Source organism: Helicobacter pylori (genome assembly GCF_006439795.1).
GTDB lineage: Bacteria > Campylobacterota > Campylobacteria > Campylobacterales > Helicobacteraceae > Helicobacter > Helicobacter pylori_CR.
Genome location: NZ_VEYL01000012.1, coordinates 1 through 52,853, shown reverse-complemented (window position 1 = coordinate 52,853; position 52,853 = coordinate 1). Strand labels below are relative to the sequence as shown.

Sequence of the window (52,853 nt, the reverse complement as noted above, 5' to 3'; positions counted from 1 at the left end):
GCTAGATACAATACCCTAGGTCATCTTTTTTTCAAAAAAGGGGTAGAAATGGCATTCATTCAATCATTCAATCATTCAATCATTCAATCATTCAATCATTCAATCATTCAATCATTCAATCATTCAATCATTCAAGCATTCAACCATTCAACCATTCAACCATTCAAGCAATCGTTCAAGCAATCGTTCAAGCAATCGTTCAATCAATCAACCAATCAACCAAGCAATCATTCAAGCAATCATTCAAGCAATCATTCAAGCAATCATTCAAGCAACGCTACCCTATTTTGTTATAACTTTTACCAAAACCGATTTAAAAATCCCCTATTTTTTATTATTCTCTCTATTATTCCCTCTTGCATTCCCCCTTGCATTAACCCGCACCGCAATCTTTTCAAAAAATTTGATTCCATAAGCCCCATTTTTAAACCAGTGGGGCTTACAGAGTTAAATTCAAAGGAGAAGTGATGGCAAAAGTAGAAGTAGAGTTAAAAAAACTCCATCAAATTTTAGTGGATGCTGAATATTTTTATCAGGTTCCCGATTACCAACGCCCTTATGTGTGGGATAAAGATCATTTAGGGGCTTTGATTGATGATTTGGTGGGCAGCTACACAAACAATAGAGAAGATGAGTATTTTTGCGGCTCTATTGTGATCGCTGAAAACCAAAAAGATAAAAGATGGGATGTTGTGGATGGCCAACAATGATTAACGAGTTTTATCATTCTGGCTTGCACGATTTTAAAGCTTTATAAAAATAGTCTTGGGCAAAAATCTAAAGCTTTTATTAAAGAGAGTATTTATGACAGACACGATGACAAAAAAGAGCGTCTGAAGTTCTTAACCGCTCAAAATTACAATAGCATTTTTGAAAACACGGTGTTAAACCATTTGGAGTTTGAAGACAACATTAAAAAGAGCGAGTTGGATAAGAAATTTGAAGAAAACACTTATTTGCGTAACGCTTATTATTTTAGAGAGCTATTGAATGAGAGTATGGAAAATGGTTCCATAAGCGATATTGATGATTTTGTCAAGTGGTTTTATGAACACATTGCTTTGACTAGGATCATTTGTTTTGAGCAAGACAGCGCGATGCAGATTTTTCAAGTGTTAAACGACAGAGGCCAACCCTTAAGCCCTATTGATATTTTAAAATCCAGTTTGATGCAAGAAATCAAACAAGATAGTGAAAAGCGTAAGGATTTTATAACCACTTGGGACAAATTGGTTGAAGCTTGCAAGAGCGTTGAAGGCATAGATATTGATTTAGAAGACTTTTTTAACATGTATTTGGAATACGCTGATCCTAGCGCTTCTAAAAAGAGAGCCGATAAGGGATTAAAAAAGGTGTTCAAAGACAGCAAAAAAGACGCTTGCGAGTTTATTTATGATGTGAGCGTTTTTATGAAATCTTATACCGATTTGTTAAAAAAACAAGACCGATACATTTATTTATTAAGATACCTTCCCTCCAGATTTTGGGCCAGTATTTTAACGACCGCCCTTCATGTCAAATACCCTGATTTTGACGCTTTGAAAAAGCTTTTAGTGTCTTATTATTACCAAACTTGGATTGCAGGAGGCACAATCACGCGCATCAAGCAAACGAGTATCAACATTATCAAAAATGTTAAAAGCAATAAGAGCGTTGAAACCATCAAAGAGCTTATACTGGACAACATAGAATCTTATAACACCTTTAACCAATACCACTATAACTTATGGGATAGCTATTCGGTTTATCCTAGCAAATGGTTACGCCCTGTCTTAGCCCTCGCTAATTATTTCATGGCAGATGAAGAGAAACCCCATTTTATCGTTATGGATGCCGAAACCCAAGTGGAGCATATTTTGCCCCAAAAACCCAAAAGAGGCAGTCAATGGAACGCGGATTTTGACAAAGAAAAAAGAGAAGAATGGGTAAATAATATCGCAAATTTAACCCTTTTAAAGCGTAAAAAGAACGCAAAAGCCTTAAACATGGATTTTGATGAAAAAAGAAAAATTTATGGTGGCAAAGACCCAAGCAAAGTGATTAGCTGTTATGACATCACTAAAGAATTGTATAGCGACTATAGGAAGTGGGACGAGAAGTCTCTCCAAAAGCGACACGACTTTTTGTATGAAATTATCACGCCTATTTTACACATAGAAGGGCAAGAAGAGGAATATGAAGATGATTTTGATCTAGAATGATTGAAAATTATCAAGCATCAAAACAACAAAGGGATAATCAATGCCTAAAAAAGAGCTATTAAAGATGTCAAAGAAAAGGATTTTTAAAGACTTCTTCAAAGAAGCCAAACAACACCGCCCCATTGTTTTCTATACAGATAATGATTGTGATGGCATGTTAGCTGGCAGCGTTTTAATGTCTATGTGTTACAGATTGGGTATTAAAGATTTCTTTTTCTTTAGCCCCTTAAGGAATGCGCATGGTTATGGTTTCACTGATTTAGCCATAAACGATTTATTGTCTCAACCTTGTATCTTTAACCCTAAAACCAATCAATTAGTCCGCCTAGATCACATTAAAAACCAATTTCAAAAAGACCCCTTATTGTTTAGCGCTGATTTGGGGGCGGATTTAGTTTCTAACATAGAATTACAAAAAATCTTATTAGAACATTTTGAACAATGCATCATCACAGACCACCATAAGAGTTTTGAAGTTGATTGGATTGATGAAAACAAAATCGCCTACATTAACCTGAATGATGAAAAAGACGCTAACTATTATAGCAGGGCTTTCACAAGCGCTTTAGTGTTTAGTCAAATCTTTCAAACGCAAACCACTCCTTTAGAAGAAGAATTGATCGCTATCACGCTTTTAAGCGATCGCATTGATTTGGATCATGGGGATAATTTGGATATGGTTTTGAATTTAGTGCGAGTTAAACATGAGCGCATTCAATGCTTTTTCAAAGATAAAGATCTTTTTTTAGCCCAAGACGATTTAGATGGAATTTCTAACTTATACGGCTTTAATTGCATCAACTATATCAACGCTTTAAGCCGTTTGAGTGGGGCTAGAGAGTTTAAGGGTTGTTATGATAGCTATTTGCATTATCTGGTTTTAAAACATTTCAATCCCCTAAACGATCCGCACTTAAGCGTCTTTAATGTTAAGGAATTCAAAAGATACAACGACATTAAAAAGAAAATGGTGAAAGAGAGCGAAGAAAACGCTCAAATTTTTTCTTGTAACAAAATATTAGTGGCTCTTTTAGATGAAAGCTGTTCTATTAAAGTAGGTGTTAGCGGTTTAGTGGCTAATAACTTTTTAAAAAAATACCCTTCCAATCGCTCCCTTTGTATCTATAGAGACAATAAAGACGGGTATAGCGGTAGCGCTAGAGGCGATAGGAATTTTTTAAGCCAGATTAAAACCATTCCTTTAATACAATCTGGCGGGCATAAGGAAGCTTTTGGGTTGAGCTTTGCAAAAGAGGATTTTAAAAAAGTGATCAAAAGCTTACAAGCCTTATAAAGTCAAATAACGCTAAGGCTGAATTTAAAAAAGAGGACTTGACATGTTATTGGATTATGATTTTTTATTGTTATTGAATGATGAGAGCGGGAATCCAACCAGATACTACTATTTGTTACAAGATTTTGAAAAGGATTTTGTGGCTAGTAAAGTGGCTCAAAACAGAGCGAAGCGATTCGTTAATGAGATCATTGGGAGAGAGAAAGCCTCTAAAACTAAAAACAGCGCCATTGCAGTTTCTAACACGAAAGCTTCTGCTGTTAAAAACGAAACGATTGGAAGCGGCGATCTTAAAAAGGTGTGTGAGAAAATCAAAAGCGGGCTACCCTTTGGGATCATCTCAGCCTTTAAACCCTTTAAAGACGCTTTTTACAGAGATTTCAATAATGATGAGCAAAAATTACTGATAGGGGCAGCTAAAAGCGGTTGCATTCAATCTAGCACTGATAAACTGGCTCAGTTAAGAACGCGCTTACTTTATTGGCAGGACAAATCTGTTAAAGTGGATTGGGATAAACCCATTTTGATTAAGGACTTCTTTAAAGGCAATAATTACCTTTATAGGAGGCTTTGTTTTTTATTGGGGAAGCATTTTATGGATAGATTTTTAAAAAATAACGCTAAGGCGAGCGTGAAAGACTTTATGTCTAGTAAGGAGTTTGTCGCTAAATACCGATACACCCCCAAGCAAAATACAGAAAGAGCGAAAAAGTTACAATCGTATTTAGAGAGCAAGCGTGATTTTATAGGGTTTGTTCAAACGCTTAACTCTTTAAAAGACAACCCGCAAGATCCTCTTTTACCCAATGAAGAAACGAGCTTTTTGGTGTTCGCTAATGAGCCTACTATCGTATTTAATTTAAGGGACTATTTATTGGTGTTAGTGCAAATATTCAACCAACAAGCGATCTGTTATTGTGAAAGCAAATGCCCTATAGAATTAATCAACGCTTCACCGGGTAAGGACTTTAACAAGACACAAGATAGCTTTTCAGACATCAAATTCTCAACACCCAATCAATTAGAACAATCTCTCAACGCTCTTAAAAACAAGCTAAACGCATTCTTTTCAAAACACCCTGATAAACATAACGGCATGGAGTTTAATGAAATCGCTAAAACTCAAATAGAAGCGCTTTATATGCCGCAATCTGGCGGTTGTTTTGATGATTTTCGCGAACATCTTGAAGATAGCGTTAAAAGCTTTATCAGAGCGAAAAAAAATCGTTATGGTTTTCCTAAAATCTTTGATGTTGCAGACATAGAACAAGAAGAGAGGGAAGTCATTAAATGGCGAGAAAAAGAGAGAGCGTCAAAACAAAGCCATAAACAAAACCTTCAAATCCACAAAATCGCTAACGATTTAAAGCGTGATCAAATAGTGGATAAAAGAACGATTTTAAGCGTGATAGACGCTGATATGGATCGTGGTTTTATCCCGCCTAAAGATTTGTTAAAACAATTAGAAAAAATCAGCGCTTCTCTTTCTAAAGACATCGTAATAGCGATAAAGCAAGTAGAAAAATTGGAGCTTAATTACGCGCTAATAGACAATATCCAACACAACACGCTTAATGACACGCTTGATTTTACCTTTATTATTGCGGATTCTTTGAGCGTTCAGTCGCTTTATGTTACCTTTGATCTTGTGATTGACATTGATAGGCCTATGAGCGAGCAGTTTCTCAACCATATTGGGGAATTGGGGAGTTTTGAATCTAGAGAGCGAGCGTTAGAGTGTGTGCGATTATCGCAAACTAAACTGATCGTTGAAGCGCCCAGAGAAGTGCTAAAAAATGCGCAATTATCACAAATTGAAGAAATATTGACTGGCTGTATTTTTAATGGCACTTACCGCCTTCAAAACGATCTTAAGAAAGGGCGATAGACATGGAAATTTTAAGCAAAATTCACCCCACAACAAGGAGAAACAAGCCATGCCAAAAAGATAAAAAACATTAAAAAAACATTGAACGACCGATTATAGCGGAATTTAAAACAAATTTTTACCAAGGAGTATTTTATGGGTTTTCAAAATGAAAACAAATTAAAAGTAGGGGCGTCAGTCAAAGCCACAATCAATAACAAAGTGGTGGAGGCTAAAGTCATTAATATTGGGTTTAATCGTGTAACCTTAAGGAGTCAAAAAGGCAACGAAGCCGCATACGCTTTCAATAGCGAAAAATTCTTAAAATGGTTCAATAAAGTTCCCTTAACCGAGCATATGAGACTTCACGCTGAAAATAAAAAAGCGGATATTTTAGATGGGATTAAAGTGGTAACTAGCGGACCGAGTGTCAAGGAAAGGACTACTACTGCTAAAGAAAAAGAGGATAGGTTTAAACTCGCTTTTGGATTTAAGGAAGCTAACGAGGGGGGTGTTAGTGTGTCGGAGTTTATGATTAGAGATTATACTCTAACCGAGAGAAAAGGTAGGCTCGGTGTGTTGTTATCGCCGATGTTATTTGGTGGGAGTGGTAATCAAATTTCGGCGCTTATTATTACCGCCCTTGCGAATGCGAAAGGGTATAATAAGCATACCGATGCGGAGTGGGTTAAAATGATTGAGAGTCGTAATGAGGAATTGTGCGATGTGGATAGTTTTGATAACTTGGATAGGGTTGCTCTTACCTTGTATTGTAATGTAATCAAGTATTATGCGGAGGGTAGAGAGGAGTTTCAAAACGATTTTAACGACTTTTCCCCTGATGGTTTTTGGGCGAAATATTTACCTAGAAATAAAAATGAGGCGATGTTTGTGGCTCAATTGATTTGCGATGGTGGTATCAATAAATACGGCTTAAGTTGTGCGGGTCTTACTGAAAATTTGCTAAAAGACATTGAACCTAATCTCGGTTTAGCGACTATGGGTGAGATTGATGAATATCTCGCTAATTTAGATAAAGAGGAGGCGGAGTTAAAAGAATAACCCCCCCCTGTGGGGTCTCTTTTTTAATCTCTTTTATTCTTCTCATTCTTCTATTGATTTATAGCGATTAAAGCCGTTTAAATCCATTTATAGCGTTCTTTTAAGAAATCGTGCGCAAATACCCGTTTTCGCTCAGCATGACATACAAGCGCCCCATGATTTCTTTCTTTTCTTCCATGTCCAGTTGGTTGTTGTCTTCAATTTTTTGTTTTAAAAGGCGCTCAATTTCTTTAGTGTCATAATCCAAATCGTCTAGCACATCTAAAATCGTTTGGGCTTCGCAAATATCTTCCACTTCATAATCGCCTTTTTCATCAAAAACCACGCTAAATTCCGTAGGGTGCGTGAATAAATTGTGCTTCATGCCTAAAACTTCTTGATACGCTCCCACTAAAAAGAACGCTAAAAAGTATTCTTCTTCGTCTATGTCTATATCATGCAAAAACAAGGGCTTCGTGGAATCAAAAGCGATTTCCCCATCGCTATCGCAAGTAATATCCCACAAGCTCGCGCTCCTAGTGGGCTTTTCATCTAATTTATTCAAGGGCATGACCGGGAAATTCTGCCTCAAGCCCCAATAATCCGGCAAGCTTTGGAAAAACGAGCAATTCAATAAATAGCGCTCTTGGACTTGCTCTTGAATGCGTAAAATATCGTTGTGATCCTTAACATAAAGCAATTGCACCGCTTTTTTGACGATCAAATGGGCTAAAACTTCAGTGTTGCTCCTGTCAATCAAATCAATGTAGCCCAAATCAAAAAGCGTGAATAACGACTCGGTGTGATCAAAGCTGTCATGCAAGTATTCAATGGCGTTTTTTTCATTGATATTAGCGAGCAAGTCTAGCATTTCATCAATCAAAGGAGGGTTATTATTTTCTTTGATTTTTAGGGATTTTTCATTGTATTCATGCGAAAACAATTCTAACACCGGGGCCACTAAAACGGCATGGTTAGCGGAAATATAACGGCCTGATTCAATGAAAATGTCCGGCTCAATTTCTTGCTTATTTTTCACAATTTCCCTCAATAAAAACACCACATCAGCGCTGAATTCCTCTAAAGTGTAGTTCTTGTCTTGGTGGTGCTTGTGTTGGGTGTATTCTACGGCTAACCCCCCTCCAATATTCACGCTATTAAGATTTTTAGCACCCATTTTACGCAATTCTGCATACAAGTTGCCCGCTTCTCTTAAAGCCTTTTTTAAGGGCGAAATATCGCTGATTTGAGAGCCTATGTGGAAATGTATCATGTGGAAATGCTCTAACAAGTCGTTTTCTTCTAAAAGGCGTATCGCTTCTAAAACTTCAGTGCTGCTAAGGCCAAATTTAGAATTGATCCCCCCGCTCTTTGCCCAAACGCCAGTGCCAGCGCTGTGCAAACGGATGCGAATGCCAATTTTAGGGCATGCTACAAAATCGTTTTGTTTAGCCACGGCGATAATGGTTTTTAACTCATTCAAACCCTCAATCGTTAAAGTGATCTCATGCTGCATGCTTTTAGCGATAAAGCCAAGCTCAATCATTTCTTTGTCTTTAAAGCCATTCACGGTGATAGGGGCTTTAGGGTTAGTGTAACTCATTGCGATGATGAGTTCGGATTTACTCCCGGCTTCTAACCCGTAATCCAAGCCCTTAGCCCCTTGCACTAAAGGGAAAACAAACGAGGGCATTTGATTGACCTTTAAAGGGAAAACCGCCTTAAAAGCCCCGCTGTATTGATACTCCTTAATCGCTGAAGAAAACGCATCAAACAAGCTTTTGATTTGTTTTTGCACCAAATGGGGGAATCGCACCAACAAAGGCCCTCTATAGCCCTTATCGCGCACGCTTTGAACGATTTCTAAAAGCGAGGGGTTTTTGCCATGACAGACTTTAACCAAGCCTTTTTCTATCTTAAATTCGTTATTGCTCCAAAATTTAATCCCATAATCATGGACTTCTTGCATTTTTTATCCTTTTGTTACGATAAGGTTTTAAAGAGATGGGGGTTATTTTTAAAATCTCTGATCGCTTCTTCATAAACTTTTTCAATTTGAATGACTGAATTTTCTAAAGTGTAGTTTAAAGCGCTTTTAGCGTATTCGTTTTGCATTCTTTCTCTTTCAAGCTTGTTTTCTAACCACCAGTCTATTTTAGCGCTCAAATCTTTAGCGTTATTGGGCTCAAATAGCGATCGTTCATCTAGCGCGAATTGCCTGGTCGCGCTTAAAGGGCTATTAGCGATAACAGGCACAATCCCCACGCTAATAGCCTCTAAACACGCAATCGCTTCGCTTTCCACATTGGCTGTGTGCACATACAGAGTGCAAGTTTTTAAAATCTCTAACAATTCATTGGAATTGACAAACCCAAACTCCGTTTTTACGCCCAGTTTTTGGGCTAGAAGTTTGATTTTTTTCTCATCAGGCCCTTTGCCTTTGAGCAATAAGACAATGTCTTGTTTGTATCGGCTTAAAGCAATCGCTTTGATTAAAACGCTTTGATTTTTTTCATTAGAATAGCGCCCTACCATAGCGATTTTAAAGGGCGTGGTGTCAAAAAGGCTTTTTTGCGGGTGTTCAAATTTAAACATGGGATCAAAGCCGTTAGAAATAGCGTATTTTTTCCCTCCATAGTTGTATTTTTCTAATTCTTCTACAATGAATTTTGACGGGCAATGGATATGGTGGATATAGCGGTAATGCGAAGATTTAAACCACGAAAAAAGCATCATGTTAAACCAAGAAAATTGCCCCAATTTCATGTTATAAGAAATATGCTCTGGCTGTAAATGGAAAGAGCCAATATAAGGCACTTGCATTTCTCGTGCGATTTTTACGGCTGTTTTTTCTAACAAAAAAGGCAAGTAAGTATGGATCATATCCGCTCCCTTAAAAGCCTTTCTTAAGATTTTTTCATCCGGTTTAGCAAAAAGGATGTGTTGTTTGTGTGAAATTTCTGTAACTAGGGGGATGTAGCGCTCTTTAAGGTTGTAATACCCCTCTTCTTCACTCCCTAAATTATCCACATAAGGGGCGACCACCCTCATCACATGCCCTCTTTTTTTCAGTGCTTCAAAAAAACGAAACGCTGTCATAGAAGTGCCATTACTGGTGTCTTTAAAGCTATCCACGACTAAAACAATAACCATTCAACTACTCTTCTTTAAAATTGAATTTAAAAGGCTTTTTATCAAACACCACGATTTCTATCATTCCCTCTAAAACCTGAATGTCTAACACAAACGCCTCTATTTTGATTTCAGCTTTTTTCACGCCATCTTGAATGACTTGCGCTTTAATGAGCGCTTCTTGATTCAATTCTAGGGGGGCGTAAAAATTGATGTTATTAGAAACCACCACGCTGTGTCTTTTATTCAACGCGCACAAGGCCGCATAATTGCACGCAATCAGCACAAACCCGGCATGCACAAAATTTTCTTCATACACCATGCTTTCATTGCCCTTGAAACGCGCATGGGCTATATCTTTTTCTAAAACGACTAGTTCAGTGCCAACGCTTGGTTTGAAATTCTTACAAGTCTCTAAAGAGTCATAATCCACACGAACGACTGATTCTTGCACTATTTAATCCTTTATTAAAGCTTGCTTGGTTTAAGCATCTTAAAATACCCCCTTAAAGGAGCGTCATACCCCTCTAAAGTTTTAGAGTGATCCGTTTTATCCAAAAAATCTTCCAAACTCTGCCCCAAAATAAAATCCGTTTTACGCTGTTCTTTAGGCGTGGTCTTTAAAACGCTAAGAATCTCAAAATTTTCAAACCCTACCCTTTCGCACCACCCTTTTAAAGCGCTAACGCTAGGGATAAAATAAACATTTTTCATTTTAGCGTAAGTTTTTTTAGGGCAAAGGGCGATGTCTAGGGGCGAATCAATGATTAAGGTGTCCAACACCAGCTCCCCTTTTATCTTTAAAGCATGATACAAGGCTTTTAAAGCCTCTAGCGGGCTTTTTCTGTGGTATAGCACCCCTAAGCAAAAAATGACATCAAAAGCGTTAGGGTATTTTTCATGCAAATCCTCTACCCCTAAAGACTCATAAATGATTTTTTTTTCTTTATCAAAAAAGGGGGCTAAAAATTCAAATTGTTTTTTGACTAAAACGCCCGGATCAAACCCCACCAAACTTTTAGGCTTATGTTCTAGCATTTTAAACAAGTAATAGCCGTTATTGCAACCCACATCAGCCACAACCTTATCTTTTAAGGAAGTGGCGTTTTTGACTAGATCCCATTTAATAGAGCTATCCCATTCGCTATCGATCTTAATTTGAGAAATTTCAAAGGGGCCTTTACGCCATGGCCTTAACGCCATGATTTCTTCTAAAAGGGTTTTTGGATTGAGATTGTCGTTACAAATGAGCATGACTTACCATAGCGTGGGGGTTTTTTTAAAAAAGGGGGGGTTTAAAAGGGATTCTAAATGATGGGAGCTAATCCCATAAATAAAAGCAAAATTAAACGCTAAATTTTTTAATTGTTCTTTTAAGTTGTTTTGGGTGGTATAAAAATAAGGGTTATTTTTTTCAAAGAAAGCCGCACTGTTTTTACGACAAAACACGACAATTTTCCCCCACGATAAAGTTTCAAGGGCTTTTTGAAGCATCATTTCAAACAATTCTTTTGAAGTCTCAGCAACAACCACCCTTGCCGTTGCACCATAGGGGGCTATTTCTAAATTTTTATTCACAAAAAAGGGTTTGCAATGATCTATTGGGTATTCTTTTTTGCCTAAAAGATTCAAATCAAACGCAATTTGTAATTTCTCGCACAATTGAATCACCCTTTTTAAAGGCTCTAAAAAGATGCTTGGCATTTTTAATTCGTATTCTTGCTTTTCATAGACTAAAGCGCTGCAAAAAAACGATTGGTTGAGAATCATTAAACGACTTTCTTTTAAATATTCTTTCAAGCGCTCTTGCTTATAAAACAAATGGAGCCACTCCAATTTATCAAAAAAGGCTATTTTACACCCCTCTATAATGAATAAATCTTCAAGGCTCTCTTTCAAGCACCACACAAAACCGCTCACGATGATTTTAGAAGCGATCTCTAATTCTATGGGGCTTAATAACGCCCCAACCACGCGCTCATTCAACAAGCAGAATTTAAACAAATGATTCAAAGAATGCTCTATATCTTTAAGCTTGATCCATGCCACATCCCTATCGCTTAAAGGATACTCTCCTGCGTATAAAATCCCATAAGCCCCTAACTCTAAAGCTTTAGGAATGAGCGCGTGATCTTTAGCGACAAATAAAGAGCCTTTTTGGACTTTGTTCAAAGACAAAACAATAGAATTAAAATAGCTGATTGAGGGCGTGTTTTGCAATTCGCCCAAACTCAATTCTACAGCTTCATTCACCCCTAATCGCATTTAGCTGATCAAACTTCCTGCAATTTTTTCTCTGGTAGGGCTGATTAAAGCCAGATTATCATTATCTCGCACCGCTAAAATCATGCCCTCACTCATTTCACCCATAAGCTTTGCGGGTTTTAAATTAGCCACCACGCACACCATTTGACCCACCAAGCTTTCAGGCTCATAATCCAAAGCGATCCCTGAGATAATCTGCCTCAAACGATTTTCGCCTAAATCCACTTTTAAGCGCAATAATTTATTGGACTTTTCAATCCTTTGAGCTTCTTTGATAAGCCCCACTTTAATTTCTACTTTCTTAAAATCCTCAATGCTGATATAGTTTTCTTGTTTTAGTGGGGCTTTTTCTTTTTCTTGATTTTCTTTTAGTGGGGCTTCTTCCTCCCCTTTTTCAGTCTTTTCAATTTTCTCAATTTTACAAAATAAAGGCTCGGTGTCTTGTAAAACCATATCTTGTAAATTTTTAGCTTTAAAAAAGCGTTCGTAATTATTGGGCGTGATTTCTACACGAAAAGCGCTCGCTAATTTCATAGCGCTCTTTGGCATGAACGCATAGAGTAAAAAGCTTGATTGCAACAGCACGTTTGCGATCAAACTCAATAAGGCTTCTAGTTTTTCTGATTCGTTGTTTTTGTGCAAAACCCACGGCTCTTCTTTAGCGATGAGTTTGTTTAAAAAATCATAAATGTTAAACAATTCCTCTAAAGCTTTATGCAATTGCATTTTAGGCACAAAAGAATTAGCGTTATCTAAAATTTGATGTGCTTTTTCTAGCTCTTTAGGATAATACGCGGTGATTTTGGCACTTTTTAGAGAATAATTGAAATATTTTTTAGCCATGCCTAGCAAGCGATTCAGCAAATTCCCCAAATCGTTATTCAAATTTGCGTTGATCCTTTCTGTTAACGCTTTTTTAGAAAAATCCCCATCTTGCCCAAAAGGCACCTCACGCAATAAAAAATAGCGTAATTCTTCAATCCCATACTCCATAGCGAGCTTTTGAGCGTCTAAAACATTACCCAAGCTCTTACTCATTTTCACGCCCTCTATCGTCCACCACCCATGCACGCAAAGCTGTTTGAATAAGGGCAAATTCAAACTCATCAAAAAAGCTGGCCAATAAATAGCATGGAAGCGTAAAATATCCTTACCCACAATATGCCTGGCACGTTCAAAATGCACCATTTTATTGTCTAAACCATTCAAATACCCTAACGCGCTCGCATAATTCAATAAAGCGTCCAACCAAACATACACCACATGTTTAGGATCGTTCATCTTTTTAGGCAAAGGAATGCCCCATTCAAAGCTCGTGCGCGTGATAGACAGATCCAATAAACCCTGCTCAATAAAAGAAGTTACCTCGTTTTTACGATAAATAGGCAAAATCGCTTCAGGATTTTTAGCGTAAAACTCCAATAAAGGCTTTTCATACGCGCTCAATCTGAAAAAATAACTCTCTTCTTCTAAAAGCGTGGTCTCCCTCAAGCAATCAGGGCATAAGACTTTATCGTTCGTATTGTCCGCTTTAGAAATCGCGCAATAACTCTCACAGCTCACGCAATAATACCCGCTATAAGTGCCTTTATAAATATCCCCTTTTTCAAACATGATTTCAAAGGCGTTTTGCACGCATTTTTGATGCTCGCTGTCTGTGGTGCGGATAAAACCATCATAATCCAAATTGAAAAAATCCCACTGGTTTTTAAAAATCGCGCTAATGCTATCGGCGTAAGCTTTAGGGCTTTGATTCCTTAGTCTTGCACTTTGTTCGATCTTTTGCCCATGCTCATCGGTGCCGGTTAAAAAAAAGACTTCTTCGCCTTGAAGCGTGTAATACTTCTTTAAAGTGTCCGCAATCAAAGTCGTATAAGCATGGCCAATATGAGGGATGTCATTCACATAATAAATGGGGGTTGTGATCAGTGATTTTTGCATCTTTATAATCGTGTTACCTTAAATTTGTTTAAATCTCTTAATTTTAACATGCTTTTAAAAATTTAGAGAATAGAGGTTGAATTTATGCTTATTTGTGGGGTGTTTTTAGCTTAAAATTCATTATAATTAACGCTCAAAAAATTGAAAAAGAGTTCAAGGAATAGACAGATGATTTCAAAATTTTTGCTCAAAAGCATGTTCAAGCAGTGGAAAAACGGCGATTATCAGGTCGTTTTTTGGGATAATAGCGTTTATAGGAATGGCGAACATTCGCCTAAATTCACCCTTAAGATCCATCGCCCCCTGAAATTTAGCGATATTAAAAAAGACATGTCTTTGACGATCGCTGAGGCTTATATGGACGGCGTGATTGATATTGAAGGCTCTATGGATGAGATGATGCATTCTTTGTATTTGCAAACCAATTATGAGCATTTGCACAAACATGATGGCACTAAAGCTATCCAAAAACCCATCAAAGAAAGCTCCAATATCTCTAAACATTACGATCTAGGGAATGACTTTTATTCTATCTGGCTGGATGAAACCTTAAGCTATTCATGCGCTTATTTCAAAAAAGATGATGACACCCTCCATGCCGCCCAACTCCAAAAATTAGATCACACTTTAAAAAAGCTCCATTTAAAGCCGGGCGAAAAACTGCTGGATATAGGCTGTGGCTGGGGCTATCTCTCTATAAAAGCCGCGCAAGAATACGGGGCGGAAGTGATGGGGATCACCATTTCTAGCGAGCAATACAAACAGGCTAACAAACGAGTCCAAGAGCTAGGGTTAGAGGATAAAGTAACGATCAAGTTATTGAATTACCAGGATTTAGACGGGCGCTTGTACCGCTTTGATAAAGTGGTGAGCGTGGGCATGTTCGAGCATGTGGGTAAGGATAATTTGCCCTTTTATTTCAAAAAAGTTAAAGAAGTGTTAAAGAGAGGCGGGATGTTTTTGCTCCACTCCATTTTATGCTGTTTTGAAGGCAAGACTAACGCATGGGTGGATAAATACATCTTCCCGGGTGGCTACTTGCCCTCTTTGAGAGAAGTGATGAGTGTGATGAGCGAATGCGACTTCCACTTGCTCATGGCTGAAAGCTTACGCATCCATTACGCTAAGACTTTAGACATTTGGCGAGACAATTTCAACCACAATCTAGATCAAGTGAAAAAACTCGGCTATGACGAAAGATTTATCCGCATGTGGGATCTGTATTTAAGGACTTGCACGTCCGCTTTTAGAGTGGGGAGCGCGGATTTATTCCAATTGCTTTTAACCAACAGCGTGGATAACACTTTCCCCTTAACCAAAGAATACATCTACCGATAATTTTAGATTTTAGCCCCTTCTTTTAGGCTAACTTCTGGAAAACTCTCCACATACAAACTCTGTGATGGGAAAGCAAAACTCAAATGGTGCTTTTCTACAATCCCCATGATTTTTAACATCACATCTTCTTTGATTTCTAGCCACTCTTCCCAAACCACTGTTTTAGAAAAGCAATACACTAAAATATTGATAGAGCTGTCCGCAAACTGATCTAAAAAGACAAACAAATCGTTTTTATACCCTAAAAAATCATCAATAGAAACAATATCTTTTTTAAACATGTAGCGGTAATCGCTCGTATTTTGTAAAGCGCTATCGGCTCCATTAGCGATTTTAGGGTGGTTTTCTAACATTTCTTTAATATCTTTCACGCAAAGCTGTAAAGCACTCTGACTGGAGCTATAAGTTAAGCCTATTTCCATTTTAATACGCCTTCCCACTTTACGGCGACTCCAATTCCTGATGGGCTTTCCGGCTAATTCCGAATTAGGCACGGACAAAAGAGCGTTATCAAAGGCTCTGATTGTGGTGCGCCTTAACCCCATTTCCACCACCGTGCCCTCCACTTCACCGCACACGATCCAATCCCCTTGAGAAAACGAATTGTCTAATAATAAAATGACCGAAGCGAAAAAATTCGCCAACACATCTTTAACCGCCAAAGCCACCGCTAACCCCCCAATCCCTAAAGAAGCGATGATGGCTGAAACATTAAACCCTAGTTGCTTCAAAACCCCTAAAAGCGCGACAATAAAAATCAAAAAATACACGACTTTTAAAATCAAGTTGATCACTTCTTTTCTAAAATTGTGCGTGCTTTTGGTGGCCATATTCGTAACTAACGCTTCCCCATAGCCTTTAAAAAGCGCTATCACTAACCATGCTAAAAGCATGATATACACCGCGCCCACCCACATAGAAACTTTAGGGGGCGATGCGTTAGGGTAGTAGAAAATATCTAAAGCTATATCGCAACTAAACAGGGCTAAAAAGACAGAAACCGGCGAAACAATGCTTTTTTGCACATTGACATGCATTTTTTTATTGCGTTGCATGATTTCAAAAATACGATCCAGTAATAAAGCTAAAAGCCAGGTGATCAACTTCCTTAAACCTAGCAATAAGGCTAAAATCGTCAAAGCCAGTGCAATCTTACTCACTTGCAAGCTATGGGCTGTGAAAGGCAAGATTTTGCTGATTTTGTTTAACACAAAATCCATATTCACTTCCATGATCAAGTTTTTAGGAAGCACTTCTTTAGGGTGGTTTTTGATGTAACGCAAGACTTCAATATAAGTGTTCAAACGCAATTCATAATCGCTAAACATCCGCTCTAATTCATGCATTTTGACACTGTCTAGATTTTTAGGGAAAGTATAGAGTTTGAATTGTCCTAAACGCAAAAGGAAAGCATTACTGATGCTTTCCACATCTTTTTGTTCGCTAAAAATGTCAATACTGCTCCTGATTTTATCTATAAAACGATACAAAATTTCATCTATCAACAAAATATCTAAAGACAATCTATCTTTCATGAAAGTGTAGAAATCATCGCCCTTAATGCTTTTAGACAAACGCTTTTTGATTTTCTCTTGCTCTTTTAAATTTTGATTGATATCAATGCCAATTTTATCCCTTTCGTTCAACACTTTAGAAGTCAAACTTTTAATCAAGTCATTCTTTTGGGTGTTATACAGAGAGATTTCAGAGCTTTTTTCAGGGTTTTTCTTGTAAGTTTCAATGACTTGATTGAGTTGGTTGATTTGATTGAAAATCAAAAACAAATCCACCGCATCTGTTTCATGCTCTTCAACCGCTCTCAAAGGATTTAAAAACAACGACAATACCAATACCCACCACAATAATAAACGCATGCAAAACCCCACTAAAACAAGATAAAATCTTTCTCATAATTTCTAGCGATTATACCAAAAATTAGAAACGCTTCACCCCATAAAGTTGCCCATGCAATTTGAAAGCGCTTTTTATTTATCCCTAAAAAGCGGGCTTTAACTCAATTGTGAGTCTCTTTTCAGATCGCTATATTGCTTGATGGCTTTGAGTATTTTTACATTTTATGATTGAGGTTCAATTAAAAACAGAGCCTTAATTTTTAACAAGTCTTGTTTTATATTTGATATTTTTATAGTAGGATTTCAAAAGTGGGTCATAGTCAAAAAGCTTTCCTTGTTCGGTGCGATAAAGTCATGTAATGCGCGTATCTTTCATTCTTACATATTTCTCATTTTTTAGGTTTTTATAACCGCTTTTATTAATGTCTTCATGCAAGATTTGTGTTTTAGAGATTTCCAACCCTATCACTTGTAATCGGGCTATTTTGATGATCAATCTTTAGAAGAAAAAACCATAAAAATGTAGTATCCTATGCCTATAAGAAAAACAAGAATTAAGAAAATGAGTAATCCCCACTCTAAAGAATCCATAACTCCTCTTTAAAGAATGTCAAAAGTGGTGCGCTTGGCAGGACTCGAACCTGCGACCTACGGCTTAGAAGGCTGTTGCTCTATCCAGCTGAGCTACAAGCGCATTGAATGGTATTAATGTTAGGTGGTGCGCCCGAAGGGAGTCGAACCCCTAACCCCCAGATCCGAAGTCTGGTGCTCTATCCAATTGAGCTACGAACGCTTACAATTCAAATAAAGGAATGACTAACATAAAACTTGGTAAAACGCTTATTTAATGAGATGGGGTGGAAGATGGGAATCGAACCCACGACCCTCAGGACCACAATCTGATGCTCTAACCGACTGAGCTACTCCCACCATTCAATGAAAGGAAGCGACATTCTACCAAAGAATTTTAAACAGAACAATAAATTATGCAAAAAGTGGTCGGGGCGAAAGGATTCGAACCTTCGACCCCTTGGTCCCAAACCAAGTGCGCTAACCAGACTGCGCTACGCCCCGAAATTTTCACATGAAGCGTTATTATAGCTGAATTTTCTAATTTTTGAGCGTAATTTTTCAAAAATGCCGCTAAAATCAAAAGCGGCACTCAAAAATGGTATTAATTCCAACTCCCCCACCCTTTTAAAAAGCTACTTTTTAAAAAAAGCTCTAAAGGATTTTTAAGCTTTTTATTTCTTAAAAACTACTTTCGTTTTTTCATTTCACTAGAAACTTTTTCATAATGTTCCATGTGTTTTTTGCTCAACTCTTTGGTAATATTCACCATCACTTTGTGATAGGCTTGATTCATGATTTTTCTAATGGCTTGGTCATGGTCGGTTTCTTTAATCTTATGCACAAAAGTTTTGGGGACAAAACCTCCAGAATTGGCGCGACTCAATTCCACTCTTTCAATCACAGCCTTAATCTTTGAAACATCAATACCAAAACTATGGATAATATCTTCACTTTTTGGCTCAACAAAATTCAAGTTCAAATACCCTGAAGACATGTCTATCACTTTTTCTTCACTAAGCGCATTGCTCTCTTCTACAATATCTTCTAAGATAGCCACATTCCCATCCATGCGTAAAACGAGCAACGCTTTTTCTTTGATGTCTTGAGGGATTTCGCTAACATCTTTAAATTGCGAAACGCTATAGCCTTTTCTCTCTAAAAAACTACTCAACTGGAGGAACAAAGACTTCTCAAACTCTTTTTGATAATTTTCAGGGATAACTTTATTAGCCTCTATCTTAGGATCGATTAAGACAACTAAATGGCCGTTTTTAGGCTCTTGCTTGCCTTTAATAGGATAGTGGAAATGCAAATCCACGGACTCGCCCATATTATTGTGCTGCTGCTTCATAGGCATTCCATCAGCTAGAGCCGTATAAAACGCCCCACTCGCTAGTAACGATCCTAAAACGATTGCCAAACTACCTTTTTTCATTAAATTCCTTTCTTTCTTTTTATTTAAAATCAATTCCTAATCTTACCCAAAAAATTCTACTTTTAGCACTATTTTTAAGATAATCATTCCCATTCAATCGTTCCTGGTGGTTTAGAGGTAATATCATACACCACCCTATTGATACCATTCACTTCATTAGTGATGCGGTTAGAAACCTTTTCTAAAAAAGAATGCTCTAAAAATGAAAAGCTCGCTGTCATGCCATCGCTCGCATTTACCGCTCTTAAACAAATAGCGTTTTCATAAGTGCGATTATCCCCCATCACCCCCACAGAATTGACATTCAACAGCACGCAAAAAGCTTGCCAAACCTTGTCATACAAATTGGCTTTTTTAAGTTCCTCTATAAAAATAAAATCCGCTTCTTGCAAGCGTTTGATCTTACTCTCACTGATTTCGCCTAAAATCCTTACAGCAAGCCCAGGCCCTGGAAAAGGGTGGCGCATTAAAAAATCCTGGCTAACGCCCAATTCCTTACCCAATAAGCGCACCTCATCTTTAAACAATTCCCTTAAAGGCTCTATGAGTTTAAAGTCCATCCATTCAGGCAGTCCGCCCACATTATGGTGGGTTTTGATCACTTTTGAAGGCCCTTTAACGCTCACGGATTCAATCACATCAGGGTATAAAGTGCCTTGGGCTAAAAACTCAATTTTGCCTTTTAAATGGTGCTTCTTGGCTTCTTTTTCAAACACTTCAATAAAGGTTTCGCCGATGATTTTTCGCTTCAATTCAGGCTCGCTCACGCCCTTTAATTTAGACAAAAAGATTCCTTTAGCGTCTATCGTGTTTAAAGGGATTTGCAAGTCTTTAAACATCGCTTGCACCCTTTCTTTTTCATTTTTACGCAACAAGCCATGATCCACAAAAACAGCGATCAAATTATCCTTAATGGCTCTGTGCAATAGCGTAGCAACCACCGTAGAATCCACGCCCCCACTCACCGCGCACAAAACCTTAGCGTTAGCAATTTTTTCTTTCAACCTTGCAACTTCTCTTTGAGCGAAATGCTGCATCCCCCAAGTTTTTTCACAGCCGCAAACTAAAAGAGCGAAATTTTCTAAAATCTTACCCCCTTCTTCGCTTTGAATGACTTCTGGGTGGAATTGCAAGCCAAAAATCTTGCCGTTTTCAATCGCGCAATGGGGGGAATTAGGGCTTTTTGCAAGGGTAGTGAAGCCTTTAGGCAATTCTATGACTTTATCCATATGGCTCATCCACACAAGGCTTTTGGTTTTCACGCCTTCAAAAATCACAGAATCTTGGGTGGTTTCTAAAACAGCCTTACCAAATTCTTGCTCGTTCGCACCAGCCACTACCCCCCCAAAAAAATCCACCAAATACTGCATGCCGTAGCAAATCCCTAAAATCGGCACATTCAAATCAAAGATTTTCCCACTAGGCTTGTAAGCGTCTTTAGCATACACGCTCGCTGGCCCCCCACTCAAAATCAAACCTTTAGGGGCTTTTTTTTGAATGTTTTCTATGCTTTCAAAAAAAGGGACTATTTCTGTATAAATCCCGCTCTCTCTCAATCTTCTAGCAATCAGCTGTGTGTATTGGCTCCCAAAATCTAATACTAAAATCATCGCTCATTCTTTATTTTTGTTTTTTTGTTTGTGTTTTATCATACTGGCTCTTATAATCCACTCTGTGGCTCTCAGCTAACTCAGGCGCTTTTTGCACAAACCAGCGTTCCAATCTTTCTAATTTGTATCTGTAATTTCCACCTTTGGAGCAATACTGAGAATCAATCAGCGAAAACGCATAGAGCGTCTTACTTTCTTTAGATTGGAATAAAAACTCCTTATGGAATAGTGCTTTTTTAGGCATGCCGCTCATTAGGGCCTCAGGCAATAAAAAAGCGTCAAAACCACAAAGGACTTTTTTACTCAATTTGTTGCTTTTGGTAACCACAAAAATGAGATCTGTTTTCATGTCTTGTTTAAAAGCTAATGAAAGCACATTCAAAAAGGGCAGAGCTAAACTTTTATCCACCCTAACCTTAAAAGCTTTAAAATCCCCTAATAAGACCCCCATAAACAAAACCAACCCCACGCAACATTTCAAACTCATTTGAAAAACGCTCATCTTTTATAATCCTTGACTTATCATCGGTTGCATAACCACAAGTTACATGACGCAAAGTATTATAATATAAAAATTGAGAATCACCCCACGCTTTGGCTTGGCTAGTAGTCAAGTCTTTAGTTATTAAGCCTTTATTGGGTAAAAACACTCTCATGGTAGTATTCCCACTCCGTTTAAGCCCCAATGATGCTTGGTGTTGAAATAGAATGATAGGGTTTGACTAGTTCATACCTCCTGAGTCTTCTAATATTGACTAAGGCGGTATTGGCTGAAATGGCTTGTGTCATGCTGCTTGTGGGGCGTAAAGAAGTGAGCGTATTCACATGCCCTGCATTGCATCGTGGGTTTCTAACCCTCTCATCTTCTGGGTCATACCACGCCCCTTTTTGGATACTCAAAACCCCTTGACGGATATTCTTAGTTACAAACGCCCCTGCTAACAACCTCCCCCTAGCGTTAAACACTTCTACAATTTCACCATGCCTAATGCCTAATTTATTAGCGTCTAGTTCGTTGATCATTACAGGCTCTCTGCCTTGAATTTTATACACATTCCTAACCCAAGTGTTATCAAGCTGTGAATTGACACGGTATTTTGGGTGCGGAGAGATTAAATGGAACGGATAAATCTCAGCCATTTTAGATCCTAGCCACTCAGCTGGCTCAAACCAAGCAGGATGCCCTTTAAAATCGGCCAGTTTAAAATCCGCGCATTTTTGAGAAAAAATTTGAATTTTCCCGCTCTCTGTATCCAGTTTATTGTTAATAGGATCTTGCCTGAATTTCGCATGACGCACAAACTTTCTCGCATTTTCAGGGATTTCAAACTCCACAAAGCCATCCCTCCAAAATTGATCAAACGATTTCAAAGTAGGGCCATCGCTTTTTTCATAAAGGCTCTTAATCCATTCCATGTAACTCTTAGATTCAGTGAATTTCTGCTCTGTTTCATTGCCCCCAATGCGTAAAGCAAGCTGTCTGAAAATCTCATAATCGTCTTTGGATTCATAAACAGGCTCTACCACCTTACGCATGGCATAAACCACATTCTTAGAATAACTCCCTCCAAAAGTAATATCATCTCTTTCCATAGTGCTAGTGGAAGCAAAGACAATATCAGCAAATTTTGCCGTAGGCGTCCACCAAGGCTCATGCACGATCACGCAATCTAAGGTCCTTAAAGCGCGAATCAGCTCGTTTGTATCAGCTTCATGCCCTAATAAATCCGTCCCACAATTATAGATCATTTTAATTTTAGGCAATTTGAGTTTTTTACCCATAAAATCAATTTCTTTATCCGGATTTAAAATCGCTTCAGAAATTCTAGATGCTGGAATAACGCTTTTTACAGAATTATGCCCTTGTGAAATCATAGGAACAATTCTTGCCCCTGAGCTTGCTTGAGCGTTCCCTCCATAATGCATAGAAAAGCCAAAGCCCCCACCCGATAAGCCCACTTGACCAATCATGCTGGCTAAAACAATTAACGCCCAATCCGGTTGCTCGCCATGCTGAGCTCTTTGCATGGCCCAATTACCCGCTAAAAAAGTGCGTTTAGAGACAAACAAATCCGCTAATTCTTTGATTTTTTCTGCGCTCACTCCAGTGATTTGAGACGCCCATTCTAAAGTCTTAGGCGCATTATCGTTCTCTCCTAGCAAATAGGGTAAGAATTTATCAAAACCATCAGTGTATTTAGCGATAAACGCTTTATCGTATTGATCGCTCGTATAAAGATAATGCATCATGCCTAGCATTAACGCTACATCAGTATTAGGGCGAATGGGTATCCATTCAGCATTAAAGGCTTGAGCGGTTTCGGTATAAATGGGATCGATACTAATGAATTTAATACCGGCTCTTTTATACTTAGGGTAGTAACTGTCATTGACATGGTTTGGCACAAAATAATCAATGCGGTTGCACTTGAGTAAATCCGCCCCCCACATGACATACACCTTACAATTTTTAATCATCTCTTCATGCGTGGTTTGTTGCGAATAAACTTCCATATCCCCTACAATCATAGGGTTTATTCTTGCAGCCGCACCATTGCTATATTCCCCATCAGTGCCAACAGCCCCCCCCTAAAGTCGTGTTAAAAAAACGCCATGCTAAATGATGGCAACGATGCAAGCTGCCCGCATGCCCCCAGCCACCATAACTGGCATTATAGATGTTTTCTTTAGGAATTTCTTTAAGCTTTTTAGCCGCCAAATCCAACGCCACATCCCAACTCACGCGCACAAACTCTTCTCTCCCGCGCAATTCTTTGTGGTTTTTTTTGTTTTCTAAGAAGCTCTTACGCACGCAAGGATACTTCACCCTACTATCTGAATACACCCTATCAATCATCGCTTTTAACATCATGGTAGGGTTATAATCGCTCTTTTGGGGGACAATATCTCTAATCACTCCGTTTTGAACCTTTGCGATAAAAGGGCCAAAATGCGTTGCATGCGGAATGGATTCTACTTTTTCAAAAACACTAACAGCTTTCAAAAAATTAGTGCTAGCGAGTGCGATCGGGATTTTTGTTAGGATACTTCTGCGTGGAATGGACATGGTTTTCCTTCAAGCTTGCATTCTGTTAAAATACCCCAAATTCTAACATATATTCACATAAATTACCGCTAATAAGCCCACAAAGCTGGGTGTTAATTTAAAACTACTTTTTATTCACGCTACTCATGTCAGCGACTTTCCCCCACATCAAGCGGTATTTCCTCTTCATAAATTCAATTTCTTCCCTCGCTTGATTGAGTTCGTCTCGCAAAAGATCAATGGTTTTTTTATCTTCTTCATAGACTTCTTGCATAGAGATTAAAGCGTCTTTTAAAAACATGTTTTCATTTTTAAAGGCTGAAATCGTTTCATCTTTAGCGCTAATGACTTTATCATGCAAATTTAAAATCGTGTTAATGGTCTTTTCCACAAACACAGGCTCTAAAGAACGCCCGTTCATATCCATAGAAATCAAATTATTTTCTACCTTTTTAATTAAAGCGTTTGTCCCGCTGCTCGCATCAATTAAAAGCTTGTTGTTGCTTATTTTGCTCTTGATTTTACCAAGATTCACTAATTCTAAGATCCTTTCTTTAGGAAGCCCTGAAAGGCGGCTGAACTCTTCTAATTCAAGCCATGCTAAAGCGCTCAAATCTTCTAAAACCACCGGCTCTTTAGACTCTTGCTCTTTATCCTCTACTTCTTGCTCATTTGGTTGCACCGCTTGCGCTTTGTTCAAATCTAAAATATCCAAATTTTTCCTTAAAAATAGTTTTAGCTTAACGCAATTTTTTAACCGCTTTTTTCAAGCTGTCTAGCAAATAATCAATATCGTTTATGGAGTGCGTGAAGTGCAAGCTCACTCTAAGCCATCCAGGTTTAGCGTTAAAATCGCTTGACTTTTGAGCGTTAAGATTCAATAAATCATGCCCATAAGGCCCCGCGCAAGAGCAACCTGCCCGGGTCTCAATAGCGTGTTCATAGCTTAAAACCCTCGCTAAATCATAGGGCGAAATCCCCCCAATATTAAAAGCCACTACCCCCACACGACTCGCTGTTAAATTCCCATAAATATTAATAGCGGGCAAGTCTTTTAAGCCATGCATGAGTACTCTTAAAAGGTTGTTTTCTTTCTTGTGGATAAAATCCAAACCGCATTCATCTCTCAATTGATACGCTAGAGCGCTCCTGTAAAATTGCAACAATCCTGGCGTGCCAAACTCTTCTCTTAAAGGCAATTCATCAATAAATTCATGCCGTGTGCGATTAGCGTATTTAATCACGCCCCCTGCACTAAAACTCGGGGCGATCTGCGTGTCAATCAAATCTTTAGAAATGCCTAAAAGACCGCACCCTCCAATGCCCCCTAAAAGCTTATGAGGCGCATAAAAACCGGTTTGGTATTCGCAATCTTTAGGGTTAGCATGCGCGCTAAAATTCGCTAAATCCAAAGCCAAAGTAGCCCTATATTTCTTACACAATAATGAAACTTCTTTTAAGGGCGTAAGCAGTCCCGTTACATTAGAAGCCGCGCTTATAGAAACCAAGCTGTTAGGGGTTTTTTTTAAAGTTTGCTCTAAAATTTCTAAATCCAATAGGCCATGTTCATTCAAAGGGATACGCACCACTTCACACAAGCCTTCACGCCAGCTGATTTCATTAGAATGATGCTCATAAGGCCCTACAATCACACGCTTTAAAGCCATATCTTTCAAATACAGCTCTAAATTTTTCTTCGTTTTTGAAGGGATGCACACCCCTAAAATTTCTTGAAATTTCTTAATCGCTGAACTCGCCCCATACCCTGCGCTCAAGACACAATAACCATCGCTCAAATTTAAAGAACGCTTCAACTTTTCTTGGCACTCTTTTAAAAGCATGCCCATTAAAATCGCATGTTTAGAAGCGATGGAATGAGCGTTCGCGTAATAAGGCAGTAAGGATTTCACGCGCTTTTCCACTAAAACGCTCGCTAAACCTGAAGCCCCCCAGTCAAAATAAGACACCCCTTTTTTTAAAATAATACTGGATTTAACCTGCTCTAAAACGCTCTCGTTAGGATTGAGTAAGGGAGCAAAACTCCTATTTAAAAACGCTTGCACGAAATACCACCAACGCTTTTAATGTTTATCCCCGCTTAAAATATGAAAATGCAAATGCATCACCTCTTGCCCGGCGTTTTTACCCACATTGGTTAAAAGCTTGTAGCCCTTTTCTTTGATGCCTAATTTTTCCACCACTTCAAAAATAAAACTTGTCATTTGAGCCATAAGCTCTGGAGTGATGCCATTAAAATCCTGAATGCTTTGTTTGGGGATCACTAACGCATGCACTTTCGCTTTAGGGTTAATGTCATAAAAGGATAAAAAACGCTCGTTTTCTAAAATCTTAGAACAAGGGATTTCACCTTGGATTATTTTTTCAAACACATTCATGCTTTTTTGCTCCCTTTTAAGGTTTTTCTTTTATTAAAGTTGTATTATAGCTTTTTAAAAATAAAATATAAGGATCGTTATTGCACACCTTAATAGAGCGATTAGAAAAGGTTACTAATAGCAAAGAGTTAGAAGAAGTGCGCTTGAACGCTTTGGGTAAAAAAGGGGTTTTTGCGGATAAATTCAACCAACTCAAAAACCTGAACGGCGAAGAAAAAAACGCCTTTGCCAAAGAAATCCACCATTATAAACAAGCGTTTGAAAAGGCCTTTGAATGGAAAAAAAAGGCTGTTTTAGAGCTTGAATTAGAAGAACGCTTGAAAAAAGAAAAAATTGATGTGAGTTTGTTTAACGCTATTAAAACAAGCTTTTCTCACCCTTTAAATCACACTAAAAATAAAATCATTGAATTTTTTACCCCATTAGGATACAAGCTTGAAATCGGCTCTTTGGTGGAAGATGATTTCCATAATTTTAGCGCTTTAAACTTGCCCCCTTACCATCCTGCAAGAGACATGCAAGACACTTTTTATTTTAAAGATCACAAGCTTTTAAGGACCCACACTTCGCCCGTTCAAATCCACACCATGCAAGAACAAACCCCACCCATTAAGATGATTTGTCTAGGCGAAACCTTTAGGCGCGATTATGACTTGACCCACACGCCCATGTTCCACCAAATTGAAGGGCTTGTCGTGGATCAAAAAGGGAATATCCGTTTCACGCACTTAAAGGGCGTGATCGAAGACTTTTTGCATTATTTCTTTGGCGGCGTGAAATTAAGGTGGCGTTCTAGCTTTTTCCCTTTCACAGAGCCAAGTGCTGAAGTGGATATTAGTTGCGTGTTTTGCAAGCAAGAAGGCTGCAGGGTTTGCTCGCACACAGGCTGGCTAGAAGTGTTAGGCTGTGGCATGGTCAATAATGCGGTGTTTGAAGCCATAGGGTATGAGAATGTGAGCGGGTTTGCTTTTGGCATGGGGATTGAAAGATTGGCCATGCTGACTTGCCAGATCAATGATTTACGCAGTTTTTTTGAAACTGATTTGAGAGTGTTGGAGGGCTTTTAATGAAACTGAGTGTCAATGATTTGAGCGTTTTTGTAGATGCGCCTAAAGATATAACCAAACTCTGTGAGGATTTGAGCCGCTTAGGTTTAGAAGTGGAGAGCTGTATCCCTTGTGTCGCTCCTAAAAATGTGGTTGTGGGTAAAATTTTAGAAAAAGCCCCCCATAAAAACGCTGAAAAACTCAGCGTGTGTCAAGTGGATATTGGCAAGGAAGTGTTACAAATCGTGTGTGGGGCTAAAAATGTCGCGCCAAACCAATTCGTGCCAGTCGCTTTAAATGGGGCACTAATCGGCTCAACCACCATCGCTAAAACGGAGCTTAGGGGGGTTGAAAGCTGTGGTATGATTTGCTCTAGCAGCGAATTAGGCTTCCCTAAAATCAATGATGGCATCTTGGAATTAGATGAGAGCGTTGGGGAGTTGGTTTTAGGGAAAGAATTAAACGAATACGCCCCTTTCAACACGCATGTTTTAGAAATTTCATTGACCCCCAATCGTGGGGATTGCTTAAGCGTTTTAGGCGTTGCCAGAGAAATTAGCGCGTTTTATCACACGCCCCTAAAACCTATTAAGGCTTTAAATTTTACGCCAAAAAGCGGTTTGATCACGCTTAGTGTGGGTGAAAATATTGAGTCGCATTTGGCTTATTATTTGGTTTGCAATCATTCTTTAAAAACCCCCTTAAATATCAAACTTTCGCTCGCTCATAATAATGCCTTAAGCGAGAACGAATTAAAGAATTTCATAGAATTTGGCATGCATTTTAGTGGGGTAATAATGAACGCTTATAGCCTGAATAAAACCCCTATGGATTTGAGCGTGAAAAACGATGAAAACAACCTTGAAAGCGTTTATATCAACCATCAAAAACGCTCCACTATCGCTATAAAACATCAAGATCAAAAAGATTTGAGCGAGCATTTGCTTTTAGAAGCGAGCTATATTGATCCGATAAGCCTGTCTTTAAAATTACACGCCCTAAAAGATAAAACGCTTCAAAAAGACAACGCCCTTATTTATAGGAGCGCTAGGGGGAGCAACCCTAATTTATCAGACGGCTTGAATTTTTTAAGCGCTCATTTGAAAGCGGCGATTTTAGAAAGCAAACAAACCGAGCATTCTTTAAAAGATTACGCCCTTACATTCCAGCTTGAAGACATTACCGAAATTTTGGGGCTTGCTGTAGAAAAAGAAAAAATTCAAGGCATTTTAAAAAGTTTAGGCTTTAAAGTTAGCATAAAAGAGCCAAACTCAAAACCCCAAATTTTAGAGGTTGTGGTGCCAAATTTCAGGCATGACATTCAAACGATCCAAGATATTGCTGAAGAAATTTTGCGCTTTGTAGGGATTGATAATCTAGTCTCAAAGCCTCTTCATTGTGTCAGCAGTAAAAATTCAAACCCTCATTATGACACGCACCGCTTTTTTGAAAACCTTAAACACAAGGCTCTCGCTTGCGGTTTTAAAGAAGTCATTCATTATGTGTTTTATTCTAAAGAAAAACAGCAAAAACTAGGCTTTGAAGTTTTAGAAGATCCCCTAGAATTGCAAAACCCTATCACAACGGAGTTAAATACCCTGAGGACGAGCCTTGTTTGCGGGCTTTTAGACGCCAGTTTAAGGAATAAAAATTTAGGGTTTAAAAGCATCGCCCTTTATGAAAAGGGGAGCGTGTATAACTCTAAAAGAGAAGAAACCCAAAAACTAGGCTTTTTAGTAAGCGGCTTACAAAAAAAAGAAAGCTACCCTGACGCTAAGGGCAAGGCGTGGGATTTTTATTCTTTCGCTGAATGCGTTTCAAAAGTTATAGGGGATTTCAGCTTGAAAAAACTAACCACTCAGATCCCCATTAACCACCCCTACCAGAGCGCTAAAATCATTCAAAACAATGAAATCATAGGCGTAATCGCTAAAATCCACCCCAAAGTGATCCAGGAATTAGATTTGTTTGAAAGCTATTACGCTGAGATAGACGCTTCCAAACTCAAACGCCCTGCCATGCTGTTAAAACCCTTTAGCATTTACCCTAGCAGTGTGAGGGATTTGACTCTCATCATTGATGAGAATACCGCTTTTAGCAAGATTAAAAAAGCCCTAAAAGACGCTCAAATCCCTAATTTAAGCGGGATTCTACCCCTTGATATTTTTAAAGAAAGCGATAATGCCATAGCCTTAAGCGTGCGTTGTGTGATCCATTCTTTAGAAAAAACCCTGAACGATGAAGAGGTCAATTCAGCCGTGCAAAAAGCGCTTGAAATTTTAGAAAAAGAATTTAACGCCCGCCTTAAAGGATGATATGTGATAGAGCTTGACATTAACGCTAGCGATAAATCGCTCTCGCACAGAGCCGTTATTTTTAGCTTGCTCGCTCAAAAGCCTTGTTTTGTGCGGAATTTTTTAATGGGAGAAGATTGTTTAAGCTCTTTAGAAATCGCTCAAAATTTAGGGGCTAAAGTGGAAAATACCGCCAAAAATTCTTTTAAAATCACGCCCCCAACAACTTTAAAAGAGCCTAACAAGATCTTAAATTGCAACAATTCTGGCACCAGTATGCGTTTATACAGCGGGCTTTTAAGCGCTCAAAAAGGCCTTTTTGTTTTAAGCGGGGATAATTCCCTAAACTCACGCCCCATGAAAAGAATCATTGAACCTTTGAAGGCTTTTGGGGCAAAGATTTTAGGGAGAGAGGATAACCATTTCGCCCCCTTAGTGATCTTAGGGAGTCCTTTAAAAGCTTGTAATTATGAAAGCCCTATCGCTTCAGCTCAAGTCAAAAGCGCTTTTATTTTAAGCGCCCTACAAGCTCAAGGCTCAAGCACCTATAAAGAAAATGAGCTTAGCCGTAACCACACAGAAATCATGCTTAAAAGTTTGGGAGCTGATATTCAAAATCAAGACGGCGTTTTAATGATTTCACCCCTAGAAAAACCCCTAGAAGCTTTTGATTTTAAGATAGCCAACGATCCGTCTAGCGCGTTTTTTTTCGCCCTCGCTTGCGCGATTACGCCAAAAAGCCGCCTTCTTTTAAAAAATGTCTTGCTCAACCCCACTCGCATAGAAGCTTTTGAAGCGTTGAAAAAAATGGGCGCTTCCATAGAGTATGCGATTCAGTCCAAAGATTTAGAAATCATTGGCGATATTTACATAGAGCATGCCCCTTTAAAAGCGATCAGTATTGATCAAAATATCGCTAGTCTTATTGATGAAATCCCCGCTTTGAGTATCGCTATGCTTTTTGCAAAAGGCAAAAGCATGGTTAAAAATGCTAAAGATTTACGATCTAAAGAAAGCGATAGGATTAAAGCGGTTATTTCTAATCTCAAGGCTTTAGGGATTGAGTGCGAAGAGTTTGAAGACGGGTTTTACATAGAGGGATTAGAAGATATAAGCCCATTAAAGCAGCGCTTTTTTCAAAAAAAACCCCCCCTTATCCAAAGCTTTAATGATCACAGGATTGCGATGAGTTTTGCTGTTTTAACTTTAGCGTTGCCTTTAGAAATTGATAATTTAGAATGCGCAAACATTTCTTTCCCGCAATTCAAACGCTTACTCAATCAATTCAAAAAAGGGAGTCTTAATGGAAATTAAAATGGCTAAGGATTATGGTTTTTGCTTTGGCGTCAAAAGAGCGATACAAATCGCTGAAAAAAATCAAAACAGCTTGATTTTTGGCTCGCTCATTCATAACGCTAAAGAAATCAATCGTTTGGAAAAAAACTTCAACGTGAAAATTGAAGAAGACCCTAAAAAAATCCCTAAAAATAAGAGCGTGATCATAAGAACCCATGGCATTCCTAAGCAGGATTTAGAATATTTGAAAAATAAGGGGGTCAAAATCACTGATGCGACTTGCCCGTATGTGATCAAACCCCAGCAAATCGTGGAATCCATGAGTAAAGAAGGGTATCAAATCGTGCTTTTTGGGGATATTAACCACCCTGAAGTCAAGGGCGTGATCAGCTATGCCACTAACCAGGCTTTAGTCATCAATTCGTTAGAAGAATTGCAAGAAAAAAAGCTCCAACGAAAAGTGGCTTTAGTCTCTCAAACCACCAAGCAAACCCCCAAACTCTTGCAAATCGCTTCTTATTTGGTGGAAAGATGCACTGAAGTGCGTATTTTTAACACGATTTGTAACGCTACTTCCTACAACCAAAAAGCCGCTTTGGATTTGAGTAAGGAAGTGGATATTATGATAGTCGTGGGCGGTAAAACTTCTTCAAACACCAAACAGCTCTTAAGCATCGCCAAACAGCATTGCAAAGACAGCTACTTGGTAGAAGATGAAAACGAATTAGAGTTAGCGTGGTTTAAGGATAAGAAATTGTGCGGGATTACCGCTGGGGCTTCCACGCCGGACTGGATTATAGAAAATGTCAAGCAAAAAATCAGCACGATTTAACACATTTTGAAAATTTTCTTTAAAAAAACCGCTAATTGTTAGTTTTTAAACGATTTTGTAAGCCAAAAAAGGATACAATGCCCTTAAGGATTTTATATTTATTTTATAGTAAGGCAGTCAATGAGCAAGATAGCAGATGATCAGAACTTTAATGACGAGGAGGAAAACTTCGCAAAACTCTTTAAAAAAGAATTAGAAAAAGAAGAAACCCTAGAAAAAGGCACTATCAAACAAGGGCTAATCGTTTCCATCAATGAGAATGATGGTTATGCCATGGTGAGCGTGGGCGGTAAGACAGAAGGCCGTTTGGCTTTGAGTGAGATCACCGATGAAAAGGGGCAGTTGCTGTATCAAAAAAATGACCCCATTGTTGTGCATGTGTCCGAGAAAGGTGAACACCCTAGCGTTTCCTACAAAAAAGCCATTTCCCAACAAAAGATTCAAGCTAAAATTGAAGAATTAGGCGAAAACTATGAAAACGCCATTATTGAAGGCAAGATTGTAGGCAAGAATAAAGGGGGTTATATCGTGGAGTCTCAAGGCGTGGAGTATTTCCTCTCCCGCTCGCACTCTTCTTTAAAGAATGACGCAAACCATATCGGCAAACGCATTAAAGCGTGCATCATTCGCGTGGATAAAGAAAACCATTCTATCAATATTTCTCGCAAACGATTCTTTGAAGTCAATGACAAACGGCAGCTTGAGGTTTCTAAGGAATTGTTAGAAGCTACAGAGCCGGTATTAGGGGTTGTGCGCCAGATCACCCCTTTTGGCATTTTTGTAGAAGCTAAGGGGATTGAGGGCTTGGTTCATTATTCTGAAATCAGTCATAAAGGACCAGTAAACCCTGAAAAATACTATAAAGAGGGCGATGAAGTCTATGTCAAAGCTATCGCTTATGATGCAGAAAAAAGACGCCTTTCACTCTCCATAAAAGCGACTATAGAAGACCCATGGGAAGAGATCCAAGACAAACTAAAACCCGGATACGCCATTAAGGTGGTGGTGAGCAACATTGAACATTATGGGGTGTTTGTGGATATTGGTAATGATATTGAAGGCTTTTTGCATGTTTCTGAAATCTCTTGGGATAAAAATGTCAGCCACCCTAGCCATTACTTGAGCGTGGGGCAAGAGATTGATGTGAAGATCATTGACATTGATCCTAAAAACCGCCACTTAAGGGTTTCTTTAAAACAACTCACTAACAAGCCTTTTGATGTTTTTGAATCCAAACACCAAGTGGGGGATATTGTAGAGGGCAAAGTGGCGACTTTAACGGATTTTGGGGCGTTTTTGAATCTGGGTGGGGTGGATGGTTTGCTCCACAATCACGATGCTTTTTGGGATAAAGATAAAAAGTGTAAAGACCACTATAAAATTGGCGATGTGATCAAAGTGAAAATCCTTAAAATCAACAAAAAAGATAAAAAGATTTCTTTGAGTGCGAAGCACTTGGTGACTTCCCCTACAGAAGAATTCGCTCAAAAGCATAAAACAGACAGCGTGATTCAAGGCAAAGTGGTGAGTATTAAGGATTTTGGCGTTTTCATTAATGCTGATGGCATTGATGTGCTGATCAAAAATGAAGATTTGAACCCCTTGAAAAAAGATGAAATCAAAATAGGCCAAGAAATCACATGCGTGGTGGTTGCGATTGAAAAATCTAACAACAAGGTGCGTGCTTCTGTGCATAGGTTAGAGCGCAAAAAAGAAAAAGAAGAATTGCAAGCTTTTAACACGAGCGATGATAAAATGACTTTAGGGGATATTCTTAAAGAAAAACTCTAAAGAGTGATTTTAAAAGCATGAGAATGGCATGAGATTTAAGGGTGTTGTTGCTTTTATTTCCCTAGCTGTCGCTCTTGGCGTTTTAGCCTATTTGTTTTTAAGCGTTAAAAAAGAAATGCCCGCTACTTCTCATGCGATCTCTCAAACAAATGCGATCTCTCAAACAAATGCGATCTCTCAAACAAATGCGATCTCTCAAACAAATGCGATCTCTCAAACAAATGCGATCTCTCAAACAAATAAAAGCTACTCTCAAACAGACGCAAAAAACCATGACATCAACCTAGAAGAAAATAGCCCTGATGAAACCTCTCATAATGAAAAAGCCTCTCATAACGAAGAAGATCGCAATAACGCCCTTTCTCAAAATCTTGATGCGCAAGAATCTATCAATTACCCCGTTGTGGAACATTATTTTGAAATCCCTTTTGAAGAAAAAAAAAGGGAGTATTCAAAGCTTATCATTAAGGATTTAAAGGACTATCAATGGTGGTGTTTAAAAGAAATCCTTAAAAAAGAACAAATTGATTACGCTTACGATAGCACCAAAAACCAACCCAACCTCATCATCTATTTAGATGAAAATAAAAAAGAACGCTTGCTAGCTGATTTAGACTATTATAAAATACGCTATCATGCTGTTTTTTAAATTCAAAGGATAAAAATGTATCAAGTAGCCATTTGCGACCCCATCCATGCTAAAGGCATTCAAATTTTAGAAGCTCAAAAAGACATTGTCTTGCATGATTATTCCAAATGCCCCAAAAATGAGCTTTTAGAAAAACTCACTCCCATGGATGCGCTCATCACGCGTAGCATGACCCCTATCACAAGCGATTTTTTAAAACCCTTAACTAATTTAAAATCCATCGTGAGAGCGGGCGTGGGAGTGGATAATATTGATTTAGAAAGCTGCTCTCAAAAAGGCATTGTAGTGATGAATATCCCTACCGCTAACACGATTGCCGCCGTGGAATTGACCATGGCGCATTTGATCAATGCGGTGCGTTCGTTCCCTTGCGCGAACGATCAAATCAAACACCAAAGGTTATGGAAAAGAGAAGATTGGTATGGCACGGAATTGAAAAATAAAAAGCTAGGCATCATTGGTTTTGGGAATATTGGCTCTAGGGTGGGCATTAGGGCTAAAGCCTTTGAAATGGAAGTTTTAGCCTATGATCCTTATATCCCTTCTTCAAAAGCCACTGATCTAGGGGTCATTTACACAAAAAATTTTGAAGACATTTTGCAGTGCGATATGATCACTATCCACACCCCTAAAAATAAAGAAACCATTAACATGATAGGCGCTAAAGAGATCGAACGCATGAAAAAAGGGGTTATTTTGATCAATTGCGCTAGAGGGGGGCTTTATAATGAAGACGCTCTTTATGAAGCTTTAGAAACCAAAAAAGTGCGTTGGCTTGGCATTGATGTCTTTTCTAAAGAGCCTGGCATTCATAACAAGCTTTTAGACTTGCCCAATGTTTATGCGACCCCCCATATTGGCGCGAACACTTTAGAGTCCCAAGAAGAAATTTCCAAACAAGCCGCTCAAGGGGTTATGGAATCTTTAAGGGGTTCAAGCCACCCGCATGCTCTGAATTTACCCATGCAAGCTTTTGATGCAAGCGTTAAAGCCTACTTGAATTTAGCGCAAAAATTGGGTTATTTTTCCAGTCAAATCCATAAGGGCGTGTGCCAAAAAATTGAACTCAGTCTTTGTGGGGAGATCAACCAATTCAAAGACGCCCTTGTCGCTTTTACACTAGTAGGGGTGTTAAAACCCGTTGTAGGGGATAAAATCAATTACATTAACGCCCCCTTTGTGGCCAAAGAAAGAGGCATTGAGATTAAGGTTAGCCTTAAAGAAAGCGCTTCGCCCTATAAAAACATGCTCTCTTTAACCCTAAATGCGGCTAATGGTGCAATCAGCGTGAGCGGCACGGTGTTTGAAGAAGATATTTTAAAACTCACTGAGATTGATGGGTTTCATATTGATATAGAGCCAAAAGGTAAAATGCTTCTATTTAGGAATACAGATATTCCAGGCGTTATTGGGAGTGTGGGGAATGCGTTCGCTAGGCATGGCATTAACATCGCTGATTTTCGTTTGGGGCGCAACACGCAAAAAGAAGCTTTAGCGCTCATTATTGTAGATGAAGAAGTTTCTTTGGAAGTTTTAGAAGAGCTTAAAAACATTCCTGCATGCTTAAGCGTTCATTATGTGGTTATTTAAGGTAGTTGGATGCGAGATTTTTTAAAGCTTTTAAAAAAACATGATGAATTAGAGATCATTGACACCCCCCTTGAAGTGGATTTAGAAATCGCTCATCTGGCCTATATAGAAGCGAAAAAGCCTAATGGGGGCAAAGCCCTTTTATTCACGCAACCCATAAGAAAAGAGCGTAACCAGATCAAAACCTTTGGCATGCCGGTTTTAATGAACGCTTTTGGCTCTTTCAAACGATTAGATCTTTTATTAAAAACCCCTATAGAGGATTTACAACAACGCATGCAAGCGTTCTTGCACTTTAACGCTCCTAAAAATTTCACTGAGATTTTGAAAGTCTTAAAAGATTTATGGGATTTAAGACACATTTTCCCTAAAAAAACCACTCGCCCTAAAGATCTCATTATCAAGCAAGATAAAGAAGTCAATTTGTGGGATCTACCCGTTTTAAAAACTTGGGAAAAAGATGGCGGGGCTTTTATCACTATGGGGCAAGTCTATACCCAAAGCCTAGACAATAAAAAAAAGAATTTAGGCATGTACCGCTTGCAAGTTTATGATAAAAACCATTTAGGCTTGCACTGGCAAATCCATAAAGACTCCCAACTCTTTTTCCACGAATACGCTAAGGCTAAAGTCAAAATGCCCGTCAGTATCGCTATTGGTGGGGATTTGCTCTACACATGGTGCGCAACAGCCCCCTTACCTTATGGGATTTATGAACTCATGCTCTATGGGTTTATGAGAGGAAAAAAAGCACGCATGATGCCATGCTTGAGCAACCCCTTAAGCGTGCCAAGCGATTGCGATATTGTGATAGAAGGGTTTGTGGATTGCGAAAAGCTAGAGCTTGAAGGGCCTTTTGGGGATCACACTGGCTATTATACCCCTATTGAGCCTTATCCTGTTTTAGAAGTCAAAACCATTAGCTATAAAAAAGATTCCATTTACTTAGCCACTGTGGTGGGTAAGCCCCCTTTAGAAGACAAATACATGGGGTATTTGACTGAACGCTTGTTCTTGCCCTTGCTTCAAATGAACGCCCCCAATTTGATAGATTATTACATGCCAGAAAACGGGGTGTTCCATAATTTGATTTTAGCCAAAATACACACGCGCTATAACGCTCATGCCAAACAAGTCATGCATGCTTTTTGGGGTGTGGGGCAGATGAGTTTTGTCAAACATGCGATTTTTGTCAATGAAGACGCTCCTAATTTAAGAGACGCCAACGCTATCATTGAATACATATTAGAAAATTTTTCTAAAGAAAACGCACTCATCTCTCAAGGCATATGCGACGCCTTAGATCATGCAAGCCCTGAATACGCTATGGGAGGGAAACTCGGTATTGATGCGACTTCTAAAAGCAATACCCCCCACCCCACGCTTTTAAACGATAACGCCTTATTAGCGCTTTTACAAGATAAAATGCAAAATATCGTTCTTTTGAAGCAATATTACCCGCACACCCGTAACCCCATTTGCGTGATCAGCGTGGAAAAGAAAGATAAAAGCGTCATTGAATTGGCTAAAAACTTGCTCGGTTTTGAAGAGCATTTACGCATTGTCATCTTTGTAGAGCATACCAGCAACGATTTAAACAACCCTTACATGCTGTTATGGCGCATCGTTAATAATATTGACGCTAAGCGTGATATCCTCATCTCTAAACATTGTTTTTTTATAGACGCTACCAATAAGGGCATTATGGATAAACATTTTAGAGAATGGCCCACCGAAACCAATTGCTCCATGGAAGTCATAGAGGATTTGAAAAAGAAAGGGCTTTTAAAAGATTTTGAAACTTTAAATCAAAAATTCCATCTCACGCATTCTTTCAGCACGCACAAAGAAGATCTATAAAGAATAGCCATAAAGAAGGATTATGTTAGATTATCGCCAAAAAATTGATGCTCTCATCACCAAAATAGAAAAGGCTCGCACCGCCTATTCAAGGCATCATATTGTCAAAATCGTGGCTGTTTCAAAAAACGCTCCCCCAGAAGCTATCCAACATTACTACAACTGCTCTCAAAGGGCTTTTGGAGAAAATAAAGTTCAAGATTTAAAAACTAAAATGCATTCTTTAGAGCATTTACCCCTTGAATGGCACATGATAGGCTCTTTACAAGAAAATAAAATCAATGCGCTTTTGAGTTTAAAGCCCGCCCTTTTGCATTCTTTAGACTCTTTAAAACTCGCTTTGAAAATAGAAAAGCGTTGCGAAATATTGGGCGTCAATTTAAACGCTCTTTTACAGGTTAATAGCGCGTATGAGGAAAGTAAAAGCGGGGTGGTGCCTGAAGAAGCGCTAGAAGTTTATTCTCAAATCAGTGAAACTTGCAAACGCCTCAAGCTTAAGGGGCTTATGTGTATAGGGGCTCATGCTGATGATGAAAAGAAAATTGAAAAATCCTTTACCACCACCAAAAAGCTTTTTGACCAAATAAAAAATGCGAGCGTTCTTTCAATGGGCATGAGTTGTGATTTTGAATTAGCGATTGCTTGCGGGGCGAATCTTTTAAGGATTGGCTCTTTTTTGTTCAAAGAGTAAGATGCTAGAAACTTATGTGCTTAAAAGTGGGGCTGTTTTTATCTCTGATGCGCATTTTTTGCCCAAAAGCCCTCATTTAATCCATACGCTTAAAGAATTTTTATGCGCTAAACCCCCACAAGTCTTTTTCATGGGCGATATTTTCCATGTTCTTGTGGGCTATTTACCCCTAGATAGAGAGCAGCAAAAAATCATTGATCTCATCAATGCTTTAAGCGAAATTTCACAAGTCTTTTATTTTGAAGGCAACCATGATTTTTCCATGCGTTTTGTATTCGATTCCAAAGTGGTAGTTTTTGAGCGCCACAACCAGCCCGTATTATTCCAATATGATAACAAACGCTTTTTACTAGCCCATGGGGATTTATTCATCACTAAAGCGTATGAATTTTACATCACGCAGCTCACTTCCACTTGGGCTAGATTTTTTTTAACTTTTTTAAATTTATTAAGTTTTAAAACATTATACCCTTTTTTGAAAAAACGCATCTATCAAAAACCCGTCCGCCTTTGGGAATTAGAGCCAAAAGAATTAAAAGCCTTTATTGAAAAGCGCCTAAAAGCCTATCAAAACTATATTAAAGATCTTAACCTTGATAGCATTGACGGCATTATAGAGGGGCATTTTCATCTCAAAAGCGGCACAAAAATCCCCTTGAATGTGCCTATTTATTGCCCACTGCCTTCCTTTTATTACGAACAAAGTCTTTTTAAGGTATCATCAAGCGTTTTAGAACCATCTCAAAATAAGGACGCCTAAATCATGGCAGAAAAAACAGCTAACGATTTAAAACTAAGCGAGATAGAACTCGTGGATTTTCGTATTTATGGCATGCAAGAGAGCGTCCCTTATGAGGGGATTTATGGCATTAATGTGGCTAAAGTCCAAGAGATTATCCCCATGCCCACCCTTTTTGAATACCCCACGAATTTGGATTACATTATCGGCGTGTTTGATTTGCGATCCACGATTATTCCGCTTATAGACTTGGCTAAATGGATAGGGATTATCCCAGATAAAAGCAAGGAAAACGAAAAAATCGTCATTATCACTGAATTTAACAACGTTAAAATGGGCTTTTTAGTCCATTCCGCTAGGCGTATCAGGCGCATTAGCTGGAAAGATGTGGAGCCTGCATCCTTTAGCGCATCTAATAGCATCAATAAGGAAAATATCACCGGCACGACTCGCATTGAAAACGACAAAACCCTACTCATTTTGGATTTAGAAAGCATTTTAGACGATTTAAAGCTTAATGAAGACGCTAAAAACGCTAAAGATACCCCTAAAGAGCGTTTTGAAGGCGAAGTGTTGTTTTTAGACGATAGCAAGACCGCAAGAAAAACCTTAAAAAACCATTTGAGTAAATTGGGTTTTAGCATCACGGAAGCTGTGGATGGGGAAGACGGGTTGAACAAATTAGAAATGTTGTTCAAAAAATACGGGGATGATTTGAGAAAACATTTGAAATTCATTATTTCAGATGTTGAAATGCCTAAAATGGATGGCTATCATTTCTTATTCAAGCTCCAAGAAGACCCCAGGTTTGCTTATATTCCTGTGATTTTTAATTCTTCTATTTGCGATAATTATAGTGCTGAAAGGGCTAAAGAAATGGGGGCTGTAGCGTATTTAGTCAAGTTTGACGCAGAGAAATTCACCGAAGAAATTTCTAAGATTTTAGACAAGAATGCGTAATTTTTATTGATAAAATTGTAAAATACTCTTATCTCAAACGCTAAAAAGGGGTTTTAAAATGGATGATTTGCAAGAAATAATGGAAGACTTCTTGATTGAAGCCTTTGAAATGAATGAGCAGTTGGATCAGGATCTGGTGGAATTAGAGCATAACCCTGAAGATTTGGACTTGCTCAATCGCATTTTTAGAGTGGCCCACACCATTAAAGGCTCTAGCTCGTTTTTGAATCTTAACATTCTCACGCACCTCACGCACAACATGGAAGATGTCTTGAATCGCGCTAGAAAGGGCGAAATTAAGATCACGCCTGATATTATGGATGTCGTGTTGCGCTCCATTGATTTGATGAAAACCTTACTCGTAACGATTAGAGACACCGGATCGGATACTAATAACGGCAAGGAAAATGAGATTGAAGAAGTAGTCAAAAAGCTTCAAGCCATTACGAGCCAAAATTTAGAGAGCACTAAAGAAACTTCAGGGGCTAAAGAAACCCCAAAAGAAGAAGCGAAAGAAGAAATTAAAGAAAAAGCGAAAGAAGAAAATAAAGAGAACAAGGCAAAAGCCCCTACTGCAGAAAATTCCGCAAGCGATAACCCGCTAGCCGATGAGCCGGATTTGGATTACGCTAACATGAGCGCTGAAGAAGTGGAAGCGGAAATTGAACGATTGCTTAACAAACGCCAAGAAGCCGATAAAGAACGAAGAGCTCAAAAAAAGCAAGAAGATCAAGCCAAGCCTAAACAAGAAGTCGCCCTAGCAAAAGAAACTCCTAAAACAGAAACCCCCAAAGCCCCTAAAACAGAAACTAAAGCTAAGGCTAAAGCAGATACTGAAGAGAATAAAGCCCCCTCTATTGGCGTGGAGCAAACCGTTAGGGTAGATGTGCGCCGCTTGGATCACTTGATGAATCTAATCGGCGAACTTGTGTTGGGGAAGAATCGCTTGATCAGGATTTATAGCGATGTGGAAGAACGCTATGATGGGGAAAAGTTTTTAGAGGAATTAAACCAGGTAGTCTCTTCTATTTCAGCGGTAACGACAGACTTACAGCTTGCGGTGATGAAAACACGGATGCAACCAGTGGGCAAGGTGTTCAATAAATTCCCTCGCATGGTAAGGGATTTGAGCCGGGAATTAGGCAAGAGCATTGAACTAATCATTGAGGGCGAAGAAACCGAATTAGACAAATCCATTGTAGAAGAGATTGGCGATCCGCTCATCCATATTATCCGCAACTCATGCGATCATGGGATTGAGCCTTTAGAAGAAAGAAGAAGGCTTAACAAGCCTGAAACCGGTAAAGTGCAATTGAGCGCGTATAATGAGGGCAATCACATTGTGATTAAAATCTCTGATGATGGCAAGGGATTAGACCCTGTGATGCTTAAAGAAAAAGCGATTGAAAAAGGGGTGATTAGCGAAAGAGACGCTGAAAGCATGAGCGATAGGGAAGCGTTTAACCTCATTTTCAAGCCAGGCTTTTCTACCGCAAAAGTCGTTTCCAATGTTTCAGGCAGAGGCGTGGGCATGGATGTGGTGAAAACCAATATTGAAAAGCTCAATGGGATCATTGAAATCGATTCAGAAGTGGGGGTAGGCACGACCCAAAAGCTTAAAATCCCTCTCACTCTAGCTATCATTCAAGCTTTACTCGTGGGCGTTCAAGAAGAATATTACGCTATCCCGCTTTCTTCGGTTTTAGAAACCGTGCGCATCAGCCAAGATGAAATCTACACCGTTGATGGCAAGAGCGTGTTGCGCTTGAGAGATGAGGTGCTTTCTTTGGTGCGCCTTTCTGATATTTTTAAAGTGGATGCTATTTTGGAATCCAACTCAGATGTGTATGTGGTCATCATTGGCTTGGCTGATCAAAAAATTGGCGTAATCGTGGATTATTTAATCGGTCAAGAAGAAGTGGTCATCAAATCTTTAGGTTACTACCTTAAAAACACTAGAGGCATTGCTGGCGCTACGGTGAGAGGCGATGGGAAAATCACTCTTATTGTAGATGTGGGAGCGATGATGGATATGGCAAAAAGCATCAAGGTCAATATCACTACCTTAATGAACGAATCCGAAAACACGAAGAGCAAAAATTCTCCTAGCGATTATATTGTCTTAGCGATTGATGACAGCAGCACGGACAGAGCGATTATCCGCAAATGTTTAAAACCATTGGGCATCACGCTTTTAGAAGCCACTAACGGGTTAGAAGGCTTAGAAATGCTTAAAAATGGCGATAAAACCCCGGACGCTATTTTAGTGGATATTGAAATGCCCAAGATGGACGGCTACACTTTCGCTTCTGAAGTGCGTAAATACAATAAATTCAAAAACCTGCCTTTGATTGCAGTAACCAGTCGGGTAACTAAAACCGATAGGATGCGCGGCGTTGAATCCGGCATGACTGAATACATCACCAAACCTTATAGCGGTGAGTATTTAACCACCGTAGTGAAGCGCAGTATTAAATTAGAAGGAGACCAATCGTGAGCAACCAATTAAAAGATTTATTTGAAAGACAAAAAGAAGCTAATGCAGGTTCTAAACAAGAAGACAATGAAGAAATTTTGCAATTCATTGGCTTTATTATTGGCGATGAAGAATACGCCATTCCTATTTTGAATATTTTAGAAATCGTCAAACCCATTGGTTACACACGAGTCCCTGAAACCCCAAACTATGTGCTTGGCGTGTTCAATTTAAGGGGTAATGTCTTTCCGTTGATTAGCTTGCGTTTAAAGTTTGGCTTGAAGGCTGAAAAGCAAAACAAAGACACTCGTTATCTGGTGGTGCGCCATAACGATCAGATCGCTGGGTTTTTCATTGATCGCTTAACTGAAGCCATTCGCATCAAGCAAACGGATATTGACCCAGTGCCAGAAACTTTGAGCGATAACAATAATTTAACTTATGGTATTGGGAAGCAAAACGACAGACTCGTAACCATTTTAAGAGTGGAAGAAATCTTAAAAAAAGACTTCTAAAAACCTTTTTCTATCAAACCCTTATGGGTTTTGTGAAAGATTTATTCCATTAAAAGCTTGATTTTAATCAAGCGGTAATGTTTGATTGACAACAGAGTTTTTTTAATCTTTTCTTTTAAAAACAGCGTGAAACTTTTTTAAACGGATTAAAAAGAACTTCTTATTTTTTAGTCTTTGTTGCCAACGCTTTTTAATAAGTGGGGCTTTTTGCGTTGAGATTCACTAAATTGTAGCCCCCTCCTTTTAAGGATTTCCTATTTCAACACTTTTAAAAGCGCTTCATAATTGGGCTCTTCTAAAATGTTTTGAACGATTTCTTTATAGATAACCACTCCCTTATCATCAAGAACAAACACCGATCGAGCGAGTAAGCCTTGCAAAGAGCCTTTGCCCAACAGCACGCCGTAATTTTCCCCAAAAGCCTTATACCTAAAATCGCTTAAGATTCTTAAGTCCTTAATGCCTTCAGCGCCGCAAATTTGCCCTTGAGAAAAAGGCAAGTCCATAGAAATAACGCTAAAACTCACAGAAGGCAGTTTGCCGGCTTGCTCATTGAAGTGTTTGGCTTGGAGCAAGCAAACCGATCCGGTTAAACTAGGAAGCGCACTAACGACTTGAAAACGCACGCCCTGCTTCAACAAATTGACTTCTTGCAAATCGCCATTGACCAATTTCACATCAGGAGCTTTATCGCCCACTTTTAAGGTTTTCCCTTCTAATTGGTATGTTTCTTCTTTAAAAGTAACTTTTTGCATGGTTAAATCCTTTCTAATTGAATTGCTATATTGCGTTAGAATAGTAGCCCATTAAGATTAACTTTTAACAAATTTAGAAAGAATTTGTTTAAAAAGTCGTTTTCATTTTAAAAAACCCCTTAAAATCTACAAAATTTGCATAACGATCCATTTTTAAGAAAAGATTTACCAAAAAGTATTAAAAAATGATTACAATACGGCTATCTGATCACAAGGAGAAAACATGTTTACATTACGAGAGTTGCCTTTTGCTAAAGACAGCATGGGAGATTTTTTAAGCCCTGTGGCGTTTGATTTCCACCATGGGAAACACCATCAAACTTATGTGAATAATTTGAATAACTTAATCAAAGGCACGGAGTTTGAGAAGAGTTCTTTGTTTGATATTTTGACGAAGTCTAGCGGAGGCGTGTTTAATAACGCCGCTCAAATTTACAACCACGATTTTTATTGGGATTGCCTAAGCCCAAAAGCGACTGCTTTAAGCGATGAGTTAAAAGGGGCTTTAGAAAAAGATTTTGGCTCACTAGAAAAATTTAAAGAAGACTTCATTAAGAGTGCGACTACTTTGTTTGGCTCTGGTTGGAATTGGGCAGCGTATAATTTAGACACTCAAAAAATTGAAATCATTCAAACCAGCAACGCACAAACCCCGGTTACGGATAAAAAAGTGCCGCTTTTGGTGGTGGATGTGTGGGAGCATGCTTATTACATTGACCATAAAAACGCGCGCCCTGTGTATTTGGAAAAATTCTATGGGCATATCAATTGGCATTTTGTCTCTCAATGCTATGAATGGGCGAAAAAAGAAGGCTTAGGCTCAGTGGATTATTACATCAATGAGTTGGTGCATAAAAAAGCTTAAGCGTTATTTTGCATAGAGTGGTTTAAAGGTTTTTAAACCACGCTTCTTTTTTGAATGAAAGACACTCTGTTTAATGAATCCCTAAACAAACGCTTTTGTTTTGATGAGAAAGTCGCCCATGTTTTTGACGACATGCTGGAGCGTTCCATTCCTTATTACCATGAGATGTTGGATTTGGGAGCGTATTTTATCACTCAAAATTTAAAAGAAAATATCTATCCTAAGCCCTTGCCTAAGCCCTTGATTTATGATTTAGGCTGTTCTACCGGAAACTTTTTTATCGCGCTTAACCGGCAAATCCAACAAGATATTGAACTTGTAGGGATTGACAATTCCATGCCCATGCTTAAAAAAGCGCAAGAAAAATTAAAAGATTTTAAAAATGCCCGTTTTGAATGCATGGATTTTTTAGAGGTTGAGTTTAAAGAAGCGAGCGCGTTTTCATTGCTTTTTGTGCTGCAATTTGTCCGCCCCATGCAAAGAGAGGTGCTGCTCAAAAAGATTTATAACAGCCTTGCGTTGAATGGGGTTTTATTGGTGGGCGAAAAGATCATGAGCGAAGATCGGATATTAGACAAGCAAATGATAGAGCTATACTACCTTTATAAACAAAATCAAGGCTACAGCCACAATGAAATCGCTTTCAAAAGGGAAGCGTTAGAAAATGTGCTTGTGCCTTATAGCTTGAAAGAAAATATCGCGCTTTTAGAAAGCGTGGGGTTTAAGCATGTGGAAGCGGTGTTTAAATGGGTGAATTTCACGCTGTTGGTTGCTAGAAAAACTTGAGTTTTTTAAAATAATATATAAAACTTAAGTTTTTAAAAAATATCCACAGGATCCATGTTCACGCTGCAAGGGATATTAGGGGCGGTTTTTAAAAACGCATGCACGCTTTTGATTAGGCTTAAAGGGTTTTTGGAACGCAATAAAATCAGGTAGCGGTAAGAAGAGGCGATTTTTTCAATGGGGGCTTTGAAATTAGAGAGCGTTACGCCCTTTTCTAAACACAGAGAAAGGGTTTGAGAGGCTTTTAGGCTCAATTGTTGGGCTTTTTCTTCGTTTTTATGCTTAAACTCCAACAAACACAGCCTTGAAAAAGGCGGGTAGAGTTCGCACCTTTCTTGCAATTCGTATTGTAAAAAATCTTCATAATCTTCTAAGAAATTTTCTAACAGATCGGTTTCGGTGCTTTGAATGAACACTTGGCCAGAAATTTGCCTAGCGCTCCTCCCAGCGATTTGATAAAGTAACGACACGCCTTCTTCTAAAGCCCTGTAACTATTAGATTTGATGATATTGTCTATGCCTAAAACAACCGCTAAACTCACTTTAGCGTAATCATGCCCTTTGCTTATCATTTGAGTGCCGATTAAGATATTGGTTTTTTGAGCGTTGAAATCGTTTAAAATATTGTGGAGTTTTTTTGGCGTGCTAGTGTGATCTTTATCCAAAATTGCTATTTTAGCGCCTTTCAAAAGGCCTTCTAATTCGTTCAACACTTGCATGGTGCCTATCCTTTTACCCACTAAAACTTCGCTTTGACACTCGTTGCAAATTTTAGGGATAGGGCTTGAAAAATGGCAATAATGGCACATGAGTTTGTTGGTTTTTAAATGCAAGCTCATATTCACGCTGCAAAAGGGGCATTGAACGCTTTTATAGCAATTTTGGCACAGCAAGGTTTTGAAATTAGCCCTTGTAGGCACAAAAATAATGGCTTGCTCGTTTTTGTCTATCACTTGTTGCAGCGCTTCTAGGAGTTTGGGCGTGATAAAACGCTCGGTTTTTTCAAAAATAATGTTTTTTTGCGTGGGGGTGTAGCGCCCCTTTAAGCGCACTAAAGCCTTATCTTTAAAGCGTTTATAACTACTCAAACTTGGCGTAGCAGAGCCTAAGATCACTTGAATAGGGAATTTATGGGATAAATACAAGCATAAATCCCTAGCGTTATACATAGGGCTTTGATGAGACTTATAAGAAAAGTCATGCTCTTCATCTACAACGATTAAACCTAACTCCTTAAGGGGCAAAAACAACGCACTTCGTGTGCCTACCACTAATTTGATTTCTTGCGAATAAAGCTTTTCTAAAAATTGTTTTTTTTGATTTTGAGAGAGTTTGCTATGCCACAAGCCTAAATTTTCTTTAAAAACCCTTTTAAGGCGTTGTTGCATTTGAGGGGTGAGGGCGATTTCTGGCACTAACAACAAAGCGCTTTTTTTTTGCTCTAAAATTTGAGTGATTGAATGCATATAAATTTCGGTTTTCCCACTGCCCGTATCGCCAAAGAGCAAGCTTGCTGGATGTTTTTGCAATTCTTTTAAAGCGTTGGTTTGCGTTTGGCTCAACGCATTAAGAGTAGGCTCAATTTTTTCTAACCCCACTAAATCGCATTCTTTAAAAGGGGCAAAAAGGCTTAAGACTGAAGAAAGATTAGCCGAGTAATATTGAGCGATAAAAATAGCGAGCTCCATTTGAAAAGGGAGTAAAAAATAAGGGGTTTTTTCTAGCTCTAGGCATTCAAAAGAGGGTTTTGAAACTTCTTCAAGAACGACGCCCAAAAGCGTTTTATTCCTTAAAGGGATATTGACTAACGCTCCTTTTTTATGCCGTTCTTTAGAAAAGTAAGTTAAAGGGGGGGTTTTATTTTTTAAAGGAGCGATTAAGTGATAGAACATGATGAGATTTTTTCTAAAAGCTTTTTGAGTTCATTGTGCAAATACTCGTTCTGGCAACTTTCATGCAAATAGTCCTTTAAAAGCTCTAAGGCGTTTAATTCTTGGTTATGGAAACGCTCCTTTAGGGTGCGTTTCATCTCATCGCTAAAGGTGTTATTGAGAGAGATTTTATAGCGTTTGCCTAAATAAGTGATTTCTAAGCTATCGTTTTCTAAAGACATGTTTTTAATAGTTTATGACAATAAATCAGAGATTTTGTCATAAAGACCTTGAATGCCCTTATCTTTAGCGCTCAATTCATCGTATAAAATAGCGATTTGAATGTCTTTTTCTTCATTTTGCGCATTCAGGGTGGTGTTTGCTTGGCGTAAAGCGTTCAACTCTTCTTCTTGTTTTTGGATTTTTTCAATCAATTCATCAATTTTAGCGCCCAATTGGTTTAACAAACTTAAAGATTGCATCATAAGCCTTTCATGGTTTTTGAAAGTTATTATATCAAAGCTATTAAATTATCGCAAAATACCCCTATCCCCTTAAGGTAATGGCTTTTACTATAAAATAAAGTAACTAAAACCCCATGTTTTAAACCATTCTTATGGTGGTATTTGGTATTTTTTACTACCATAAAGCAACAAGACAGAAAGCTTGACATGGGAGTGGTGAATGCAAAAAAGTATATTAAAAATGACTCTGTTGTTGGTTTTCCTCTTTTTAAGAAACGCTGTTGGTTTAGAGGACAAAAAAGCGGATCTTAAAAGCGTTCAAAATACGCTCAAAAATTTACCCCCTATCCAATTAAGGCTCAATCAAGTCCATGAAGAACTTATAGAAATGTTAGATAATATGGGAAAAGGCACGCAGTATGAGTTCCCTAAAATCAAAGAAATCCTAGAGCAAAGCGAAGAAGAATGGCTCAAAGTCGCCCATGAAGAATGCGTGGCGTTGGTTATGCTAATAAGCCCTAAAGCTTCTATTGAAAATAGCCCGATTTATAGGAATTGCTATGAAGCTTATGTGAAGCAAAGAATCCATGATTTATATGATTTTTATATAGAAAGCAAAAAGGTGAAAAGAAAAATCAAGAAAGCCCATAAGCAAGAGACCGCTATTAATCAATCCCAGCCTTTAATAAAAGAGCCACCCAAGAACGAGAATAAAAAAAGCTTAGTAAAACCCAGCTTAAAAGATGCGAATATCCCTAAAGGGTATTACTTGCAAATTGGGGCTTTTTTGAACGCGCCCAGTAAGGATTTTTTGCAAACGCTCAAAACTTTCCCCTACCAAATAAAGAAAAAAGACTCCCTCACGCATTATTTTATTGGCCCTTATAAAACGAAAGAAGAAGCCCTAAAACAGCTTGAAAATGCGGCTAAAAGCTTTAAAAATAAGCCTGTGTTGGTAGAGAAGTAGTCGTTTTAGCTCCTTATTCAATAAAAACAAATCCATCGTTTTATTGGATTTTATAAAGCCACATGGCTATTAGTGCGACAAACAAACTCGCGCCCAAAAACACATAGCCTATCATTTTATAAAGGGGGATAAAATTTTTTTGAATTTCTTCTTCTGCAATAATGATTTTAGAAACCCCTAAGCGGTTAGTTGGGGCGCTGTCTGTGAGGTAAAAGCCCTGTTTTTTAAGCGCAAAATAAGGGGTTTTAATTAAGGCGTCATTTTTAAAAGAGGCCACAAACGCCCCGATATTAGAAAACTTGACTTTGTTATCCGCATCTAATAAGACAAAGGGGGTGTTTTTGAATCGTTCTTCTAAGATTTTTAAAGGCTCTAAAGAAGAGGCATTATCCAACTCTAAAAGGCTTTTAGCGATCGCATCAGCGGTGTATTGCATGCGTATTTGGGTGTTTTCTAATAGGTTATTTTTCGCATAAAAGAAAAATAACGCTAACAAAACCCCCACTAAAAGTAAGGTAGAAAGGGTATAAACGATTAAAAAACGCTTTTTAAAAGAATAGGGCATGACAGACCTTTTTATTGATAGCGGGTTGGATAACACAGCTTTTTTATGACTGGATTAAAAACGCTCAAAAACAGCCTCTTTTTTCTACCATACTTATTTAATTTTATGGTAAATTTTTGAAAAATTGTTATAATTCCTACACTTTTATTGGTAAATTTAATGGAGAAAGGAGTTTGGAATATGCTTGACATATGGATAGATATGATAATTTGTATTTTTTATTTGCTCTTTTTTACGACTCCTTACATTGTAGGCGATATTTTGCAATTGAAATTTATCCGCCAAAAGCTCTGCGAGAAGCCTGTTTTACTCCCACAAAAGGATTATGAAGAAGCGGGAAATTATGCCATTAGGAAAATGCAATTATCCATTATTTCTCAAATTTTAGACGGGATCATCTTTGCTGGTTGGGTCTTTTTTGGTTTGACGCATTTAGAAGATCTCACGCATTATTTAAACCTTCCTGAAACGCTAGGTTACTTGGTGTTTGCCTTGTTGTTTTTAGCGATTCAAAGCGTTTTAGCTTTACCCATTAGCTACTACACCACCATGCATTTGGATAAGGAATTTGGCTTTTCTAAGGTGAGCTTGTCGTTGTTTTTTAAGGATTTTTTCAAAGGGTTATCGCTCACTTTAAGCGTGGGGTTGTTGTTGATTTACACCCTCATTATAATCATTGAACATGTGGAACATTGGGAGATTAGCTCGTTTTTTGTCGTGTTTGTTTTTATGATATTAGCTAATCTTTTTTACCCTAAAATCGCCCAACTTTTCAACCAATTCACCCCTTTGAATAACCGGGATTTGGAGAGTCAAATTGAGGGCATGATGGATAAGGTGGGTTTTAAATCTGAAGGTATCTTTGTGATGGACGCTAGCAAGAGGGATGGGCGTTTGAATGCGTATTTTGGGGGCTTGGGTAAAAATAAGCGGGTGGTGTTGTTTGACACTCTGATCTCTAAAGTTGGGACAGAAGGGCTTTTAGCCATTTTAGGGCATGAATTAGGGCATTTTAAAAATAAGGATTTGTTGAAAAGTTTAGGGATTATGGGAGGCTTGCTCACTCTTGTTTTTGCTCTGATCGCTCATTTGCCACCGTTGGTTTTTGAAGGCTTTAATGTCTCGCAAACGCCAGCGAGTTTGATTGCGATTTTACTCTTGTTTTTGCCGGTGTTTTCCTTTTACGCTATGCCTTTGATCGGGTTTTTTAGCCGAAAGAATGAATACAATGCGGACAAGTTTGGGGCGAGTTTAAGCTCTAAAGAGACTTTAGCCAAAGCGTTAGTGTCCATTGTGAGCGAAAATAAAGCGTTCCCCCATTCGCACCCTTTTTATGTTTTCTTGCATTTCACGCACCCGCCCCTATTAGAGCGCTTGAAAGCTTTGGATTATGAAATTGAATGACCCTTTCACAAGCCCTAAACAAAGCCAAAAAAGAATTATCGCCAAAAGGTTTTAGGGGGGGATTAGAGTCTGAAATTTTATTAGGCTTTGTCTTGCAAAAAGAAAGGGTTTTTTTGCACACGCATGCTTATTTAGAGTTAAACCACGAAGAAGAGGCGCGCTTTTTTGAACTGGTAGAAAAACGCTTGAATGACTGCCCCATAGAGTATTTATTGGAAAGCTGTGATTTTTATGGGCGTTCTTTTTTTGTGAATGAGCATGTTTTAATCCCACGGCCTGAAACGGAAATTTTAGTCAAAAAAGCCCTTGATATTATTTCTCAATACCATTTAAAAGAGGTAGGCGAAATAGGCGTAGGGAGTGCTTGCGTGTCCGTTAGTTTAGCTTTAGAAAACCCTAATCTCTCTATTTATGCGAGCGATATTTCACCCAAAGCTTTAGAAGTGGCGTTAAAAAACATTGAACGCTTTAATCTAAAAGAGCGGATTTTTTTAAAACAAACGCACCTTTGGGATCATATGCCCATGATAGAAATGCTTGTCTCTAATCCGCCTTATATCGCTAGAGGTTATCCTTTGGAAAAATCCGTCCTCAAAGAACCGCACGAAGCCCTTTTTGGGGGGGTTAAAGGCGATGAAATCTTAAAAGAAATCATTTTTTTAGCCGCTGGATTAAAGATCCCTTTTTTGGTTTGTGAAATGGGGCATGACCAGTTAAAAAGCTTGAAAGAATGCTTGGAATTTTGCGGTTATGATGCAGAGTTTTACAAGGATTTGAGCGGCTTTGATAGAGGGTTTGTGGGCGTTTTAAAAAGTTTTTTAAGATAAAGTTAAAACTTAATTACCCTTTTAGTGTTACAATAAAAACACTTAAAATCATAAAGGATGCCGCTTATGTATATTGAAAAAATCCTCCAATCTTTACAGAAAAAATACCCCTATCAAAAAGAGTTCCACCAAGCCGTCTATGAGGCTATCACTTCTTTAAAACCCCTTTTAGACAGCGATAAAAGTTATGAAAAGCATGCCATTTTAGAGCGTTTGATTGAGCCTGAAAGGGAGATTTTTTTTAGGGTGTGTTGGCTAGATGATAACCATCAGATTCAAGTCAATCGGGGGTGTAGGGTTGAATTCAATTCGGCTATTGGCCCTTATAAGGGGGGTTTGAGATTCCACCCTAGCGTGAATGAAAGCGTGATCAAGTTTTTAGGCTTTGAGCAAGTGTTGAAAAATTCGCTCACCACTTTGGCTATGGGGGGTGCTAAGGGGGGGAGCGATTTTGACCCTAAAGGGAAGAGCGAGCATGAGATCATGCGTTTTTGCCAGGCGTTCATGAATGAATTATACCGCCATATTGGAGCCACGACTGATGTGCCAGCTGGGGATATTGGAGTGGGCGAAAGAGAGATTGGCTATTTATTTGGGCAATATAAAAAATTAGTCAATCGTTTTGAGGGCGTATTGACCGGTAAAGGGCTAACTTATGGGGGGAGCTTGTGCAGAAAAGAAGCTACCGGCTATGGGTGCGTGTATTTTGCTGAAGAAATGTTACAAGAAAGGAACAGCTCTTTAGAGGGTAAGGTTTGCAGCGTTTCTGGGAGCGGTAATGTCGCAATTTACACCATTGAAAAATTGCTTCAAATAGGAGCCAAACCGGTAACGGCGAGCGATTCTAATGGCATGATTTATGATAAAGACGGCATTGATTTAGAGCTTTTGAAAGAAATTAAAGAAATCCGTCGTGGGAGGATCAAAGAATACGCTTTAGAAAAAAAGAGCACGAAATACACGCCCACAGAAAATTACCCCAAAGGGGGGAATGCAGTGTGGCATGTGCCTTGTTTTGCGGCTTTTCCTAGCGCGACTGAGAATGAATTGAGCGTTTTAGACGCTAAAACTTTGCTTTCTAACGGGTGTAAATGCGTGGCTGAAGGGGCGAACATGCCCTCAAGCAATGAAGCGATTGGATTGTTTTTACAGGCCAAAATTTCTTATGGTATAGGCAAGGCGGCTAATGCTGGGGGGGTGAGCGTGAGCGGCTTGGAAATGGCGCAAAATGCGAGCATGCACCCTTGGAGTTTTGAAGTGGTGGATGCGAAATTACACCACATCATGAAAGAGATTTATAAGAATGTCTCTCAAACCGCTAAAGAGTTTAAAGACCCTACTAATTTTGTTTTAGGGGCTAATATCGCTGGTTTTAGAAAAGTGGCGTCTGCGATGATAGCGCAAGGGGTTTGATTACCCCCAATTTTACAAACCCAATTTTTTAATCCATCTCCTTATGGCGCGCAACAAGGGTAAGGATTTTTGATAAGCTTTGCGATAGATTTTAAAAGTGGTGTTTTGAGAGAGTTCTAATAAAGGCGAGGCGTTTTGTAAAAGCCGGTCATAATTAACCCTCAAATCATCATAATTAACCCTCAAATCATCATAATTAACCCTC

Annotated in this window: 45 protein-coding genes, 4 tRNA genes and 2 pseudogenes; 25 read left to right on the top strand and 26 right to left on the bottom strand. The window is 38.6% G+C overall.

The window, feature by feature from the left end:
• Positions 1 to 48 precede the first annotated feature (48 nt).
• From FIM66_RS05980 to FIM66_RS05960, 5 genes and pseudogenes are all read left to right on the top strand, one after another.
• Positions 49 to 468: a hypothetical protein gene (locus FIM66_RS05980; protein WP_341472526.1), complete on the top strand. Its 420-nt coding sequence runs from the start codon at positions 49 to 51 to the stop codon at positions 466 to 468.
• Positions 468 to 2,201 (top strand): annotated as a pseudogene (locus FIM66_RS05975) (DUF262 domain-containing protein). Before FIM66_RS05980 ends, FIM66_RS05975 begins: the two are co-directional and overlap by 1 nt.
• 40 nt (positions 2,202 to 2,241) lie before the next feature.
• Positions 2,242 to 3,495: a DHH family phosphoesterase gene (locus FIM66_RS05970; protein ID WP_140548354.1), complete on the top strand. Its 1,254-nt coding sequence runs from the start codon at positions 2,242 to 2,244 to the stop codon at positions 3,493 to 3,495.
• A 43-nt stretch (positions 3,496 to 3,538) separates the two neighbouring features.
• A complete protein-coding gene (locus FIM66_RS05965; protein WP_140600213.1) occupies positions 3,539 to 5,383 on the top strand; it encodes a hypothetical protein in 1,845 nt (614 codons plus the stop codon).
• Between the two features lie 135 nt (positions 5,384 to 5,518).
• Positions 5,519 to 6,424 (top strand): hypothetical protein, encoded by a 906-nt coding sequence (locus FIM66_RS05960; RefSeq protein WP_140600212.1) that lies wholly within the window; start codon positions 5,519 to 5,521, stop codon positions 6,422 to 6,424.
• Positions 6,425 to 6,524: 100 nt separating this feature from the next.
• Here FIM66_RS05960 and speA read toward each other — a convergent pair whose 3' ends face one another.
• From speA to metG, 6 genes are read right to left on the bottom strand one after another with little or no spacing between them, the layout of a single operon-like run.
• Complete coding sequence (speA, locus tag FIM66_RS05955) at positions 6,525 to 8,372, bottom strand: arginine decarboxylase (RefSeq protein WP_001158547.1); 1,848 nt, start codon at positions 8,370 to 8,372, stop codon at positions 6,525 to 6,527.
• Between the two features lie 14 nt (positions 8,373 to 8,386).
• Positions 8,387 to 9,556: a glycosyltransferase family 4 protein gene (locus tag FIM66_RS05950; protein WP_140548348.1), complete on the bottom strand. Its 1,170-nt coding sequence runs from the start codon at positions 9,554 to 9,556 to the stop codon at positions 8,387 to 8,389.
• Between the two features lie 4 nt (positions 9,557 to 9,560).
• A complete protein-coding gene (locus FIM66_RS05945; RefSeq protein WP_001158316.1) occupies positions 9,561 to 9,989 on the bottom strand; it encodes a hotdog domain-containing protein in 429 nt (142 codons plus the stop codon).
• 14 nt (positions 9,990 to 10,003) lie between these two features.
• Positions 10,004 to 10,789: a tRNA 5-methoxyuridine(34)/uridine 5-oxyacetic acid(34) synthase CmoB gene (cmoB, locus tag FIM66_RS05940; protein ID WP_140548346.1), complete on the bottom strand. Its 786-nt coding sequence runs from the start codon at positions 10,787 to 10,789 to the stop codon at positions 10,004 to 10,006.
• Positions 10,790 to 10,792: 3 nt separating this feature from the next.
• Positions 10,793 to 11,800: a ferrochelatase gene (locus FIM66_RS05935; protein WP_140600211.1), complete on the bottom strand. Its 1,008-nt coding sequence runs from the start codon at positions 11,798 to 11,800 to the stop codon at positions 10,793 to 10,795.
• The gene (metG, locus tag FIM66_RS05930) at positions 11,801 to 13,741 is read right to left on the bottom strand and encodes a methionine--tRNA ligase (protein ID WP_140600210.1); all 1,941 of its coding nucleotides are present in this window, start codon (positions 13,739 to 13,741) and stop codon (positions 11,801 to 11,803) included.
• Between the two features lie 168 nt (positions 13,742 to 13,909).
• Here metG and cfaS point away from each other — a divergent pair, with 168 nt between their 5' ends.
• On the top strand, positions 13,910 to 15,079 hold the full coding sequence (gene cfaS, locus FIM66_RS05925) for a cyclopropane fatty acid synthase (RefSeq protein ID WP_140600209.1): 1,170 nt from the start codon (positions 13,910 to 13,912) through the stop codon (positions 15,077 to 15,079).
• 2 nt (positions 15,080 to 15,081) lie between these two features.
• On the opposite strand, the gene FIM66_RS05920 is transcribed toward cfaS, so the two are convergent.
• The 14 genes and pseudogenes from FIM66_RS05920 to FIM66_RS05845 form a co-directional block, all read right to left on the bottom strand.
• On the bottom strand, positions 15,082 to 16,953 hold the full coding sequence (locus tag FIM66_RS05920; RefSeq protein ID WP_140571291.1) for a mechanosensitive ion channel family protein: 1,872 nt from the start codon (positions 16,951 to 16,953) through the stop codon (positions 15,082 to 15,084).
• Between the two features lie 331 nt (positions 16,954 to 17,284).
• On the bottom strand, positions 17,285 to 17,428 hold the full coding sequence (locus tag FIM66_RS08170; RefSeq protein ID WP_140523685.1) for a molecular chaperone DnaK: 144 nt from the start codon (positions 17,426 to 17,428) through the stop codon (positions 17,285 to 17,287).
• A 121-nt stretch (positions 17,429 to 17,549) separates the two neighbouring features.
• Positions 17,550 to 17,626 (bottom strand) — tRNA-Arg (locus tag FIM66_RS05910).
• Positions 17,627 to 17,648: 22 nt separating this feature from the next.
• Positions 17,649 to 17,725 (bottom strand) — tRNA-Arg (locus FIM66_RS05905).
• 60 nt (positions 17,726 to 17,785) lie between these two features.
• A tRNA-His gene (locus FIM66_RS05900) sits at positions 17,786 to 17,862 on the bottom strand.
• Between the two features lie 66 nt (positions 17,863 to 17,928).
• A tRNA-Pro gene (locus FIM66_RS05895) sits at positions 17,929 to 18,006 on the bottom strand.
• Positions 18,007 to 18,190: 184 nt separating this feature from the next.
• Positions 18,191 to 18,940, bottom strand: coding sequence for an HpaA2 protein (hpaA2, locus tag FIM66_RS05890; protein WP_140600208.1), 750 nt, complete (start codon positions 18,938 to 18,940; stop codon positions 18,191 to 18,193).
• A gap of 19 nt (positions 18,941 to 18,959) precedes the next feature.
• Positions 18,960 to 19,067: a neuraminyllactose-binding hemagglutinin-like domain protein gene (locus tag FIM66_RS08340; RefSeq protein ID WP_080270111.1), complete on the bottom strand. Its 108-nt coding sequence runs from the start codon at positions 19,065 to 19,067 to the stop codon at positions 18,960 to 18,962.
• Positions 19,024 to 20,550, bottom strand: coding sequence for a glutamine-hydrolyzing GMP synthase (guaA, locus tag FIM66_RS05880; protein ID WP_140600207.1), 1,527 nt, complete (start codon positions 20,548 to 20,550; stop codon positions 19,024 to 19,026). Before guaA ends, FIM66_RS08340 begins: the two co-directional genes overlap by 44 nt.
• Before the next feature lie 10 nt (positions 20,551 to 20,560).
• A complete protein-coding gene (locus tag FIM66_RS05875; RefSeq protein ID WP_097704161.1) occupies positions 20,561 to 21,052 on the bottom strand; it encodes a hypothetical protein in 492 nt (163 codons plus the stop codon).
• Between the two features lie 173 nt (positions 21,053 to 21,225).
• A pseudogene (locus FIM66_RS05865) lies at positions 21,226 to 23,617 on the bottom strand (molybdopterin guanine dinucleotide-containing S/N-oxide reductase).
• Between the two features lie 103 nt (positions 23,618 to 23,720).
• A complete protein-coding gene (locus FIM66_RS05855; RefSeq protein WP_140548330.1) occupies positions 23,721 to 24,311 on the bottom strand; it encodes a DUF3972 domain-containing protein in 591 nt (196 codons plus the stop codon).
• Positions 24,312 to 24,336: 25 nt separating this feature from the next.
• The gene (locus FIM66_RS05850) at positions 24,337 to 25,659 is read right to left on the bottom strand and encodes an aminotransferase class V-fold PLP-dependent enzyme (RefSeq protein WP_140478981.1); all 1,323 of its coding nucleotides are present in this window, start codon (positions 25,657 to 25,659) and stop codon (positions 24,337 to 24,339) included.
• An 18-nt stretch (positions 25,660 to 25,677) separates the two neighbouring features.
• Entirely contained in the window at positions 25,678 to 25,992 is a 315-nt protein-coding gene (locus tag FIM66_RS05845) for a histidine triad nucleotide-binding protein (RefSeq protein ID WP_001100349.1), read from the bottom strand.
• Between the two features lie 80 nt (positions 25,993 to 26,072).
• On the opposite strand from FIM66_RS05845, the gene pheS reads away from it, so the two are divergent.
• The 13 genes from pheS to cheW all read left to right on the top strand — a co-directional run bounded on the left by pheS (position 26,073) and on the right by cheW (position 42,731).
• Positions 26,073 to 27,059, top strand: a complete 987-nt coding sequence (gene pheS / locus FIM66_RS05840) for a phenylalanine--tRNA ligase subunit alpha (RefSeq protein ID WP_120919128.1) — start codon at positions 26,073 to 26,075, stop codon at positions 27,057 to 27,059.
• Positions 27,059 to 29,353, top strand: coding sequence for a phenylalanine--tRNA ligase subunit beta (gene pheT, locus FIM66_RS05835; RefSeq protein ID WP_140600204.1), 2,295 nt, complete (start codon positions 27,059 to 27,061; stop codon positions 29,351 to 29,353). Before pheS ends, pheT begins: the two co-directional genes overlap by 1 nt.
• 3 nt (positions 29,354 to 29,356) lie before the next feature.
• A complete protein-coding gene (aroA, locus tag FIM66_RS05830; RefSeq protein WP_140600203.1) occupies positions 29,357 to 30,646 on the top strand; it encodes a 3-phosphoshikimate 1-carboxyvinyltransferase in 1,290 nt (429 codons plus the stop codon).
• The gene (locus FIM66_RS05825; RefSeq protein WP_000403562.1) at positions 30,636 to 31,460 is read left to right on the top strand and encodes a 4-hydroxy-3-methylbut-2-enyl diphosphate reductase; all 825 of its coding nucleotides are present in this window, start codon (positions 30,636 to 30,638) and stop codon (positions 31,458 to 31,460) included. The genes aroA and FIM66_RS05825 overlap by 11 nt, the downstream gene beginning before the upstream one ends.
• 120 nt (positions 31,461 to 31,580) lie before the next feature.
• Positions 31,581 to 33,251, top strand: coding sequence for a 30S ribosomal protein S1 (locus tag FIM66_RS05820; protein WP_140600202.1), 1,671 nt, complete (start codon positions 31,581 to 31,583; stop codon positions 33,249 to 33,251).
• A gap of 28 nt (positions 33,252 to 33,279) precedes the next feature.
• Positions 33,280 to 33,900 carry a hypothetical protein gene (locus FIM66_RS05815; RefSeq protein ID WP_140600201.1) on the top strand — a complete coding sequence of 207 codons (621 nt, stop codon included), beginning with the start codon at positions 33,280 to 33,282 and terminating at the stop codon, positions 33,898 to 33,900.
• Between the two features lie 15 nt (positions 33,901 to 33,915).
• Positions 33,916 to 35,490: a phosphoglycerate dehydrogenase gene (gene serA, locus FIM66_RS05810; protein ID WP_140600200.1), complete on the top strand. Its 1,575-nt coding sequence runs from the start codon at positions 33,916 to 33,918 to the stop codon at positions 35,488 to 35,490.
• A 9-nt stretch (positions 35,491 to 35,499) separates the two neighbouring features.
• Entirely contained in the window at positions 35,500 to 37,350 is a 1,851-nt protein-coding gene (locus tag FIM66_RS05805; protein ID WP_140600199.1) for a menaquinone biosynthesis decarboxylase, read from the top strand.
• Positions 37,351 to 37,372: 22 nt separating this feature from the next.
• Positions 37,373 to 38,041 (top strand): YggS family pyridoxal phosphate-dependent enzyme, encoded by a 669-nt coding sequence (locus tag FIM66_RS05800; RefSeq protein ID WP_140600198.1) that lies wholly within the window; start codon positions 37,373 to 37,375, stop codon positions 38,039 to 38,041.
• 1 nt (position 38,042) lies between these two features.
• Positions 38,043 to 38,801 (top strand): UDP-2,3-diacylglucosamine diphosphatase, encoded by a 759-nt coding sequence (locus FIM66_RS05795; RefSeq protein ID WP_140600197.1) that lies wholly within the window; start codon positions 38,043 to 38,045, stop codon positions 38,799 to 38,801.
• Positions 38,802 to 38,804: 3 nt separating this feature from the next.
• The gene (gene cheV3, locus FIM66_RS05790; RefSeq protein WP_140478964.1) at positions 38,805 to 39,740 is read left to right on the top strand and encodes a chemotaxis protein CheV3; all 936 of its coding nucleotides are present in this window, start codon (positions 38,805 to 38,807) and stop codon (positions 39,738 to 39,740) included.
• A 58-nt stretch (positions 39,741 to 39,798) separates the two neighbouring features.
• Positions 39,799 to 42,237, top strand: a complete 2,439-nt coding sequence (gene cheAY2 / locus FIM66_RS05785) for a chemotaxis histidine kinase/response regulator CheAY2 (RefSeq protein WP_140600196.1) — start codon at positions 39,799 to 39,801, stop codon at positions 42,235 to 42,237.
• Positions 42,234 to 42,731 (top strand): chemotaxis protein CheW, encoded by a 498-nt coding sequence (gene cheW / locus FIM66_RS05780; protein ID WP_000070759.1) that lies wholly within the window; start codon positions 42,234 to 42,236, stop codon positions 42,729 to 42,731. Before cheAY2 ends, cheW begins: the two co-directional genes overlap by 4 nt.
• A 254-nt stretch (positions 42,732 to 42,985) precedes the next feature.
• Here cheW and tpx read toward each other — a convergent pair whose 3' ends face one another.
• Complete coding sequence (tpx, locus tag FIM66_RS05775; RefSeq protein ID WP_001174694.1) at positions 42,986 to 43,486, bottom strand: thiol peroxidase; 501 nt, start codon at positions 43,484 to 43,486, stop codon at positions 42,986 to 42,988.
• A gap of 223 nt (positions 43,487 to 43,709) precedes the next feature.
• Here tpx and sodB point away from each other — a divergent pair, with 223 nt between their 5' ends.
• Both sodB and cmoA read left to right on the top strand, forming a co-directional pair.
• Positions 43,710 to 44,351: a superoxide dismutase [Fe] gene (gene sodB / locus FIM66_RS05770; protein ID WP_052936493.1), complete on the top strand. Its 642-nt coding sequence runs from the start codon at positions 43,710 to 43,712 to the stop codon at positions 44,349 to 44,351.
• Between the two features lie 54 nt (positions 44,352 to 44,405).
• Positions 44,406 to 45,137 (top strand): carboxy-S-adenosyl-L-methionine synthase CmoA, encoded by a 732-nt coding sequence (gene cmoA, locus FIM66_RS05765; protein WP_140600195.1) that lies wholly within the window; start codon positions 44,406 to 44,408, stop codon positions 45,135 to 45,137.
• A 32-nt stretch (positions 45,138 to 45,169) separates the two neighbouring features.
• Here the strand turns inward: cmoA and FIM66_RS05760 are convergent, their stop codons facing one another.
• From FIM66_RS05760 to zapB, 3 genes are read right to left on the bottom strand one after another with little or no spacing between them, the layout of a single operon-like run.
• On the bottom strand, positions 45,170 to 47,029 hold the full coding sequence (locus FIM66_RS05760) for a primosomal protein N' (RefSeq protein WP_140600194.1): 1,860 nt from the start codon (positions 47,027 to 47,029) through the stop codon (positions 45,170 to 45,172).
• Complete coding sequence (locus tag FIM66_RS05755; RefSeq protein ID WP_000051171.1) at positions 47,014 to 47,250, bottom strand: hypothetical protein; 237 nt, start codon at positions 47,248 to 47,250, stop codon at positions 47,014 to 47,016. The genes FIM66_RS05760 and FIM66_RS05755 overlap by 16 nt, the downstream gene beginning before the upstream one ends.
• Before the next feature lie 12 nt (positions 47,251 to 47,262).
• Positions 47,263 to 47,490, bottom strand: a complete 228-nt coding sequence (gene zapB / locus FIM66_RS05750; protein ID WP_001191194.1) for a cell division protein ZapB — start codon at positions 47,488 to 47,490, stop codon at positions 47,263 to 47,265.
• Between the two features lie 202 nt (positions 47,491 to 47,692).
• On the opposite strand from zapB, the gene FIM66_RS05745 reads away from it, so the two are divergent.
• On the top strand, positions 47,693 to 48,439 hold the full coding sequence (locus FIM66_RS05745) for an SPOR domain-containing protein (protein WP_140600193.1): 747 nt from the start codon (positions 47,693 to 47,695) through the stop codon (positions 48,437 to 48,439).
• 40 nt (positions 48,440 to 48,479) lie between these two features.
• Here the strand turns inward: FIM66_RS05745 and FIM66_RS05740 are convergent, their stop codons facing one another.
• Positions 48,480 to 49,004 (bottom strand): hypothetical protein, encoded by a 525-nt coding sequence (locus FIM66_RS05740; protein ID WP_120826977.1) that lies wholly within the window; start codon positions 49,002 to 49,004, stop codon positions 48,480 to 48,482.
• A 180-nt stretch (positions 49,005 to 49,184) separates the two neighbouring features.
• Here FIM66_RS05740 and FIM66_RS05735 point away from each other — a divergent pair, with 180 nt between their 5' ends.
• The 3 genes from FIM66_RS05735 to gdhA all read left to right on the top strand — a co-directional run bounded on the left by FIM66_RS05735 (position 49,185) and on the right by gdhA (position 52,648).
• The gene (locus FIM66_RS05735; protein ID WP_140600192.1) at positions 49,185 to 50,408 is read left to right on the top strand and encodes a M48 family metallopeptidase; all 1,224 of its coding nucleotides are present in this window, start codon (positions 49,185 to 49,187) and stop codon (positions 50,406 to 50,408) included.
• Positions 50,405 to 51,235, top strand: coding sequence for a peptide chain release factor N(5)-glutamine methyltransferase (locus tag FIM66_RS05730; RefSeq protein ID WP_140600191.1), 831 nt, complete (start codon positions 50,405 to 50,407; stop codon positions 51,233 to 51,235). The genes FIM66_RS05735 and FIM66_RS05730 overlap by 4 nt, the downstream gene beginning before the upstream one ends.
• A 66-nt stretch (positions 51,236 to 51,301) precedes the next feature.
• Positions 51,302 to 52,648 (top strand): NADP-specific glutamate dehydrogenase, encoded by a 1,347-nt coding sequence (gene gdhA, locus FIM66_RS05725; RefSeq protein WP_140600190.1) that lies wholly within the window; start codon positions 51,302 to 51,304, stop codon positions 52,646 to 52,648.
• A gap of 12 nt (positions 52,649 to 52,660) precedes the next feature.
• On the opposite strand, the gene FIM66_RS05720 is transcribed toward gdhA, so the two are convergent.
• A partial coding sequence (locus tag FIM66_RS05720) for a fucosyltransferase (protein WP_140600189.1) occupies positions 52,661 to 52,853 on the bottom strand: 193 nt, incomplete at its 5' end.

What these genes read in the sequence shown, in the direction of transcription:
- FIM66_RS05980 (WP_341472526.1), top strand. Translation starts at nt 49, where the DNA reads ATGGCATTCATTCAATCATTCAATCATTCAATCATTCAATCATTCAAT.
- FIM66_RS05970 (WP_140548354.1), top strand. Translation starts at nt 2,242, where the DNA reads ATGCCTAAAAAAGAGCTATTAAAGATGTCAAAGAAAAGGATTTTTAAA.
- FIM66_RS05965 (WP_140600213.1), top strand. Translation starts at nt 3,539, where the DNA reads ATGTTATTGGATTATGATTTTTTATTGTTATTGAATGATGAGAGCGGG.
- FIM66_RS05960 (WP_140600212.1), top strand. Translation starts at nt 5,519, where the DNA reads ATGGGTTTTCAAAATGAAAACAAATTAAAAGTAGGGGCGTCAGTCAAA.
- speA (WP_001158547.1), bottom strand. Translation starts at nt 8,372, where the DNA reads ATGCAAGAAGTCCATGATTATGGGATTAAATTTTGGAGCAATAACGAA.
- FIM66_RS05950 (WP_140548348.1), bottom strand. Translation starts at nt 9,556, where the DNA reads ATGGTTATTGTTTTAGTCGTGGATAGCTTTAAAGACACCAGTAATGGC.
- cmoB (WP_140548346.1), bottom strand. Translation starts at nt 10,789, where the DNA reads ATGCTCATTTGTAACGACAATCTCAATCCAAAAACCCTTTTAGAAGAA.
- FIM66_RS05935 (WP_140600211.1), bottom strand. Translation starts at nt 11,800, where the DNA reads ATGCGATTAGGGGTGAATGAAGCTGTAGAATTGAGTTTGGGCGAATTG.
- metG (WP_140600210.1), bottom strand. Translation starts at nt 13,741, where the DNA reads ATGCAAAAATCACTGATCACAACCCCCATTTATTATGTGAATGACATC.
- cfaS (WP_140600209.1), top strand. Translation starts at nt 13,910, where the DNA reads ATGATTTCAAAATTTTTGCTCAAAAGCATGTTCAAGCAGTGGAAAAAC.
- FIM66_RS05920 (WP_140571291.1), bottom strand. Translation starts at nt 16,953, where the DNA reads ATGCGTTTATTATTGTGGTGGGTATTGGTATTGTCGTTGTTTTTAAAT.
- hpaA2 (WP_140600208.1), bottom strand. Translation starts at nt 18,940, where the DNA reads ATGAAAAAAGGTAGTTTGGCAATCGTTTTAGGATCGTTACTAGCGAGT.
- FIM66_RS08340 (WP_080270111.1), bottom strand. Translation starts at nt 19,067, where the DNA reads ATGATATTACCTCTAAACCACCAGGAACGATTGAATGGGAATGATTAT.
- guaA (WP_140600207.1), bottom strand. Translation starts at nt 20,550, where the DNA reads ATGATTTTAGTATTAGATTTTGGGAGCCAATACACACAGCTGATTGCT.
- FIM66_RS05875 (WP_097704161.1), bottom strand. Translation starts at nt 21,052, where the DNA reads ATGAGCGTTTTTCAAATGAGTTTGAAATGTTGCGTGGGGTTGGTTTTG.
- FIM66_RS05845 (WP_001100349.1), bottom strand. Translation starts at nt 25,992, where the DNA reads ATGAATGTGTTTGAAAAAATAATCCAAGGTGAAATCCCTTGTTCTAAG.
- pheT (WP_140600204.1), top strand. Translation starts at nt 27,059, where the DNA reads ATGAAACTGAGTGTCAATGATTTGAGCGTTTTTGTAGATGCGCCTAAA.
- FIM66_RS05825 (WP_000403562.1), top strand. Translation starts at nt 30,636, where the DNA reads ATGGAAATTAAAATGGCTAAGGATTATGGTTTTTGCTTTGGCGTCAAA.
- FIM66_RS05820 (WP_140600202.1), top strand. Translation starts at nt 31,581, where the DNA reads ATGAGCAAGATAGCAGATGATCAGAACTTTAATGACGAGGAGGAAAAC.
- FIM66_RS05815 (WP_140600201.1), top strand. Translation starts at nt 33,280, where the DNA reads ATGAGATTTAAGGGTGTTGTTGCTTTTATTTCCCTAGCTGTCGCTCTT.
- serA (WP_140600200.1), top strand. Translation starts at nt 33,916, where the DNA reads ATGTATCAAGTAGCCATTTGCGACCCCATCCATGCTAAAGGCATTCAA.
- FIM66_RS05805 (WP_140600199.1), top strand. Translation starts at nt 35,500, where the DNA reads ATGCGAGATTTTTTAAAGCTTTTAAAAAAACATGATGAATTAGAGATC.
- FIM66_RS05800 (WP_140600198.1), top strand. Translation starts at nt 37,373, where the DNA reads ATGTTAGATTATCGCCAAAAAATTGATGCTCTCATCACCAAAATAGAA.
- FIM66_RS05795 (WP_140600197.1), top strand. Translation starts at nt 38,043, where the DNA reads ATGCTAGAAACTTATGTGCTTAAAAGTGGGGCTGTTTTTATCTCTGAT.
- cheV3 (WP_140478964.1), top strand. Translation starts at nt 38,805, where the DNA reads ATGGCAGAAAAAACAGCTAACGATTTAAAACTAAGCGAGATAGAACTC.
- cheAY2 (WP_140600196.1), top strand. Translation starts at nt 39,799, where the DNA reads ATGGATGATTTGCAAGAAATAATGGAAGACTTCTTGATTGAAGCCTTT.
- tpx (WP_001174694.1), bottom strand. Translation starts at nt 43,486, where the DNA reads ATGCAAAAAGTTACTTTTAAAGAAGAAACATACCAATTAGAAGGGAAA.
- sodB (WP_052936493.1), top strand. Translation starts at nt 43,710, where the DNA reads ATGTTTACATTACGAGAGTTGCCTTTTGCTAAAGACAGCATGGGAGAT.
- cmoA (WP_140600195.1), top strand. Translation starts at nt 44,406, where the DNA reads ATGAAAGACACTCTGTTTAATGAATCCCTAAACAAACGCTTTTGTTTT.
- FIM66_RS05760 (WP_140600194.1), bottom strand. Translation starts at nt 47,029, where the DNA reads ATGTTCTATCACTTAATCGCTCCTTTAAAAAATAAAACCCCCCCTTTA.
- FIM66_RS05755 (WP_000051171.1), bottom strand. Translation starts at nt 47,250, where the DNA reads ATGTCTTTAGAAAACGATAGCTTAGAAATCACTTATTTAGGCAAACGC.
- zapB (WP_001191194.1), bottom strand. Translation starts at nt 47,490, where the DNA reads ATGCAATCTTTAAGTTTGTTAAACCAATTGGGCGCTAAAATTGATGAA.
- FIM66_RS05745 (WP_140600193.1), top strand. Translation starts at nt 47,693, where the DNA reads ATGCAAAAAAGTATATTAAAAATGACTCTGTTGTTGGTTTTCCTCTTT.
- FIM66_RS05740 (WP_120826977.1), bottom strand. Translation starts at nt 49,004, where the DNA reads ATGCCCTATTCTTTTAAAAAGCGTTTTTTAATCGTTTATACCCTTTCT.
- FIM66_RS05735 (WP_140600192.1), top strand. Translation starts at nt 49,185, where the DNA reads ATGCTTGACATATGGATAGATATGATAATTTGTATTTTTTATTTGCTC.
- FIM66_RS05730 (WP_140600191.1), top strand. Translation starts at nt 50,405, where the DNA reads ATGACCCTTTCACAAGCCCTAAACAAAGCCAAAAAAGAATTATCGCCA.
- gdhA (WP_140600190.1), top strand. Translation starts at nt 51,302, where the DNA reads ATGTATATTGAAAAAATCCTCCAATCTTTACAGAAAAAATACCCCTAT.